The organism is Pseudomonas sp. 51_B, from assembly GCF_017491595.1.
Lineage (GTDB): Bacteria > Pseudomonadota > Gammaproteobacteria > Pseudomonadales > Pseudomonadaceae > Aquipseudomonas > Aquipseudomonas promysalinigenes.
The window spans coordinates 1490-46415 of record NZ_JAFGYW010000027.1; the positions used below are offsets into that span (position 1 = coordinate 1490).

Genomic DNA, 44926 nt, shown 5'->3' on the forward strand with positions numbered 1-44926 from the left:
CAAGCACTGGACGTGCGCCTGGTCGACGCCGCTGGCAACACCTCGGCGCCGCTGCAATTCGACGCTCCGGATATCACTGCACCTGCCGCCGTCACCAACCTGGCGGTAGGGCCGGACGGGCTGCAATTGGCCGGCCGTGGCGAAGCCGGGGCCACGGTGCAAGTGCGCGATGCCGATGGCAACCTGCTGGGCAGTGCAGTGGTCACTGCCAATGGCACCTTCATCGTTGACCTGGCCCCCGCTGTGGCACCGGGCGCGCAACTGAGCGTGGTGCAGACCGATGCTGCCGGCAATGCATCGCCCGCCGTAGACTACGATGTGCCCCTGACCGGCGTCCCAACCAGCCCAACCGACCTGAATATCGCAGCCGATGGCACCAGCATCAGTGGCAGCGCCCAGCCCGGCACGCGGGTGGAGGTGCGTGGCGCCGACGGCACGTTGCTAGGCAGCGTGGTGGTAGGGGCCGAAGGCACCTTCACCGTGCCGCTGAACCCGGCGCAAGCCAACGGCCAGCTGCTGGACGTCACCGCCGTCGACAGCCTCGGCACATCGTCGCTGCCCACGCAGATCGGCGCACCCGACATCACCGCCCCCACAGCGCCAAGCGAGCTTGAGGTCAGCGCAGACGGCACCCTCGTCACCGGCCGGGCCGAGCCTGGCAGCACCGTGCGGGTTCTGGCTGCTGACGGCACCACCGTGCTGGGTTCCGCCCTGGTGGGCCCGACCGGTGTATTCAGCATCAGCCTCGCGCCCCCGCAGGTGGACGGCGAGTCTTTACAGGTCACGGCTACCGATGCGGCTGGCAATGCCTCTGCGGCCAGCACCGTCACTGCGCCGGACATCGACGGCGGCACCGATACCACTCCACCACAACCTGCCAGCGACCTGGCCATCAGCGGCGACGGCCGCCTGGTATCGGGCCGTGGCGAAGTGGGCGCGACGGTCAAAGTGCTGGATGACCAAGGCCAGGTGATCGGCACCGGTAGCGTTCAGGCCGATGGCACGTTCAATGTGGTACTGACCGCACCTGTCACCGACGGCTCGTCCCTGCAGATCACCCTTACCGATGCGGCTGGCAACGTGTCGACGCCAACTCCACTGACCTCTCCAGACTTGCAGGCCCCAGCACAGCCCACGGGCCTGAGCCTAAGCGATGCGGTCACATTGACCGGCAGCGGTGAAGCGGGTACGCGGGTAGAGGTGCGTGATGCCAGCGGTAATCTGATCGGAACCGGCATCGTCGCCGCCAATGGCAGCTTCAGTGTGACCCTAGATGCCCCGCAGGCCAACGGTGAGCAACTGTCCATAACGCTTACCGATGCGACGGGCAACCGCTCGATCCCGTTGGCCTACACCGCGCCCGACACAACCCCACCCGCGCAGATCACCGACGTTACGCTAGGCGCTGGCAGCCTGGCGGTTTCCGGCCGCGGCGAGCCGGGTGCAACGGTCGAGATTCGCGATGGCGCAGGTGCGTTGCTTGGAAGTGGCGTTGTCGGCGCCAACGGCACCTTCGTGGTCAATCTGGACGCGGCACTGACTGCCGGCCAGTCCATCGAGCTGGTACAGACCGATACGGCAGGCAATCCGTCTACCGCCGTAAACGTGATCGTGCCAGCCACCCCCCTGCCGGACAGCCCCACCGGGCTGGCAGTCAGCGCCGACGGCACCACGCTCAGCGGTAACGCACCTGCTGGCACGCAGGTGCAGGTGCGCGATGGCAACGGGAATGTGCTTGGCAGCGTGCAAGTTGGCAACGACGGCACCTTCACCCTCACCCTCGACCCGGCGCAGGCCAATGGCGAGCTGCTTGATGTGGTGGCTGTCGATGCCGGCGGCAACAGTTCACTGCCGACTCAAATCAGCGCTCCGGATATTACCCCCCCCAACGAGGCCACCGATCTGCAAGTCAGCGCCGACGGCGTGACGCTGACGGGCCGGGGCGAACCTGGCGTCACGGTACAGGTCACCAATGCCCAAGGCACGCTGCTGGGCACCGCCGTGATAGGCGCCAACGGCCAGTTCGCGGTGACACTGGACCCGGCGCAGAACGACGGCCAACAGCTGGATGTCGCCCTGCGCGACGGTGCCGGCAACACTTCCACTGCGACGGTAACCGCACCTGACTTGGACGGCCCGCTGCAACCCTCTGGCCTGGCGATCGACATCACCGGCCTACACCTGACCGGTACGGGCCAGGCCGGCTCGCTGGTCACAGTGCGCGCTGCCGATGGTACGGTGCTCGGTACAGCCACGGTGGGTGCCGACGGCCGCTTCGACGTAACCCTTGGCCAGCCACAACTAAATGGCCAGAGCCTGACCGTGGAAGCCACCGACAGCCTGGGCAACAGTGCAGGGCCGGTCGGTTTCATCGCGCCTGACAGCACCCCACCACAAGTGGTCGGTACGCCGAGTGTCGATGGCGCCGGCGCTACTGTCAGCGGTACTGGCGAAGCCGGCGCCACGGTCACCGTGCGCGGCCCCAATGGCGCGGTGCTGGGCAGCGCCGTGGTGGGCAACGACGGTAATTTCCAAGTCACCCTCGCACCCCCTCAGACCAACGGCCAGGCATTGACCGTTGAACAACGCGACCCTGCCGGCAACGTTTCGCCTTCGGTGGGCTTGAATGCACCCGATACTACCGCGCCTGCCATCACCACCGGCCTTACATTGTCCGCCAATGGCGCGCAATTGACCGGTTTCGGCGAGCCTGGTGCGCAGGTGCGAGTAACCGGCACTGGGGGTGCTGTGCTGGGCAATGCTACGGTGCAGGCCGATGGTAGCTTCAGCGTCACCCTCACCCCAGCGCAGCTCAATGGTCAGACCCTGACCGTCATCCAAACCGATGGCGGCGGCAACCCCTCCCCTGCCAACACCCTGATCGCCAGTGACTTGCAAGCACCTGAGGCAGCGCAAGGGCTTGCGTTGAGCGCCGATGGCACGCTGCTTACTGGCCAAGGTGAGCCTGGCGCGACCGTGCAAGTGCGCGACACTGCCGGGCAGTTGCTTGGCAGCGGCGTCGTGGGGCAGAACGGTAGTTTCAGCGTGACCCTCTCGCCCGCGCAAATCAGCGGCGAAACGGTGTCGGTGGTGTTGACAGACGCCGCTGGCAACGCCTCGCCGTCGGTGCCCTTCACGGCTGACGATAGCAGTGGCCCGGCGGTGCCTGGCGGGGTACAAGTGAATGCCGATGGCACCTTGGTGACAGGCACAGGTCAGGCCGGCGCAACGGTTGAAGTGCGCAACGCCGCAGGTGACCTGCTGGGCAGTGTCGTGGTGCCTGCCAGTGGCACATTCAGCGTGTCGCTGACCCCAGCTCAGCTCGATGGCCAGACACTCGACGTCGTGCAAATCAATGACCAGGGCACAGCATCGGCCGCTGCCCAGGCCATCGCACCCGATCTGACCCCACCGCAACTGCCGACAGACCTTGCCATTACCCCTGATGGCCTGGCCCTGACCGGCAATGCACCCGGTGCGGCGTCGGTCACCGTGCTCAGCCCCAGTGGTGTAGAAACCACCGTAGCGGTCAACCCTGACGGCAGTTTCAGCGTGCCATTGGCCACAGCCCTGCTCAACGGCGAGACGGTGACCGTGGTGGTCACTGATGCTGCTGGCAATAGCACCGCGCCGACCCCGGTGATCGCTGCCGACACCACCCCCCCTGCTGCGGCTTCGGACATTGCTGTCAGCCCGGATGGCGGCACGATCAGTGGTAGCGCTGAGCCCGGCACCACGGTTATCGTGCGCGACGGCAACACCCAGCTGGGCACTGCCACGGTTGGGCCCGATGGCACCTTCGCAGTTCAGGTCGACCCACCGTTGGCCACTGGCGACAGCGTGCAACTGGTGGTGCAAGACGGCGGCAACAATGAAACCGCAGTCACCGTCAACGGCCCGGACGGTACCGAACTGGCCGCGCCGAGCAACCTTGCGCTGAGCGCTGATGGTTTCCTGCTGACTGGTGAGGGTACGGTCGGCTCGCTGATCACCGTCACTTCTGGCGGCACCACGCTCGGCACCGGCACGGTCGGCAGCGATGGGATCTTCCGCATCTTCTTCGCCAATGCCCAGCTCAATGCGCAAGTGCTGAGCGTCAGTGCGCGGGCTTCAGCCGGTGGCGCACCTTCGGTACCCGCTACGCTGCAGGCACCGGACACCACGGCGCCCGATGCGCCTACTCAGGTTGCCATCAACCGCAGCGGCACCACCCTCAGCGGCCGCGGCGAAGTGGGTGCGACCGTCAGCGTCACAGACGCCAACGGCGCCGTCGTCGGCTCTGGCACAGTCGGTAGCAATGGCCTGTTCAACATCACCCTGACGCCTGCGCAAAGCAATGCGCAAAACCTCACCATCACCCAAGCCGATGCGGCCGGCAATGTATCGTTGGCGGCCACCTTGCAGGCGCCTGACCTGCAGGCACCGGATGCTGCGAGCGGCCTGAGCCTCAACAGCGCGGCCACTGTGGTCAGCGGCCAAGGTGAAGCTGGCGCCACCGTAACCGTGCGTGATGCCAGCGGCGTCATCCTGGCTACCGGCACGGTGAACCAGAGCGGGCAGTTCCAGATCACCTTGCCCAGCGCCCAGACCACTGGCAGCCCTCTGCAGGTGACCCTGGCTGATGCTGCCGGCAACGTGTCCAGCCCCGCCAGCCTGGCGACCCCTGACCGCACGCCGCCGGCGGCCGTCACCAATTCGCTGCTCAGTGCCGATGGCCGGCAGTTGTCTGGCAGTGGTGAGGTCGGCGCCACCGTGCAGGTGCGCAATGCCGCCGGCACCTTGTTGGGCACCGCCACCGTGGGGGCCGATGGGCGTTTCACGGTGATCTTCGACACACCGCAGAACAGCGGCCAGGCAATTGGCGTCAGCCAAGTGGACGCAGCTGGCAATGTCTCACCAGCCGTCAGCCTGACCACACCGGACCTCACCGCACCAAGCCCATTGACCAATGTGGTGCTCAACAACAATGGCCTCACCCTGACCGGGCTGGGCGAAGCCGGGGCCACCGTCACCGTGCGCGGCGCCGATGGCACTATCGTCGGTACCGGGGTAGTAAGCGCCAACGGCAGCTTCACTCTCGACCTGGACACTGCTCAGCTCAACGCCCAGCGATTGAGCATCACCCAGACCGACGCAGGCAACAATACTTCGGCCGCTGTCAACATCATTGCCCCCGACTTCACGCCGCCAGCCGCACCCAGCGACCTTGCGCTGTCCAGCAGCGGCCTGCAGTTAAGCGGTAGTGCAGAGGCAGGCAGCACGGTCACCGTGCGCGATGCATCGGGTGCGGTGCTCGGCACCGCTGTGGCTGCCGCCAACGGCACCTTCCAGGTGACCCTGAACAGCGCCCAGACCAACGGCCAGGCCCTGCAGGTCACCGCTACCGATGCGGCGGGCAATGTCTCGCCAGCAGCGCCCTACACCGCCGCCGATACCACGCCGCCCGCAGCGGTTGCCAACTTGGCGGTATCGGCGGATGGCACGACCTTGACCGGTACCGGCGAGGCCGGTGCCACGGTGACCGTCCGCGCTGCCGATGGCACTGCGCTGGGCAATGCCATCGTCGCGGCCAACGGCCAGTTCAGCGTCACCCTGAGCCCTGCCGCCAACACGGGCGCGGTGCTCAGTGTGGTGCAGACAGATGCCGCACTCAACGCCTCACCCGAACAGCAAGTCACGGCACCCGGCGCTGCAGCGCCAGCGTCGCCCAGCAACCTGGTGCTGTCGGCCGATGGCCTGACCATCACCGGCACCGCCACGCCTGGCATCATGGTCAAGGTCTACGGGCCCAATGGGGTGCTACTGGGCATGGCCCCGGTTGGTAACGACGGTAGTTTCACCGTGGCCCTTGGCTCAGCCCAGGCCAACGGTGAAGTGCTGCAAGTGAGCGCCATCGGCAGCGATGGCACCAGCTCCCTGCCTACACTGCTGCAGGCGCCTGATACCACCGCACCGCAGCCTTTGACCAACCTGATGCTGTCCAGTGATGGGCTGGTGGTCACGGGCCGTGGTGAGGCTGGCGCTACAGTCACCATCACCGGCGCAGGCGGCGCCAGCCTTGGCAGCGCCATCGTCGATGCCAGCGGCAATTTCAGCGTCACACTGGCTGCTGCGCAGATCAATGGCCAACAACTCAGTGCCGCGCAAACCGATGCTGCAGGCAACGAGTCCAATAGTGTGAGCCTCACCGCGCCCGACCGGGTGGCACCCGATGCGCCGGCCAATCTGGCCTTCGCTGGGGGTGGTAGCCTGCTCAACGGCACCGGCGAGGCCAACGCCAACATCAAGGTGCTGGCTGCCGATGGCAGCGTGATCGGTACCGGTGTAGTAGCTGCCAACGGCACATTCCAAGTCACCCTCACCCCCTCCCAAGCCAATGGCCAGCAGGTTCAGGTGGTGCTGACCGATGCCGCAGGCAACCAGTCGGCGCCCACTGCCATCACGGCACCTGACACCACCGCGCCAACACCACCCACCGAGCTTGCGATTTCCAGCGACGGCGTGACCATCACTGGCCGCGGTGAAGCTGGGGCAACGGTGACCGTTACCAATGCCGGTGGCCAGCAGGTGGGTACGACTACCGTCGACGCCAGTGGCAACTTCACCGTCACCCTGAACCCGGCCCTGAGCAACGCCGAGGTCCTGAGCTTCACCCAGACCGACGCAGCCGGGAACGTGTCGGCCGCAGCCACCTTGACCACGCCGGACTTCACCCCGCCCGACCAGCTCACCAATGTGCTGATCAATGCCGATGGCAGCGTGGTGACAGGCGCGGGCGAACCAGGCGCCACGGTCACCGTGACCAATGCCGCCGGTGTTGTGCTGGGCACCACGACAGTGCTTGCCGATGGCAGCTTCCGCGTTGAACTGACCCCAGCGCAGATCAACCTGCAGGTGCTGTCGGTGCAGCAGGCTGATCCACCCGGCAACATCAGCGAACCGGTGACGGTCACCGCACCAGACCTCACCCCACCGGCCGCGGCCACCGCGTTGCAGCTCAATGCCGCTGGCGACCAGCTTGGCGGTGTCGGCGAAGCGGGCGCGACGGTACGCGTGTTCGTTGGCAACGTGCAAATTGGCACCGCCACGGTAGCTGCCAACGGCACCTTCCTGGTCAACCTCGACACCCCGCAATTGAATGGGCAATTACTGCAGGTCACGCTGCAGGACAACGCCAACAACATCTCGGCGATCAGTAGCCTCACCGCTGCCGACGTCACGCCACCTGCCACGGTCGTCGCTTCGCTCAACCCAAGCGGCACCCAGATCAGCGGCACCGGTGAGGTCGGTGCGCAGGTCACTGTGATCAACAACCTGGGCAACCTCATCGGCCAGGGCGTCATCGCCGTCGACGGCACCTTCGTGATTACCCTGACCACCGCGCAGGTCAACGGCCAGCAGTTGACCGTCATTGCCCAGGACCCTACTGGCAACCCGTCGCTGCCGCTGCTACTGAACGCCCCAGACCTGACCCCGCCGGTACAGCCGGGCAGCCTGAACGTGACCGGCAACGGCACATTGCTCAGCGGCACGGGTGAGGTAGGCAGCGTTATCACTGTGCGCAACCCAGCCGGCACGGTGGTCGGCACCGTGACGGTGCCCGATGGCGGCAATTTCGTCGTCACGCTGAGCCCCGCTCAGAACAACGGGCAGTTGCTCACCGTAACCTCCACCGACGCCGCTGGTAACGTCTCGCTGCCTGGCACCTACCAAACCGCCGATACCTCGCCGCCAGCCATCGTCACCAACTTGGCCATCAACCCCGACTACAACGTGCTCACCGGGCGTGGCGAAGCGGGTGCCACTGTAACCGTAAGCTTCGGTGGCCAAGAGATCGGCACCGGCCAGGTCGACAGTGCTGGCAACTTCTCGGTCAGCCTGTCACCAACGCCTGGCTCGTCGGCGATCCTGACCGTGACCCAGGCCGACGCCGCCAATAACATTTCGCCAGTGGCCAGCTATACCACCCCGCTGGTTCCACCGGCCGAGCCTCCAGTCAGTGCAGTATTGGCCGCCGATGGCCTGACGCTGACAGGTGTAGCAACTGCGGCCGCGGCGATCCGTGTCTACGATGCTGATGGCAACCTGATCGGTAGCGGTTTGGCCAATCCAGTCACCGGCGCTTTCACCGTCACGCTCGACAGTGCCCAACTCAACGGGCAACACCTGTCGGTGACGGCGGTGTCGGCGCTAGGCGGCGAATCGCAGCCAGTGTTCGTCACGGCTGCGGATGTCACCCCACCGGCCAACCCCGTGGTCACTGCACTGTCGGCCAATGGCCTGCTGCTGACCGGTACCGGGGAAGCAGGTGCCACCGTCACCGTGCGTGATGCCGGGGGGGCCGTGCTTGGGACGGGGCTGGTCAACGGCGCAGGGGTGTTCGCCATCAACCTCAGCAGCGCCCAGCTCAACGGCCAGGTGCTGAGCCTGAGCCAAGCCGATGCTGCGCTCAACGTATCCGCCACCACTACCTTCACCGCACCCGACACCCAGGCACCGCTGGCGCCAACCAGCCTTGCGATCAGCGCGAACGGCACCGTGCTCACCGGCATCGGCGAACCCGGTGCCACCGTCACGGTGCTAAGCCTGACGGGCGGTTCGCTAGGCACCGCGGTGGTGCAGGCCAACGGCACCTTCAGCGTAACCCTCAACACCGCGCAAAACGACGGCCAGGCCCTGGTAGTGCGCCAGGCAGATGCCGCCGGCAACCTTTCGGCCTGGGCTGCTATCACGGCACCTGATACCACACCGCCCACCGCTCCTGTGGCCACGATCAACGCCAATGGCACCTTGATCAGCGGCTCGGGCCAGGCCGGCAGCACGGTGACGGTGCGCAATAGTGCAGGCACTGTGCTCGGCACTGCCACGGTCGGCACCAACGGGCTGTTCGTGGTCAGCCTCAGCGCTGCGCAAATCGACAACCAGGCGCTGACCGTCACCCTGACCGATGCCGCAGGCAATGTGTCCAGCGGCACCGCGCTCACCGCTCCTGATCTCACACCGCCCGCCCTGCCCGGCAGCCTGGTGATCAGCGCCGACGGCACGACCTTGACCGGCACCGGCGAGGTGGGCGCCACGGTCACCGTACGCAACGCCAGCGGCACGGTACTGCAGACTGCCACCGTGCAGCCAAATGGCAGCTTCACCGTTACCCTGAGCCCCGCGCAGGACAACGGCCAGATCCTCTCTGTGACACTGACCGACCCGCGTAACAACGTATCCGGCGCAGCAATCGTCACAGCGCCTGACCTGGATGCGAACCTGCCACTGGTCGCCAGCGACAACCTGGCCACGGCGAATGTGACGCTCTCGCCCGTAACCACCTCGCAAACCTTCAACGACAGCTTCACAACGCTGCTGTCAGGGTTCAGCAAGACCTTCACCTGGACGGTGGGCGCCGGTACCACTGCCGACCCCACCTTGCTGCTGTCAACCAACAGCGTGCTGGCCCTGCTGAACAACGCCAACTTCACCTTGCAGGTCAAGGACGCCAGCGGTGCATGGGTGACAATCGCTACCGGCAATACTCAGGGCCTGCTGGACCTGATCGTGCTGCCGATAGGGCTGCAGGTAGACATCGGCGTGCTAAAAGCCGGTGACTATCGCCTGACCGTAGCCAGCGGCGGCATAGGCTTGGTCACCAACGTCGCCACCACGCTGGAAGTCGATATCACCAGCCTCACCCAGTTCACCGGCAGCGGTACTGCAACCTCGGGCAACGTCATCACCGATCCGGGTACTACCGGCGTCATCGACTCGCTGGGGCCAGACAACGCCGCCGTACTGCAGGTGCTCAAAAACGGCAGCTTCGTTGCCGCCGCCAGTGGCGCAGGCACCACGGTGCAAGGCCTGTACGGCAGCCTGGTGATTCATGCCGACGGTAGCTACACCTACACCCCCAACGGCACCCCCGCCAGCGTGGGCAAGGTCGACGTATTCAGCTACCAGCTCGTGCATCCGAACGGCCAGGCCGCTGCGGCCAGCCTCTATGTGCGCATCGACAGCCCACAGGCCACTGAGGTCTGGAGCGACACCAACCTTGGCGCGCCAGCCACCGTGGTGGACGCCGTCAACGACATCGATAGCACCAACATCACCCTGGCCAACCGGGTCGACACCAGCAGCACAACCCTAGGCACGCTCAGCCTGCCGGTAATCGGCGCACGCCAGGCCACCTACACCACCACCGTAGCCGCCGACACCAGCGCCGACCTGCAAGTGGTGATCAACTCGGCCAACCTGCTGACCTTGCTGGGCAGTACCACCATCGCGTTGTACAAACTCAACACCAGCACTGGCCAGTATGCTCTTGTGCAATCGGTACCTGGCAGTTCGCTGCTGACCCTGTTGGGTGGTGGCGCCGGTTATACCTTTAGTGGGCAAACGGCCGGCAGCTACCAGGTACGCGTGAACTCCAGCGGTATCGGTTTGCTCAGTTCGATTACCACCAGCCTCAATGCCACCACCACGCACCTCACCGAGTTCGTGGTCAGCAACTACACCGCGGTGAGCGGTAACCTGATCACCGACGCAGCGGGGGCAGACACGCTTGGGTCGAGCCTTACCGTGCTAAGCATTCTGACCGCAGCCAACACCTTCACCGTACCTGGCTACAACGGCGTGAGCGTGGTGGGCACCTACGGCACGCTGCTGGTACAAGCCGATGGCAGCTATACCTACACCCTCAAAAGCGGGCTGACCTCAGCGGTGATCGGCCAGCATGACACCTTCACCTACGAGCTGACCCACCCCAACGGCACCACCGACACGGCCACCCTGACCGTCAACCTGGACAATGCTGCCGGCCTGACCACCTTCTCGGCACTGGCGGCCGATACCAGCGATGACAATGCGGTGGTTGCAAGCCTCGCGGCGGCCTCTGGTGAAGTGATCGCCGGCACCGACGGCGATGACCACTTGGTGGGCAGCCAGGGTGGCCACATCACCCTGGAAGGCGGCGCCGGCAACGATACCCTCGAAGTGGTCGACCAGAACTTCGCCAGCGTCGACGGCGGCACCGGTACCGACACCCTGTTGTGGGGCGGTGGCGATGCCAGCATCGACCTGGCAAACCTGGCCGATCGTATCCACAACATCGAGGTCATCGACCTCAACGACACCAGCGCGGTGGCGCTGACCCTGAACCTGGCGGACGTAGTAGCCATCACCGAAGCCAGCAACGACACGCTGATCATCAAGGGGGACGGGCAAGACTCAGTGCACATGACGGACAACTGGACCTTGGTTGCAAACCAGACCGTCGATGGCATCGACTATAACCAATACACGGCCCAGGAAGATCCGAGCCATCACCTGTGGGTGCAGAACAGCATCCATGTCGTCTGAGGCCGCTGCAAACCGCCGGGCACATGCCCGGCGACAAGGACGAACAGCAGTAAGGGAATTTCGTGAAGCGAAGCAGTCCGCTGTCACCGCTGTGGCTAGGAGCCCTCGGGCTCCTGGCGTTGAATCTGAACCCGGTTGCCCAGGCAGCCGATGACATAGACCCCAGACTGCGTACCATCGGGCCGTCGCTGATGCGTGACGCGCCCGATGCCGTGCCGGCTCGCCCACCGACCGGGCAGGCCAGCGCCCAAGGTGACCGCCTGGGCCTGGCTGAAGCGGTACTCACTGCCGCCCAGTGGCACCCCAGCATCGCCCAGGCCATTGGCAACCTTTACAAGCAAGGCGAAGGCATCAACGTGGCTCGCGCAGGATACTACCCGCAAATTTCTGGGGGCCTGCGCACCGGCTATGACACCGGCTACGGCGGCGACCGCAGCAGCCAGGCGGTGAACCTGTCGTTGAAGCAAATGCTGTACGACTTCGGCAAGGTCGACCATGCCGTCAGCGCCGCCCAGGCTGCGGCCAATCGCGCCCAGGCCAACATCCTGCTGGTGATCGACGACCTTGCCCGCGACACCGCCTACGCCTGGATCGAAACCCGCCGTTACGAGCAACTGATGCAGATCGCCCGCGATCAGATTCGCGGCGTGGGAGACATCGCCGGCATGGCCCGGCAACGCAGCGACATGGGCGCCAGCACGCGTTCCGATGTGGTCCAGGCCGAATCCAGGGTGGAGGGCGCCCGCGCTACCCTCGAAGAGTACCAAGCCCAATACCAACGCTGGCGCTCCACCCTGGCCGAACTGCTTGGGCGGGTGGCGCCGCCAGCCTTGGCCGAAGCGCCGCCACCTGAACTGAACCAGGCGTGCAAGCGCAGCAATGGCAGTAGCGACCGGTTGCCCGCCGTGCTGATGGCCCTGGCCCTGCGTGCCCAATCCCAGGCCGAACTGGCCCAAGCCAAGGCCGAGGCCTACCCCACGCTGTCGCTGCAGCCGCAGGTCAATCACTACCTGGATAACGACTACAACCGCGACAACCGAAGCCTGGACCGCACTCAGGCAGGCATCTACCTGAATGTCGAAGTGCCCATCTATCAAGGTGGCGCCGTCAGCGCGCGCAGCCGCGCCGCCGGCCATGCCCTGAGCGCCGCCGACTCGGCCGAGGACGCCGCACGCCTGCAAGCCCGCCGAGGCCTTGCCGAAGCCATGGCACAGACTACAGGCCTGGGCCGGCGGCTCGACGCACTGCAATCACGCCAGTCCAGCATTCAGGAAGCCCGCCAACTGTATGGCCGGCAGTACCTGGACTTGGGCACCAGGCCCCTGCTCGACCTGCTCAATGCCGAGCAGGAGATCTACCAGTCCCGCTTCGAACTCGCCGGCACCCGCTCCGACCTGCTGCGCCTGGATGTCGACTGCCTGTACAACACCGGCGCCCTGCGTTCGGCCTTTGGGCTGGAAGGGCGCAACCTGCAAGGGGTGGAAATCGAGCCATGAACGATCCTGTGAAATTGACCCAATCCGGTCAGCAGCAGCCTGTGGAGCAGATGCAGGAACAGCGCCCCGATCTGAGCCCCTGGCTGGAAGTGATGCTGCAGGTCGCGCACCATTACCGTCTCGACGTCTCGCCCCAGCGCATCCGCCTGGCTGCGGTCGAAGATGCACGCCCGCTGGATGAAATTCTGCGGCACATGGCACGCCAGGCCGGCCTGACCTTGCGCTTCGTGCGTTACGACGCCAAGGCCCTGCGCCAGTGGCGCACGCCATTGGTGCTGGAACTGGACGATGGTCAACTGGCCACGGTAGAGGCCGTGACCGAAGACAACGAGCTGGCAGTGGTGTTTGCCGGCGACCAGCGCCTGACCTCGCGCTTGCCCCGTGACGCCCTGGAGGGGCGTATCAACCGCGTGGCGCTGATGCGCCCGGCGCGGCCCCTGCGTGATGTGCGCACTGACGACTACACCGCCCCGTACGACCACCACTGGTTCGCCCGCATCGTGCTGCGCGACCTGCGCCCCTATAGCCAGGTGATGGTCGCCTCGCTGGTGGCCAACGTGATGGCGCTGGCCGGCGTACTGTTTTCGATGCAGGTGTACGACCGGGTGATTCCCGCCGAGTCGCTGCCCACCTTGTACGTACTGTTCGGCGGCGTGGTGCTGGCGTTGGTGTTCGACTTCAGCATGCGCCTGCTGCGCCTGAAGGTGACCGACCTGTTGGGCAAACGCGCTGACCTTCGGGTATCGGACTTGGTCTACGGGCATGCGCTGCGCCTGCGCAACTCGGCCAGGCCGAAATCCACCGGCTCGTTCATCTCACAGTTGCGCGAGCTGGAGTCGATCCGCGACTTGATCACCTCCAGCACGGCAACCGCGTTGGCAGACTTGCCGTTCTTCCTACTGTTCCTGTTCGTGTTCTGGCTGATTGGCGGGGTACTGGTGTTCATCCCGCTGGTGGCACTTCTGGCCATGGTCGTCCCCGGCCTGCTGGCACAGAAGCGGCTGGCGGCCCTGGCCAATGCGTCGATGCGCGAATCCTCGCTGCGCAACGCCATGCTGGTGGAAAGCGTGCAGGGCCTGGACGAGATCAAAGCCTTGCAGGCCGAAGCCCGTTTCGAGCGGCAGTGGAACCAATACAACGCTGCCTGCGCGCACACCAATTTGCGCCTGCGCACATTGACCAACGGCTTGGTCACCTGGACCCAGAACGTCCAAGGTGCAGTGTTTGCGGTAGTGATCGTGATCGGCGCGCCGATGGTGATTGCAGGGGACCTCACTACCGGTAGCCTGGTGGCCGCCTCGATGCTGTCCTCACGGATGATGGCCCCACTTGCCCAGCTGACCCATGTACTGACCCGCTGGCAACAGGCCAAAGTCGCGCTGGAGGGCCTGGACAAGCTGATGCAGGCACCGGTCGATCACCCCGAGGGCGAAGCCCGCGTCCATTTGCCGGCGATCCGCGGCGAATATCTGCTGCGCCAGGCGCACTTTCGCTACAGCCCAGAGGCACCACCCGTGCTGAGCATCGGCCAGCTGGCCATTCAACCCGGCGAGCGCATTGCAGTGCTGGGGCGCAACGGTGCCGGCAAATCGACCTTGCTGCAGGCCCTAGGCGGCGCCATGGACCTGGCCCAGGGCGAAGTCAGCCTCGATGGCATCGCCATGGACCACCTCGACCCCGCCGACCTGCGCCGCGACGTGGGCCTGCTTGCTCAGTATTCCCGGCTGTTTCACGGCACCCTGCGGGAAAACCTCACCCTCGGCGCCGGCCAGGCCAGCGACCAGGAGCTGGTCGCAGCGCTGGCCGCGACCGGGGCACTGGAGTTCGTAAGGCGCCTGCCCAAGGGGCTCGACCATCTGATCCTCGAAGGCGGCCTGGGGCTCTCCGGCGGCCAACGCCAAGCCCTGGTGCTGTCACGCCTGCTGGTGCGCCAACCGCAGGTGCTGCTGCTCGACGAGCCCACCGCCTCGCTGGACGACACCACCGAACGCAAGTTGCTGGATAACCTCGACCGCTTCTGCCAGGGCCGTACCTTGGTAATCGCAACCCACCGCCTGAGCGTGTTGCAGCGGGTCGAACGCATCATCGTGCTGGACGGTGGGCGTATCGTCATCGACGACAAACGCGAAGCCGCCCTGGCCAAACTGCAAGGAGTGCAGGCATGAGCCAACATGAACTTCCCGCGTCCTACCTCGATGGCCAGGACGAGCAGGCGGTATTGCGCGCTGGCCGCCTCATCACAATTTGCGCGGTGATGCTCGGCGCCTTCCTGGCCTGGGCGGCCTGGTTCGAGGTAACCGAAGTGTCCACCGGCACCGGCAAGGTGATTCCCAGCTCACGGGAGCAGGTGATTCAGTCGTTCGAGGGCGGCATCGTCGCCGAAATGAACGTCGCCGAAGGCGATCTGGTCGAGCGTGGCCAGGTGCTGGCGCAGCTCGACCCGACCAAGACCGCCTCCAGCGTTGGCGAAAGCGAGGCCAAGTACCGCGCAGCACTTGCCAGCGTGGCACGCCTGCGCGCCGAGGTCACCGGCAAACCACTGCGCTTTCCTGCAAGCCTGAAAGACTCGCCCGAACTGATCGACGCCGAAACTGCGCTGTACGAAACCCGTCGAAAAGGCCTGGAGCAGACCCTGGCAGGCATCGAGGATTCGTTGAGGCTGGTGCGCGCCGAACTGAAAATCACCGAGAACCTGGCCAAGATGGGTGCCTCCAGCCGGGTTGAGGTGATCCGCCTGAACCGTCAGCGCTCGGAGCTTGAACTCAAGGCCAACGAAGCGCGCTCCGACTACCTGGTGCGCTCGCGTGAAGAGCTGGCCAAGGCCAGTGCCGAAGCCGACAGCCTGGCGGAGGTGATTCGCGGGCGCAGCGACTCACTGACCCGCCTGACCCTGCGCTCGCCGGTACGCGGCATCGTCAAGGACATCGAGGTCAACACCCTGGGCGGTGTCGTGCAGCCCGGCGGGCAGGTGATGAAAATTGTGCCGATGGACGAGCGGCTGCTGATCGAAACACGCATCGCCCCAAGAGACATTGCCTTCATCCACCCCGACCAGGCAGCCAAGGTCAAGATCACTGCCTACGACTACTCAGTGTATGGCGGCCTGGACGGTAAGGTCGTGGGCATTTCCCCAGACACCCTGCAGGATGAAGTGAAGCCCGAGATCTACTACTACCGAGTGTTCATCCGCACCGAACAGGACAGCCTGACCAACAAGGCCGGCAAGCATTTTGCGATCGTGCCGGGGATGATCGCCACGGTGGATATTCGCACGGGCCAGAAGACCATACTCGATTACCTGGTCAAGCCGCTGAACCGCGCCCGGGAGGCGCTGCGCGAGCGTTGATCGCTGCTTGACGCTGTCGGCATTAAAGAGCCGCTGAATGAAGCCGATAAACCGGCATTCCTAGTTCTTTCACGAAGGTCACCATGGCCACGCAAAATGCCCGTGCAGATGCGCTGTCGCTACTGCTGTTCACCCTGCGCAGCGGCAAGCTGATGGCAATTAACCTGCTCAAGGTCAGCGAGATCATCCCTTGCCCGCCACTGACCAAGCTGCCCGAGTCACACCCCCATGTGAAGGGCGTAGCGACACTGCGGGGCAATTCGCTGTCGGTCATCGACCTGTCCAGGGCCATTGGCGAACGGCCGCTGGAAGATCCGGCCGGCGGCTGCCTGATCGTCACCGAAATCAGCCGTTCGCGCCAGGGCTTGCACGTGCAGGCGGTTAGCCGCATCGTCCACTGCCTGAGCACCGACATCAAACCGCCGCCGTACGGCTCGGGCAACCGGTCGTTCATCACCGGGGTGACGCGGGTCGACAACACCCTGGTACAGGTGCTGGATATCGAGAAGGTCATTCACGGCATCGCCCCGCCAGAGCCCCAGGCCCATCCTGATCAACTGAGCGAAGAAGACGCAAGCCTGCTGGCAGCCGCCAACATTCTGGTGGTCGACGACAGCCAGGTGGCGCTGCAGCAGTCAGTGCATACCCTGCGCCATCTCGGCATCGAATGTCACACCGCACGCAGTGCCAAGGATGCGATCAACGTATTGCTGGAATTGCAGGGCACTGCCCAGGAAATCAACATCATCGTTTCAGACATCGAAATGTCCGAGATGGACGGCTACGCCTTTACCCGCACCCTGCGCGAGACACCGGATTTCCAGCACCTGTACGTTCTACTGCACACCTCACTGGACAGCACCATGAGCAGTGAAAAGGCCAAGCTGGCCGGGGCCAATGCGATTCTCACCAAGTTTTCTTCGCCTGATTTGACCGACTGCCTGGTGACGGCGGCGCGTGCTGTTGTGTTTGCCGAACGTTGATCAGCGTGGTGTCATATTCAGCGACAAACTCCCCGGCTGGCTGCTGGGGATGATTCGGGCATAATTCGCGCCCTCGGATAACTTCCCGGAATTGCGTATGAAGTTTCTCAAATCGCTTTTGATCGCCTCGGCACTGTTCAGCGGTGTCGCCCAGGCCTCCAGCAGCCAAGCCTGGAACGAGCAGCGCCAGCAAATGCTCAAGGCGTGCCTGAACGCCAGTCAGTTCAAAGATGCCCATGCCCGGGGCAAGCCGGCGGAGTTCGATGACCGGACCGGTTTCAGCGCCCTGCTGATCGAGGGGGTTTACCCACAGAAGCACATGCGCCAACGCAGCGGCACCGAGCTGTGTTTGTACGACCGTAAGCAGCAGCAGGCCTACGTCAGCGAATGGAACCCCGACGCCAAGTGAGCGGCAGCCTACGTTTTGCCTGTACCGGTTGTGGTAAGTGCTGTAGCGGCCACCATGTGCCGCTGACGTTGGATGAAACGCGCCGATGGGCCGCAGCGGGTGGCCAGGTGATCGTTTTGATCGAGGCCTTTGTGACCGATGGGCCTGGCATGCCGGTAGAGCAGCGCGAGCATGTGCTGCGCCGCTCCCATGCGGTGCGCTGTGGTGGTGGCGAAGCACGGGTTTCGGTGACCTTCGCGGCTTTCAATCCCGGGCGCTGTCGCTATTTGTCCGAGGGCGATCTTTGCACCATCTATGAAAGCCGGCCATTGGTCTGCCGTATTTATCCGGTCGAGATCAACCCGCATATCCCGCTGCGACCGCAGAACAAGGATTGCCCTCCCGAGGCGTGGCAACAGGGGCCTGAACTGATCCATGGCGCGCTGCCGGTCGACCGTGCGCTGTTGGCGCTGGTGGAGGCTTCGCGGCAAGCCGATCGCGAGGATATCGCCGCCAAGGTAGCGGTCTGCGAATTCCTAGGGATGACCACCAGCGCACTCAAAGGCAACGGTTTTACCGCCTGGTTGCCGGAGATGAAGGCCTTTGCAGCTGCGCTGGAGCAAGTGCCGGAGTTGGCTGGTGCCAGTTGGGCACTGCATGTGGAGCAGCCTGAATTGATGAATGAATTGCAGGTGTTGGGGCTTGAGACCACGGCCCAAGCGCCAGTCTACTATGCCTTCATTGGGTTCTAGGTGAGCCCGTCGGGCGTCTTCGTGGGTGGGCCGCAAAGCGGCCCCACCCCCCCGTTTTATGTGCGGTGATCGAGGCCGATTTCCATGTCATTGATCAGCGCCTTGGCCATGGCGCTGAGAATCCGCGCTGCACTGCCTGCGATCAAATTGCCCTCCATCTCCGCCTCTTCGCTCAAGTGGCGGATGCAACCTAACAAGACCGACAACTCATTGAACGCATGATCGAACGGGATGCCCGGCTGGATGGCATACAAATCGAGAACGGTTTCTTTACCGGCTGTGCTGCGCAACTTCAGTTCATTGCTCATGGGGCAGCTCCTGCAATGCCATATGGGCGAACAGGGTACGCAGCAATTCGGTGAGGATACCAATGTTCACCAACAGGACTTCGCGGTGGTCCTTGGCCTCGGTTTCTAGCAGGAGTTGGATATTGCTGGAGAGGCTGTCCATAAGAGCCGCAGCGTGGGGTTTGGCGTCTTCGAAGGTCAGGTCGGCGATGATTGTGATGTACGGGATGGGGGATGTCGGCGGGGGGTCGGGGACTATTTTTTTCATGACGACTTTCCTGAAATTGCTGATGGAAAGCGACCACCGGAGCTCTTCTCACGGATTGGGTGGCAGCCGTACGCGAGGTGAGAAGACCGCGTCCAGGAACCGCGGCCCGGACCAAAGTCCGCACGCGCACGGCTGCCATTAAGATGGCATTCCCGGATACAGCCGCAGCTTCTCACGGCCGCTCGCCTTCTGTGGCGAACCGCGAAATTACCGCTGAAGCAGTTCCCCGACTATCAGACGCCATCCGACTCGGGGCGTAGGATAATTCGTCACCCCTGGACTACTGAAGCATTTGGTTTCAGATTCAGAATTCTCCTACAACCGATCGCAAAAAAGCCCCAATCTGTCACCGCTGTCAGCCAGCCGTCACGCTGCCGACCCGCTCTGCGCGCTATAACTCCACAACAACTCTTCGTCCCCCTGGCCCAGGTGCCCGCGCCGATGCGACGTCCCTCTCGCGCTGTCCTTATCGCCACGTTGGCACTGCTTGCCCTTGCAGCCCTCGGCCTCTGGTACACCCAGCGCCCGCTCGGCCCCACACCGCACGCGCAAGCGGCGGTGCCGGTGCGTGTGATCAGCGTCGCCCAGCAGGATGTGCCGCGCTACACCAGCGCCATCGGCGCGGTGCTGTCCTTGCACAGCGTCGAGATCCGCCCCCAGGTCGAGGGCGTGCTGACCCAAGTGCTGGTCAAAGAAGGCCAGTGGGTAAAGGAAGGCGACCTGCTTGCCACCCTGGACGACCGGGCGATCCGTGCCAGCCTCGAGCAGGCCCGTGCCCAGCTCGGCCAGAGCCAGGCGCAGATCCAGGGGGCCGACGTCGACCTCAAGCGTTACCGCCTGCTCAGCACCGATAACAGCGTGTCCAAGCAAACACTCGACCAGCAACAAGCTCTGGTCAACCAGCTGCAGGCCACGGTCAAAGGCAATCAGGCAGCCATCGCCAATGCCCAAGTGCAACTGTCGTACACCCAGATCCGCTCGCCGGTGACCGGGCGCGTGGGTATCCGCAACGTCGACCCAGGCAACCTGGTGCGCAGCAGCGATACCCAAGGCCTGTTCAGCGTCACCCAGATCGACCCGATTGCCGTCGAGTTCGCCCTGCCACAACAAATGCTGCCAACGCTGCAAACGTTGCTCAAGGCCCCCACTGCGGCGTTGGTCGAGGCCTACATGGACGCTGACGGCGAGCGCAGCCTGCTGGGCGAAGGCCACCTGGCCCTGATCGACAACCAGATATCGGCCAACACCGGCACAGTGCGAGCCAAAGCCGAATTCGACAACAAGGACGGCCGCCTATGGCCCGGGCAACTGGTGACCGTGCGCCTGCGCACCGCAGTCGAGCAGAACGCGTTGGTGGTGCCGCCGCCAGTGGTGCAACGCGGCATCGATGGGCACTTCGTTTACCGCCTGGACGGTGACAAGGTAACTAGCGTGCCGGTCAAGGTGCTCTATCAGGACAGCACCCTGAATATCATCGCCGGGGTCAAGCCGGGCGAGCGCCTGGTGCTCGACGGCCAATCGCGGCTCAAGCCCGGATCACGGGTCGAGGTGACTACCGACGCACCGCCCCCTGCCGAAATGGCTGACCGCAGGAGCCAGCCATGAATACCCGCAACGGTATTTCGGCCTGGTGCATCGACCACCCCATCGCAACCCTGCTGCTGACCTTCGCCTTGGTGCTGCTGGGCGCCATCGCCTTCCCACGGCTGCCGGTAGCCCCTTTGCCTGAAGCAGACTTCCCGACCATTCAGGTCACCACCCAGCTCCCCGGTGCCAGCCCGCAGACCATGGCGTCTTCGGTGGCTACCCCGCTTGAAGTACAGTTCAGCGCCATACCCGGCATGACCCAGATGACCAGCAGCAGTGCGCTAGGCTCAACTACCCTGATCCTGCAGTTCACCCTGGACAAGAACATCGACACCGCCGCCCAGGAAGTCCAGGCAGCGATCAACACCGCCACCGCCCGTTTGCCCCAGGACCTGCCCAATCCGCCAACCTGGCGCAAGGTCAACCCGGCCGACAGCCCGGTACTGGTGCTGACCGTGAGTTCGGCACAAATGCCCGGCAATGATCTGAGCGACTATGCAGAAACCCTACTAGCGCGCCAGCTCAGCCAGATCGAGGGGGTTGGCCTGATCAACATCACCGGCCAACTGCGCCCGGCTATCCGTGTGCAGGCGCAACCGGAAAAGCTCGCCGCCATTGGCCTGACCCTGGCCGATGTACGCCAGGCCATCCAGCAGACCAGCCTGAACCTGGCCAAGGGCGCGTTGTACGGCGAGCACAGCGTCTCTACCATCGCGGCCAATGACCAGCTGTTTCACCCCCAGGACTACGCCAGGCTCATCGTGTCCTACCGCAATGGCGCGCCAGTGCACCTGCAGGATGTCGCCAATGTGGTCAACGGCGCCGAGAATGCCTACGTCAAAGCGTGGTCCGGCGAGCAGCCAGGGCTGAACCTGGTAGTGTTCCGCCAGCCCGGGGCGAACATCGTCGACACGGTCGACCGGGTATTGGCCGCCTTGCCCAAACTCGAACAAATGCTGCCGGCGTCGGTCGAGGTGTCGGTGCTGCAGGACCGCACCCAGACCATCCGCGCCTCCCTGCACGAAGTCGAGCTGACCCTGATGATCGCCGTGGCGCTGGTGATCGGGGTAATGGCGCTGTTCCTGCGCCAATGGTCGGCGACCTTGGTGGTATCCAGCGTGCTGGGCGTGTCCCTGATCGCCAGCTGCGCACTGATGTACGCGCTGGGCTTTAGCTTGAACAACCTCACGCTGGTGGCCATCGTGATCTCGGTAGGCTTCGTGGTCGACGACGCCATCGTCGTGGTGGAAAACATCCACCGCCATCTCGAAGCCGGAGACGACAGCCGCACCGCCGCGCTCAAAGGCGCGGGGGAGATTGGCTTCACCGTGATATCGATCAGCTTCTCGCTGATCGCGGCGTTCATCCCGCTGCTGTTCATGGGCGGCGTAGTCGGCAGGTTGTTCAAGGAATTCGCCCTGACCGCCACCTCTACCATTTTGATTTCGGTGCTGGTGTCGCTGACCCTGGCCCCCACTCTGTGCGCGCTGTTCATGCGTCGCCCGCCAGGCGAGCACCGTGGCGGTTTCGGCGAGCGGCTGTTGGGGTGGTACGAAAAAGGCCTGGACCGTGCCCTGGCTCATCAACGCCTGACGCTTGGGGTGTTCGGCGTGACCTTGGCCTTGGCGGTGATCGGCTATGTGGGTATCCCCAAGGGCTTTTTCCCGCTGCAGGACACAGGCTTCATCCTCGGCACGACAGAGGCGGCGGCCGACGTGTCGTATCCAACGATGGTCGAGAAACATTTGGCGCTGGCCAAGATCATTAGCGACGACTCTGCCGTGCAGGCGTACTCCCATTCGGTGGGGGTCACCGGCAGCAACCAGACCATCGCCAACGGCCGCTTCTGGATCGCCCTCAAACCACGCGGTGAACGCGATGTGTCAGCCAGCGAGTTCATCGACCGGCTGCGGCCTAAACTCGCCAAGGTGCCGGGCATCGTCCTGTACATGCGCGCAGGCCAGGACATCAACCTCAGCTCTGGCCCGTCGCGCACGCAATATCAGTACGTGCTCAAGAGCAATGACGGGGTGGCGCTGAACTTGTGGACCCAACGCCTGACCGAACGCCTGCGGGAAAACCCGATGCTGCGCGACTTGTCCAACGACCTGCAGTTGGGCGCCAGCGTGACCCGCATCGACATCGACCGCCAGGCCGCAGCGCGCTTCGGCCTGACCACCACCGATGTCGACCAGGCGCTGTACGATGCCTTTGGCCAGCGGCAGATCAGCGAGTTTCAGACCGAAACCAACCAGTACAAAGTCATCCTGGAGCTGGACGCACAGCAGCGCGGCAAGGCCGAGAGCCTGAACTTCTTCTACCTGCGCTCGCCGCTGACCAACGAAATGGTGCCGCTGTCGGCCCTGGCACATGTGGCGCCACCGAGCACTGGCCCACTGTCTATCAGCCACGACGGGCTGTTCCCGGCTGCCAACCTGTCGTTCAACCTGGCACCGGGCGTAGCCCTGGGCGATGCGGTGAACGTCCTGGAGCGCACCCAGCGCGAACTGGGCATGCCTGACTCGATCAGCGGCAACTTCCAGGGCGCGGCCCAGGCATTCCAGAGTTCGCTGTCGAGCCAACCGTGGCTGATCCTCGCCGCAGTGGTTGCGGTGTACATCATCCTGGGCGTGCTCTACGAGAGCTTGGTCCACCCGCTGACCATCATTTCCACCCTGCCCTCGGCTGGGCTGGGTGCGTTGATACTGCTCTGGGCCATGGGCCAGGACTTCAGCATCATGGGCTTGATCGGGGTGGTGCTGCTGATTGGGATCGTCAAGAAAAACGGCATCCTGCTGATCGATTTTGCCCTTCAGGCCCAGCGCCACCACGGCATGCCCCCTGAGCAGGCGATTCACCAGGCGTGCCTGACGCGCTTTCGGCCGATCATCATGACCACCCTCGCCGCCCTGCTTGGCGCAGTGCCGCTGATGTTCGGCTTCGGCGCCGGCGCTGAATTGCGCCAGCCGCTGGGTATCGCGGTAGTTGGCGGGTTGCTGGTGAGCCAGGCGCTGACGCTGTTCACCACCCCGGTCATATACTTGGCCCTGGAGCGTCTGTTCCATCGCCGTAAGGCCGCCGGCGCGGCGGCGACAAGTGCCAGCTAGGACTCAAGCATGCGTGTACTGATCATCGAAGATGAAGAAAAAACCGCCGATTACCTGCACCGCGGCCTGACTGAGCAGGGCTTTACCGTGGACCTTGCCCGCGATGGTATCGATGGGCTGCACCTGGCCCTGGAAAACGACTACGCGGTGATCGTGCTCGATGTGATGCTGCCGGGCATGGATGGTTATGGTGTGCTGCGTGCGTTGCGCGCGCGCAAACAGACGCCGGTGATCATGCTCACTGCCCGCGAGCGGGTCGAAGACCGCATCCACGGCTTGCGCGAGGGCGCCGACGACTACCTGGGCAAGCCATTTTCGTTCCTGGAACTGGTCGCACGGCTGCAGGCGCTGACCCGGCGCAGCAGCAGCCACGAGCCGTTGCAGATCCAAGTAGGTGACCTGTGGATCGACCTGATGGCACGTAAGGCCAGCCGTGCCGGCCAGCGCCTGGAGCTGACTGCCAAGGAGTTTTCGCTGCTCAGCGTACTGGCCCGGCGTCAGGGTGAGATCCTCTCGAAAACCGCTATCGCCGAGCTGGTCTGGGACATCAACTTCGATAGCGACGCCAATGTTGTGGAAGTCGCCATCAAACGCTTGCGCGCAAAACTCGACGGGCCGTTCGACAACAAGCTGCTGCATACCATTCGAGGCATGGGCTATGTGCTTGAAAACCGTGCCGCTTAACTCGATCGCTCTGCGCCTGTCGACCCTGTTCATTCTGGTGGCGCTGGGGGTGTTCGTGCTGATCGGCTGGGCGTTGTATCGCCAGGTCGACCGCAGCCTGGACCTGCTACCGGCCGCGGAGCTGGATGCGCGGTTCAGTGTGCTCGAATCCACCCTGAACCGCTATGGCACGCGTGAACACTGGGCCAAGATCAACAACAAGCTCGACCTGCTGAGCGAAGAAGACAAGCGCATCCGCTTTTGGGTCATCAGTGGCGACCCGGCGTTCGAGTATGGCCACCCCAGCCAGCGAGTACGCGCGTTCAGTGAAGGCCCAACGGGTATGCGCGAATTGCACCTGCCCGAGCATCACTACCCGTACAAGGTGCTGGTCAGCGAGCTACCGGCACTGGGCGGGCGGCCACCCCTGCGGTTTATGATCGGCATCGACACCGAAACCTTCTGGCAGGCGCAACACAGTCTTTTGGTGGCTATCGTCGGCTTGGCCGTGCTGGGTGTGCTGCTGGCTTCGGTGCTGGGGTACTGGGTCGCGCGCATTGGCCTGCGCCCGCTGCTGGCGCTATCGGTCGAAGCTCAGGCCCTGGCGCCGCCACGCCTGAATGGGCGCTTGCAAACAGCCAACCTGGCACCGGAACTGGCGCAATTGGCCAGCGCGTTCAATGCCGCACTGGACCGGGTCAGCCAGGCTTATACGCAGCTTGAAGCCTTCAACGCCGACGTCGCCCACGAACTGCGCTCGCCTTTGACCAACCTGATTGGCCAGACTCAGGTCGCCCTCACCCGTGGGCGCAGCGCCGAGCATTATTTCGAAGTGCTGCAATCGAACCTGGAAGAGCTGGAGCGCCTGCGCAGCATCATCAACGACATGCTGTTCCTGGCCAGCGCCGACCAAGGTAGCAAAGCCACCGCCCTGACCTGCGCCTCGCTGGCCGAAGAGGTCGCCACCACCCTCGACTACCTGGATTACATTCTCGAAGACGCCCAGGTGAGTGTCAGCGTGCACGGCGATGCCCAGGCGCCCATCGAAAAGGCGCAACTGCGCCGGGCGCTGATCAACCTGCTCAACAACGCCGTGCAGCATACGGCGCCCCATCAGATGATTCAGGTACAAATCGAGGCGGCACCAGAGCAGGCCTGCATCGCCGTGAGCAACCCGGGGCCTGCCATCGAAGACGCTCATCTGCCGCTGTTGTTCGAACGCTTCTACCGGGTGGATGCGGCACGCAGCAACCGCGGTGGCAGCAACCACGGTTTAGGCTTGGCCATCGTCAAGGCCATTGCATTGATGCATGGCGGCGAAGTGTTCGTGCGCAGTGAAGAAGGGACCAATACCTTCGGGATTCGACTACCGATTCAGGGGATGGCGAAGCCGTCCTAGCAGCGCGGGCTGTCTAACTCAACTTTTTTAATGATCGTTACTTTTTGCGCAATAGTGCTTATCGATAAACATGCTGTTTCCACGGCAGTTTAAGGACTAACTTTACCCCTGTCCTCATAGCACTTGCACCGCAAGAAGGTAGTTACAATCATGTCCAACAGTATGGGTATTGCCAGCGTTTTCATTCTGTCGTCCCTGTTGTTGTCGCCCCTGGCCATGGCTGAAGAATCCCCGGCCTTCGTCGCCCGCACTGCACAACTTGCCGCCAGCCACCAAGACTCCCGCGAAGCCTTGGCGCACAAGGCAGATGCCGCAGAAGGCTCTGAACAGACGGCCTCCAAAGTTTCCGACAGTGCCAACGCCGATAGCTGATCGCTCGTCGAACCTGCTCCCGTTCTCCCTTGGCTACGCCATGGGCACCGCCGGTGCCGATATGTTAGCCTTTTGAAGCCGCTGCCGATCAGCGGCTTTTTTTATGTGCTTCAACCATCAGCCCAGACGTATCCACACTTATAAAACGTTGCACATCGAAAAAATAAAAACTGCCCCACCGTCAGACTAAAGGAGCTATTACCGGTGCCTTCCGCGTTTCGCTTTACCCCGATTTTCATTGCGTTGACTGCAACGATCCCTTGCGCCGCCCAAGCAGATGAAGACAAGGCTGATGGCTTCATCGAAGGTTCGTCCCTCAACCTGCATTTTCGTAACGCCTACTTCAACCGCAATAACCACAATGCCGGTGTACGCGACACCCGCGAGTGGGGCCAGGGTGCAGTTGCCCGCTTCGAATCTGGCTACACGCCGGGCACCGTAGGCTTCGGCCTCGATGCCCACGCCATGCTGGGCCTGAAACTTGACGGGGGTGGCGGCCACGCTGGCACCAGCATTCTGCCAGAGCACATCAAAGACAACGGTGAGCTGGGGGCCGCACCGCACTCGTTTTCCACAGCCGGTGCTGCGGTCAAACTCAAGGCCTTCGACACCGAGTTGAAGGCAGGTGACCTGTTCATCACCAACCCGGTGATCGCAGGGGGTGAAACCCGCATGCTGCCGCAGACCTTTCGCGGTGTGAGCCTGACCAACCACAGCGTCGACGGCCTGCTGCTCGAAGGCGGTCAGGTCAGCTTCACCCACCCGTACAACCAGAGTGGCCACCGCCGTATCGACACCTACTACGGCGACATGGACGGCCAGACCAGCAAGCACCTGAACTGGGCCGGTGCATCCTGGAGTGGCAGCGAGCAGGTCACGGCCAACCTGTACGCGGCCGAGTTGAAGGACGTTTGGAACCAGTATTACGCTGACCTGGACTACACCTACGTGGTCAACGACCTGGTCAGCCTCAACCCGGGCGTGCACTTCTACCACACCCAGGACACCGGCCAGGCACTGCTGGGCAAGATCGACAACAACACCTATAGCGTGCACTTTACGGTGGCCGCCGGTTACCACAGCGTTACCGCCGCCTATCAGCGGGTCAACGGCAACACTCCGTTCGATTACATCAATCTGGGTGACAGCGTTTACCTGGATAACTCGCGGATGTACTCGGACTTCAACGCTCCCAATGAGCGCTCCTGGAAGCTGCAGTACGATTTCAACTTCGCCGGGTTGGGCATTCCAGGCCTGAGCACTTCACTGTCCTACTCCCGCGGCGAGGCGGACCTGACCAGGGCCGCGCAGAACAGCAGCCATTACGACTACTACCGCGCCGATGGCAAGAACGCCATGCACTGGGAGCGGGACCTGGACGTGAAATATGTATTCCAGGAAGGTGACCTGAAGGATCTGGCAGTGCAAGTGCGCTACGCCACGCACCGTGGTAGCCAGGGGTACGCTTCAATCGACAGCAACAGCGACAACGACGAACTGCGGGTGATCGTCGATTACCCACTGAATATTTTCTGAATGCTGTTCGCCGACGGGGGCAGTTGCCCTCGTCTGGCATCACGACTCCACTTCTAAACGACCCTAAATACCTCGACATGCATTTCCGTCGGACAAATCTTGTCCGACAATCCGCGCTTGCCTACACTGTCGCCCGCCAAAAATGGCCTCGCCCCAGCAGTAGCGCGCATGCCCACTCGATCCCCGCCGTTCGCACTCAACCGGTCGCAACCCGAGCTGATCCTCAACCTGGGCAGCTGCTTTGCCGTGCTGGCTATCGTTGCCATCGTCAGCTATCTGCTGGCACGCGAGCGCGACAGCGTCGAGCAATCGGCCATTCGCGCCTCCAACAATGTCGTGCAGCTGATCGAGAGCGACATCCTACGCAATGCCGAACTCTACGATCAGTCGCTGAAAAACCTGATTTGGGCAGTTGGGCGCAGTGAGCTGCCCACGATCCCAGCCCCTATGCGCCAGCGCCTGCTGTTCAATGAAGCCTTCGTGGACCGCACCCGCGGGGATGTTCTGTGGCTGGACAAGCAGGGTAATGTGGTGGGGGACTCCAACAGCCTTGCCCCGCGCCAGGCGAACTTTGGCCATACTGGGGTCTTCCAGGCCCACCAGCAGCACGCCAACCTCGGCTTGCTGGTAGGGCCGTTGTTCAAGGCCAAACTGGGCGACATGGGCTGGTGCATCAGTTTCAGCCGCCGCATCGACGGGCCACACGGTGAGTTCGCCGGGCTCGCCGCAGGCGCTTTGCGTTTGTCCTATTTCAGCGAACTGTTCCGCCGCCTGGATATCGGTGCCCAGAGCAGCATCAACTTGCTCAACACCGATGGCCAACTATTGGCGCGCGAACCTGCTCGCCCTGAAGATCCGCAAATTGGCAGCGATTACAGTGAGCGGCCCAACTTCAAGCGCATCATCAGCGAGCGAAGCGGTAGTTTCACCGCGCGCTCCGGCAGCACCCAAGCCAAGCGCATTTATACCTTCGCCCGAGTCGCTGATTTGCCGCTGGTCGTGTTGGTGATGCATTCCACGGATGAAGTATTCCAGTCCTGGCGACGCACAGCGACCCTGGTGAGTGTCGCCACCGGCGTGTTGTGTATCGGTATTCTCTGGCTAACCCTGCTACTGGGCCGGGAGCTGCGCCGTCGACATGAAGCCGAGCAAAGCCTGGCTACATTGGCTGCCACCGACAGCCTGACTGGGCTTGCCAACCGTCGCAGGCTCGATCAGGTCCTGCGCCACGAATGGCTACACGCTCAACATAAGCGCCAGCCGCTGGCTGTGCTGATGGTGGACGTCGATCACTTCCGGGCATTCAATCAGCGCCATGGGCATGCTGGGGGCGACCATGCTCTGCGCGAAGTGGCCAACGCATTGAAATACTGCATTCGTAGGCCAGCAGACTTGGCGGCACGGTATGGAGGCGAGGAATTTCAGGTGATTTTGCCGGGCACGGATATGCCAGGCGCAATGATGCTGGCCGAGCGGGTGCGGGCCAAGGTGCAAGCGCTTGCACCGTTCGCTGGGGATGAAGATTCGGTGACGGTAAGCGTTGGTGTCAGCGTTTACACCCCCGGCACCCAGCAAAGCCTTGCTCAGGTGCTGAGTGCCGCGGATGTAGCCCTCTACCGGGCCAAGGCCAATGGCCGAAACCGGGTCGAGGGCCCTATCACTTAGGAGCGAGCGCGGGCAGCGTCGCGCAGAGCTTTGACTTGGTCATGATTGGCCTGCACGCCCTGCAGCTGGCGTTCGACCAGGCTATAGCTTTCGTCGGTGGCACCACGGCCCAACTTGGCCAGCTTCTCGCGGGCTTCTTTATAAGCCTTCAGCGCATGATCTTCACCGCGCTCGACCTCGTTGAGCACCGCTTCTTCATCTTTGCCGGTAACCATCGACTTGAGGTTGACCCAGCCACGGTGCAGGTCACCGCTGAAGCTGGTGGAGGTTTCCGGGTCGCCACCCAGGCGGCGGACTTCGCTTTGCAGCTCACCTGCAGCGTTGGCGCACTCACCGGCCCGCTGAACGAAGAACGCTTTGAGCTCTGGGTTCTTCACATCATCGGCCGACTCTCTGAAGCCTTTTTCGCCATCCTTGCTGTACTCGATCAGGTCGTTCAGTACGTCGATAACGTCTTTGTTAGGGTTGCTCATGGCATAACTCCTTGGCAGGTGATAGTCATCATTACTAGAGCAGCCTTCATGCCAACCGGAGACAATCTCATAAAGTCTTGAAAATCAGATACTTATAAAAACTACTAGCCCGCCTGAAAACGGCGTTATGCATGATTGCCGCTTGGGCGCTCGTGCAGTTTGCAGTATGGTCGGTGCTTCCCCTTAGTCAGGCCTCATCGATGAAACCAGAAATGCTCGAACTGCTGGTTACCCGCACCATGCCTTTCGGAAAATATCAGGGGCGGGTCATTGCCGATCTGCCCGGTGATTATCTGGCTTGGTTTGCACGAAAGGGTTTTCCAGCAGGAGAACTGGGCGGGTTGCTGGCATTGATGCACGAGGTCGACCATAACGGCCTTGCAGATCTATTGCTGCCATTGCGCCAGAAGCACGGGCGCTAAACGACCATGGCCGCTTTATGGCTGGAGCCGCTCCTACCAGGGCAGCGCTAAACCGGTAGGAGCGGCTTTAGCCGCGAAGAGGCCGGCGATGCCAGCCAATTGCTTTAGCCTTTCACGGGCGCAACGGCCAACTCTACCCGCTCGCTCTTCTTGATCACGGCATACACAACCGCCGTCACCAGGCTACCGGCCACGATCGCCAGCAGGTACAACAGCGCATGGTTGATCGCATTGGGGATCAGCAGCACGAACAGCCCACCATGGGGCGCCATCAGCTTGCAGCCGAAGTACATCGACAGCGCGCCGGTCAAAGCGCCGCCGGCAATGCTCGCAGGGATCACTCGCAGCGGGTCTTTGGCGGCAAACGGGATCGCCCCTTCGGAAATGAAGCAAAGCCCCAGCGCCAGCGCTGCCTTGCCCGCTTCACGCTCACTCTGGGCGAACTTGCGGCGGGCCAGGAAAGTGGCGATGCCCAGGCCAATGGGCGGCACCATGCCAGCGGCCATGGTCGCCGCCATTGGCGCATAGCTGGAGGAGGCCAGCAGCCCCACCGAGAACGCGTAAGCCGCTTTGTTGATGGGCCCGCCGAGGTCGACACACATCATGCCGCCCAGCAGCAACCCGAGCAGGATGGCGTTGGTGGTGCCCATGCTGTCGAGGAAATGGGTCAGCCCTTCGAGCATCGCTGCCACCGGTTGGCCAACCACGTAGATCATCACCAAGCCGGTGAACAGGCTGGCCAGCAAAGGGATGATCAGGATTGGTTTGAGCGCCTCCAAGCTGCTCGGCAGGCGTGCCCAGCGAGCGATGGCCTTGGCGCTGTAGCCTGCGAGAAAACCGGCGACGATGCCGCCGATGAACCCGGCCCCAAGGGTGCTGGCCAGCAAACCACCGATCATGCCTGGCGCAAGGCCGGGGCGGTCGGCGATCGACCAGGCGATATAACCTGCCAGCAAGGGCACCATCAGTTTGAAAGCAGCCTCGCCACCGATCTGCATCAGTGCTGCCGGCAAAGTGCCCGGCTGCTTGTAGGCCTCGATGCCGAACACGAATGACAAGGCAATCAGCAAGCCGCCAGCCACCACCATCGGCAACATGAACGACACACCGGTCAGCAGATGCTTGTAGACGCCGGTTTTCTCGGCCTTGGCAGGCGCCGCCGCAGACGCCTCTGCGCTACCTTCGACCTTGGCTTCGGCCAGGGCCTTGTCCAGGGTGGCGCGTGCCTGCTTCAGAGCGATACCCGTGCCGCAACGGTAGATGCGCTTGCCGGCAAAGCGGGCCGTGGGCACCTCGATGTCGGCCGCCAGCAGCACCACATCGGCTTCGGCGATAGCCTGGGCCGATAGCGGATTACGCGCGCCCACCGAGCCCTGGGTTTCGACCGTGAACGTATAACCCAATTGTTGCGCCGCCTGCTGCAAGGCTTCGGCAGCCATGAAGGTATGTGCCACGCCGGTTGGGCAGGCGGTCACCGCGACGATTTTCGCAGTGGCCGTAGGCGTTGCAGCGGGTGCTTGGGCGGTGAGCACCTGAGCCTTGCCCGCTGCCTCGTCGAGAAAGCCCTCGCGGTCGGCCAGGGCTTGCGCTGGCGTGCTCTGGTACACGCGCTTGCCGGCAAAGCGCGCAAGGTCTACCGGCCCGGTGCTGACCACCAGCACCCAATCGGCTTGGGCGATTTCGGCTGCTGTCAGCTGGCGCTCGGGATGTTCGCTGTCCTGCACCTCAACACAGGTGCTCCAGCCTCGGCGCTGGGCGGCAGCCGCCAACAGGCGGGCGCTGAGCACGCTGGACACCTGCCCATTGGGGCAGGCAGTGACAATGGCAATATTCATCGGCAACCCTCTTGTTGTTCTTTCAGTTGCACGCCGTCTTCCAGTTGTGCGAGCTGGGCGCGGTCGTGGATGCCGAAGCCAACCTGAGTCACCGCCTGCGCGGCGATGGCGGTGGCAGCGCGCAGGGTCTGCTGCGGGCTCTGTGCGCTCAGCAGGCCGTGGACCATGCCAGCGACCAGCGAATCACCCGCGCCTACGGTGCTGGCAACCTGCACTTTCGGCGGTTGCGCATGCAGCGCCAGCCCAGCGGTGAACCAACTGACGCCCTGCTCACCGGCCGACACCACCACATGCTCGACACCTTTTGCCAACAACTGTTGGGCAGCAGCACGCTGTTCGTCGGCAGTGTGCACCGCAGTACCCAGCACTTCGCCGAGCTCCTCGGTATTGGGTTTGACCAGCCACGGCGCACTGGCGAAGCCTGCACGCAAGGCATCGCCGCTGCTGTCCACGGCCACCTTGAGCCCCTGCTTGCGCAATTGCTCCAGTAACTGGCTGAACCACGCAGGGCTGATGCCTCGGGGCAGGCTACCTGCCACCACCACGGCGTCATGCCCTGGCGCTACTTGGGCCAACAGGCGCAGTAGTTCGTTGCGGGCCGCTTCATCGACGTGCGGCCCTTGGCCATTGATGTCGGTAACCCGGCCATCGGCCTCGACTAGCTTGAGGTTGCTGCGGGTTTCACCGGGCACGCGAACGAAACAATCGGTGAAACCGCGCCGGGCGATCAGCGATTCGAACGGCTGCAGGTTGTCACTGCCCAGAAAACCACCGACGGTGACCTGGTGGCCCAGATCGGCGAGCACCTGAGCCACATTCAGGCCTTTGCCGGCGGCGTGACTCTGCTGAGCCTGGGCGCGGTTGACGTGCCCAGGGCGCAAGGTGTCGAGGCTGACGGTCAGGTCCAGCGCAGGGTTCAGGGTCAGGGTTAGGATCTTGGCCATTCAGTAACGCTCCACCAGCGCGCGAACCGCCGCGGCGCTGTCTTGTTGCAGGGCCTCGCGCGCCAGAGCGCGGGCCGTTTGGTAATCAGCCTGGCGCACCAAGGCTTTGACTTCGGCAATGCTGCGAGCGGCTACGCTGAGCTCGTCCACCTCAAGGCCCAGCAGCACAGCCACCGCCTGCGGGTCTGCGGCCAATTCGCCGCAGATACCCACCCACTTGCCTTCGGCATGGGCGGCGCGCACGGTCATGTCGATCAGGCTCAACACCGCTGGGTGCAGGCCGTCGGCTTGGGCTGAAAGGCTGGGGTGGCCACGGTCGATGGCCAGGGTGTATTGCGTCAGGTCATTGGTACCGATGCTGAAGAAGTCCACTTCACGGGCCAGCTGCGGCGCCAGCAAGGCGGCCGAGGGCACTTCGACCATGATCCCGACCTGCAGGTCGGCGACCGGGATTTCCTGGCGCAGGCGCTCGACCATGGCGCGCGCCTCGCGCCACTCGTGAATCTGCCCGACCATTGGGAACATGATGCGCAACGGTCGCTGGTCGGCGGCGCGCAGCAAGGCACGCAACTGGTCTTCCATGATTTGCGGGCGTTGCAGGGTCAGGCGCACGCCACGCACGCCCAGGAACGGGTTTTCCTCGGCAGCGATGGGCCAGTACGGCAAAGGCTTGTCGCCGCCAACATCCAGGGTGCGCACCACCAGCGGCCGGCCCTCCAGGCCGTCGAACACCCGCCGATATTCCGCTTCCTGGGTGGCGACATCCGGAGCCTGCGAGTGGGCCATGAAGATCAGTTCGGTGCGCAGCAGGCCAACGCCCTCGGCACCCTGCTCCACCACCTTGTCGATGCCGCTGCTTTGGCCAATGTTGGCGAACACCTCGACGGCATGCCCATCGCGGGTCACCGCCGGCTCGTGGCGCTTGGCCCAAGCGGCTTGCAGGCGTTGTTCACGCGCGTCGCGCTCGGCCAGCGCGCGTTGCAGTTCGTCAGCCGGCGGGGCCACGCTGACCATACCGCGCTGGCCATCGAGCAACAGTGTGGTGCCCGCTTCGAGCAGCAGGATCGCAGCACCTGCGCCCACCACTGCCGGAATGCCCAAGGCGCGGGCAACAATCGCACTGTGCGCGGTAGCACCGCCGTGGGCGGTGACGATACCGGCAACACGGGCCGGGTCCAGGCGCGCGACATCGGACGGGCCAACCTCGCCCATGACCAACACGTAGGGCTGCTCGGGCTCGACCGGCGCCTGCACCCCGCACAGCTGGGCCAGCACCCGGCGGCCAACGTCTCGCAGATCGGCAGCGCGCTCGGCCAGCAGAGCATCCTGCAAGGCTTCCTGCTGGCGCGCAGCCGCTTCGATCACCGCCATCCACGCGGCAGCTGCGCTTTCGCCCTGGGCCAGGCGGGCGTCGACCTCGTCGGTCAGATCCGGGTCGGCAAGCATTTCCTGATGGGTGACGAAGATTTCGCCAATCGACGCGCCGCTGCGCTGCACCAGCGCTTGCAGCTCGCCATGCACCACCTCCAGTGCACCGCGCAGCTTCTGGCGCTCCAGGGTGGGTGACTCGCCGCGCAGCGGGTAATCGATATCACGCTCGACGCAGACATGCGCAGGGCCACATGCTATTCCGGGGGACGCACTGACCCCTTGGATGTGGCTGCCCGCAGCAGGCGCCTGAAGTACAACCACCTCTTCGACCTCTGGCGCTGCAGGGGCGAGCGTAATCGGCTCGACGTCTTCGCCAAGGCCTTGCTCGATCGCCGCCAGCAGGGCCGGCAGTGCATCGCCGGCAATCGACGGCTCAGCGCTCAATTCCAGCTCCTGCCCCCGACGAGCGCCGAGGCTCAGCAGCTTGCTCAAGCTCTTGATCGATACGGCAGCTTGCGCGCTATCGAGTACCCGCAGACGAATGTCACCTTCGAAGCTTTTGGCCAGCTGTGCCAATACCTTCGCCGGGCGGGCATGCAGCCCGTGGGGGTTGGCCAACACGACACGCGCTGTTGGCCAGTCCGCCGGGGCCTCGCCCCCCAACACCTGCAACACCGCCCGGCTACTGGTGGCCTGGTAAAGCGTTTGCCCACGGCCTTCGATCAGCACTTCGCAAAGGCGCTCGAGCAGCGCTTGGTGGGCCGCGCCAAGGCTGGCCAGGCAGAACAGGCCGTTGAGCGGCTGGTCACGATAACGCAGCGGCTGCTGTGGGGTGATGAAGGCCAGGCCAGGCTGGCGCACCTGGCGCTCGCTGTGCAACCACCAAAGGCCCTCGCCCAACGGCAGGGGCTCGGACTGCTGCAGCACGGCAGCAAAGCCGCTGTCGACACAACCGGCGCGCTGCAGCAACCGGGCGCCACGCCAGGCCAGCTCATCGAAATCTTCGGCGGGCAGGTTCAGCCCGACCAACTGAGCATCCAGGGCCAACTCCTGGGGCGCACCTTGCAGCAGCTTGAGCAGCGCCTCGGCAGAGCTGGCGCGGCGCAGTGCTTCTGCCAGGTCTGTCTCACCCAGGGCACGGGTGAGCAGTTGCAGCAGACGCAAGTGTTCGTCGGAACGGGCAGCAATACCGATTGCAAGGTACACCCGTTGCCCATCGCCCCAGTCCACCCCGTCGGGGAACTGCAGCAAACGTACACCGGTAGCGAATACCAGGTCGCGGGTCTGTGGCGTACCGTGCGGGATGGCGATGCCCTGCCCCAGAAATGTCGAGCCTTGCGCCTCGCGCGCCTGCAGGCCGTCCAGATACCCTTCGGCGACCAGGCCGTCCGCTACCAGTTGGTCGGCCAGCAGGCGCAGGGCCTCGGCCTTGTCGGTGGCCTTTTGGCCCATGGCTATCTGCTCTTTGGCGAGCTCGAGCATGACCTTCTCCTTTTGCAGCCCAGGCTTGGTTTTAGTGCCAGGTACTGAGGTATTGTTGTGATATTCACGCAATCAGCCAGTTCGACTGCCATGAAATCACGGCGGACGAGGCAGAAAAAATTGATAGCTGAAACGTTTAATCTGACCAGGCGGCCACGTTACTCGATAATCTGCCGAGGAAAAAGCCCCATCCTGTCGGACAATTGCAACAATGGTCGCCTGCGCAAAGCGGCCTACCCGGGTCAAACTCTCCGGTCCTGGCCCCGTAGCCAGTCCCGGTAATAACAAGGAAAATTCGGTGAAACTCAGCGATATCGCCCGCCTGGCCGGTGTGTCAGTGACCACTGCAAGCTATGTCATCAATGGCAAGGCCGAACAACAGCGCATCAGCAATAGCACTGTAGAACGGGTGCGTGCAGTGGTCGAAGCTCACGGCTTTACCCCCAACCCTCAGGCTGCTGGCCTGCGCAGCCGGCATACCCGCACTTTGGGCTTCATTCTCCCGGACTTGGAGAACCCCAGCTATGCCCGCATCGCCAAACAGCTCGAGCAAGGCGCGCGCGCCCGCGGTTACCAGCTGCTGATCGCCAGCAGCGATGACCAGCCCGAAAGCGAGCGCCAACTGCAGCAGCTATTTCGTGCGCGCCGCTGCGATGCGCTGTTCGTGGCCAGCTGCCTGCCGCCGGAGGACGACAGCTACCGCACGCTGCAAGACAAAGGCTTGCCGGTGATAGCCATCGACCGGCGACTGAACCCCGCCTACTTCTGTTCAGTGATCAGCGACGACCGTGATGCCAGCCGCCAACTGGCCGACAGCCTACTGGCGACCACCCCTCGTAGCATAGCGCTGATCGGCGCGCGGCCGGAGCTGTCGGTCAGCCAGGCCCGTGCCGGCGGGTTCGACGAAGCCATGCAGACCTTCGACGGGGTAGTGCGCCGCTATCAGGGCGAGGCCTTCAGCCGTGAATGCGGCCAACGCCTGATGCAGCAACTGATCGACGACCATGGTGGCCTTCCCGATGCCCTGGTCACCACATCCTACGTGCTGCTACAGGGTGTGTTCGATACCTTGCAGGCACGCCCGGCCAATTCGCGCCAGCTGCAGCTGGGCACCTTCGGCGACAATCAGTTGCTCGACTTTTTGCCGTTGCCGGTCAATGCCATGGCTCAGCAGCACGGCCAGATCGCCGCTACCGCATTGGAACTGGCCTTGGCCGCGATCGAGGACAAACGCTACGAACCTGGGGTGCACGCCATCGGCCGTACCTTCAAGCAACGCATCCCAGCGGCCTGAGCATGCGCCTGATCGACACCCATACCCATCTCGACTTTCCCGACTTCGACGCCGACCGCTCGCAGCTGCTCGCCAACGCGGCAGCCCGAGGGGTACAGCGCATGGTGGTGCTGGGGGTGTATCAGGCCAATTTCCAGCGGGTGTGGGACCTGGCCTGCGCTGAGGGCGGCGTGTACGCGGCCTTGGGGCTGCACCCGGTGTACCTCGACCAGCACCGCCCGGAACACTTGCAGCAGCTGCGCGAGTGGCTGACGCGCCTGCAGGGCGATCCGCGGCTGTGCGCAGTGGGCGAGTTCGGCCTGGACTACTACCTTGAAGGGCTGGACAAACAGCGCCAGCAGGCGCTGTTCGAAGCGCAATTGCAATTGGCATGCGACTTCGCTTTGCCTGCATTGCTGCACGTGCGCCGCAGCCACGCCCAGGTGATCGCCACGCTCAAGCGCTACAAGCCGTCGCGAGGGGGAGTGATCCATGCCTTTGCCGGCAGTTACGAAGAGGCCCGTGAGTACATCAAACTCGGTTTCTGCCTGGGCCTGGGCGGCGCAGCGACCTGGCCCCAGGCGCTGCGCCTGCGCAAGACCGTGGCGCGCTTGCCGCTGGACAGCATCGTGCTGGAAACCGACTCGCCCGACATGGCCCCGGCCATGTTTGCCGGGCAACGCAACAGCCCCGAGCACCTGCCGGAAATTGCCCAGGCGCTGGCCGAACTGATCGGCATCGCGCCAGAGGCACTGGCCGAGGCCAGCAGCCGCAATGCTTGCGAGCTGTTTGGCTGGTAACTCACGCCGAGCTCAGACTTTGAAAGTACCGATAAGGCGCTTGAGCTCTACAACTTGGCTCGACAGCACGCGGCTGGCATCTTCGGTCTGGCAGGCGCCCTGCGTGGTGTCCTGGGCTGCGCGGTTGATCGCGACGATGTTGCGGTCAATGTCGTGAGCCACCGCTGTCTGCTGCTCTACAGCAGCAGCGATTTGCTGGTTCTGCTCAACGATACCGCCGACGGCGGCCAGAATATTGCCCAGCGCCTGCTGCACCTGCCGCGCTTCATCGACGGTGCCCGCCGTCATCTGATGGCTGCTGCCCATCGCCTGCACGGCCTGCGCTACGCCCTCGCGCAGGCGCGCGATCATCTGTGCGATCTGCGCCGTGGAGTCCTGGGTACGGCGTGCCAAGGTTCGCACTTCGTCGGCGACCACGGCAAAACCACGGCCCTGCTCGCCGGCACGGGCCGCTTCGATGGCGGCATTCAATGCCAACAGGTTGGTCTGCTCAGCGATGCCGCGGATCACTTCCAGCACCTGGCCGATGGCCTGGCTATCGTCAGCCAGGCGGTTGATGGCCAGCACGGTCTGATCGATCTCTTCAGCCAGGCGGCCGATGCTCGCTTGCTGGCTGGCCACCAGGGAGCGACCATTGGCACCTTCAAGGTTGACCTGCTGAGCGCCGTCAGCGGCCAGTGTGGCGCTGCGTGCCACTTCCTGAGCGGTGGCGCTCATCTGGTTCATCGCCGTGGCCACCTGCTCGATCTGCTGACGCTGGCCACTGACCGCCTGATTGCTTCGCGTTGACACCGCCAGTACCTGCCCGGCCTGTTCTTCCACGGCCACCACGGTGCGCCCGACCTGATCGATCAGCGCGCGAATTCGCTGCACGGTTTCGCTGAAGCCCTGGCCCAGCTCGCCCAACTCATCGCGGCTCTGGGCTTTGAAGCTGACGGTCATATCGCCGGCTGCGACCTTGTCCATTGCCCCGCCAAGCTGGCGCAACGTGGCCCGGGTGGACACATAGAAGCCGCCATACAGGTATAGAATCAGCACGAAGACGCCGCCTAGCAGGGCCCCCAGCGCCACCATGCGCAAGCGTTGCTCGCCCAGGCGCTGCTGCAACTGCTCCTGCAGTTGGCCGATTACCGCATCGTTCAGCCGGTAGGTCTGGGCCATCAAGTCGCTGACCTGCTGATAAAATGCCTGCCATGGCGCGTCGAGCGTTTCGGCCACCACCACCTGTGCCTCGAACAAAGACGCGGCCTGCCTGACCGTCGCCTGGCTGCTGCCAGCCACTTGCGCCAACGCAGGCTTTGCGCCCAGGTCCGAAGCAAGGGCTTGGTCAAGCCGCAGTGCATAGTCGCCGGCAAGGCGATCGAGGCGTTGTAACAGGTCTTCGAAGCGCGCACTGCCAGAGGAATCCATAAACCCCCGGCCCAGCGCGATGGCGCCCATGGCCCGGCCTTCGCCCAGGGCTTGGGTGACTTGTGCGGTGGCGCCGCCAATCAGCTCGCTCAACTGGCGCACCGAGGCGTCGCTATCCTGGCTCAGGCCGCTGTGGCTGGCCACCTGCTTGCCGAGCATCTGGGCCATGGTCAACAGTTTGTCGAACAGCGCGACCTTGCTTTGCAGCGATGACTCGGCCTGGGCATTGGCAAATGCTTTGGCCAGTTCCTCAAGGGTGCCCTGGGCCAAGGTGGCTTGATCCTGCAAGCTGCGCACCTGCGCCTGAACCTTGTCCTGCAACGCCGTGATACGTGTATCTAGATCGCCTGCCTGGCCCGATTGGCCCAGTACTGCATTGATCTGCACCAAGTTGCCAAGCGACTCCAGGTCGGCGCGCAGGCCCAGGCTTGCCGCGAGGGGCGCAATGCCCTGCAACTCGGCGCGGGTGGCATGAAACTGCTGATAGGCATCGCGCACCAGGTAAAAGCTGGTGGCCAGCATGGGCAGGAAGAACAAAACGCTGATCAGGCTGAACTTCTGGCCGAAGCTCAGCCTGTTCATCAGCGCAATGGCCGGATATAGCAAAGGCGTCACAGGGCACCTCCATCGATTCTTGTTGTTCTGCAGAGATAGCACTAGGCCACTTGTATACCGCAGATCGAATCGGAGGTTTGTAACTTAAGGTTAACCGCTCAGCTACATCAGCACTGTCCACAAAGCAAACATTGAGTACCACAGCACAGCGCATCGCAGCAGGAGGTCCCACACGCTATCGAGCCGACTCAAGCCCCGCTGGGCATCCTCGGTGGGCCCGCTGTCATCGGCTACACACCCAACCTTGGCCACCAGGTGCGCAGCGCTGATATGCCAGTTGAGCAACTCGTGCAGCATCACCCGCATCACTGCGACGAAATTGCCGACCAGTGCAAAACTCAAGGCAAGCGCCCGCACAGGCAGCCAGTCCAAGGCATGGCGCAGCCCTTGCGCCCGTGCACTGAGGCCAGGCTGGCGGCTGTGCTCGGCGGTCAGCGCCAGCAGCCGGTAGGCCAGTGCCGCACCTGGGCCGAGCACGAAATACCAGAAGATCACCGCAAAAAAGCTTTGGTAGGCCTGCCACAACAGATAGCCCTGTACCCGCACCAGCAAACTGTGCGGCTCGTCGGCCACCAAGCCCAGGTCGCGTTCGGCCACATGCAGCGCAGCCTGGTCATCGCCACGGCGCCAGGCGTCACGAAACGGCCCAAGAGCGCCCTTGGCATCACCGCGCCCCAAGCTGTAGATCAGCACCAGCAAGTGCACCGGCAAAGCCAGCAGGCCATAGGCCACCGGCTCAAGCACATGCAGCAACAGCACCAGCACGGCCACCGGGGCCAGCACCAGGGCCGCCAGCGTCCACCAGGGGTGCACTTTGCCGCTGCGCTCGAGGCGCATCAGCTCGCCCAGATAGACACCGTCTCGTTGTAGCCGATGGCGCAGCGCAGAAAACTTCTCTACCCACAGCACCACTATCAGCACCAGAAAACTCATGCGCAGTCCTCGTTGCCACTCAGGGCCTTGCGGTAACGCGCCCAGTCGAACGCTGGGCCAGGGTCGGTCTTGCGCACAGGGGCGATGTCGCTGTGGCCCTGAATACGCTCGAAGTCGATCACAGGCCAGGCCGCCTGGATCTGCCGCGTCAGTTGCTCGAGCACGGCATATTGGCTATCGGTATACGGCAGATCATCAGTGCCTTCCAACTCGATGCCGATGGAAAAGTCGTTGCAGCCTTCACGCCCGTTAAAACACGACACCCCAGCATGCCAGGCCCGGTCGAGCAGCGACACGAACTGGGTCACCGCGCCGTCGCGCTCAACGAACAGGTGGGCCGAGACCGTCAGGTGAATGATGCTGGGGAAATACGGATGTTCGTTGGGGTCCAGCCGATTCTGGAAAAACTGCTGCACCTTGCCGCTACCAAAGCAGGCTGGCGGCAGGCTGATATTGTGAATCACCAGCAGGGAGATCGCTTCGCCTTCGGGGCGAGCATTGAAGTTCGGCGAGGGGCAGTGGGTGATTCCGCTTCCGTGAAACCAGCCAGTGGCACGGTCCAATTGCATGGGGCAGATCCTGAAAAGCACCAGTACAGAGCTGCAGTATGCCCTGCCCGAGGGGCGCTTTGCATGTGAATGATTGTAAGGCCAAACGCTCAGCGGGCCTGTTGTTGGCGCAGCCCGTCGAGCACGGCATCCAGTGCTCGCTCGAACAGTGGGCCATCATCCAGCAGGCGCACTGCACCCCGGTGCAGGGCTTGAGCCAGGCCCGCCTGGCTCCACTCGCGCACTTTCATGCCGGTGCGGTTGACGAACACCAGACGGTCGCTGCCGTCGACACGCGCGACCAGTTTGCAGCGCAGTGGCTCGTCGTCGTCGAGCGCCTCCACCCAGTTACCGACCCGCAAGCGCTGGACCGTGCGCATTTGCTCCACTGGCTCGTCATGTTGCAGCGGCGCACATGCGGCCTCTTCGGCGATGGCCAGCACGATGTCCTCTGCAACCAGCACCTGTGCCAGGTCATCGTCGCCAGTAAGCGACGCCGCGCCCTGGCACGCGCGTAAATGCAGTTGCTCAAGCTGCTGGAAGAAATCGCGCGTGGCTGCCGCATCCAGTGCCACACTGGCCAAGCCTTCGCGCAGGGCCTTGAGCAGGCCGGGGACCTGTTCCAGCAACACTTGCGGTTGCTGGCCCGGGACGATGCTGGCAAGCAGAGTGTCCATGGTCGCCAGTGCCTGCCGCCAAGCCTGGGAGGCCTCGCCCTGTTTGAGCCATGCCAGCAACAGCACCTGGCTCCAGCCCTGAACCAGCATGTTGACCACCGCCTCGGGCAGGGTGCGGCCTCGCAGACGCTGGTTGAGTTCTTGCTGAACCTGCAGGCGGGCCTGCAAGGCGCGGGCACGGCCTTCTTCGGCATCGCGCGTGCGCTGCTCGAGCAGGTCGTTACGACGACGCTCGCCCTGGCTGAACGTCAGAAAATCTTGAAGAAGATCGACGAAAATCGCCATATCGTCAGTGAAGTCACCGAGCAGACGCTGGACAGTCCGCTCGATGCGCAAATGCAGGCTGTCGCGCAGGCATTCGGTCCTGCCTTCGCAGCCCATCGCAGCTGCGGCTAACTCGTTGAGCAGGCGCCGCGCCGGGTGGCTGGTACGGCTGAACAGGCTTTTGTCTAAGAGTGCCACCTTCAACAACGGAATATGCAGGCGGACGATGACTGCGCGAAGGCTCGAAGGCAGGTTGGGGTCGGCTGCGATGTACTCGAACAGCAGCCCGACCAAGTTGATCATGTCTTCGTCGGCGCAGGGGATTCGGCGCCGGGTGCCACTGCGTACACTGACCCTGAGCAGCAGTTGTTCGAGCTGCTGCCCTAGGTCGAAGTCATCATCGTCAACTGAAGCTGGCACATAGTGTTGCAGATGTGAAAGCAAGCGCAGCAAGTCGGCGGTGCTGATTGGCTGGCTGGCGGCAGTGGCTTGCAAACGTGGGGCAAAGCGGCCGCGGCATGGCGCCAGTAGGGCTTGCAAGTCATCCATGAAGGCATGCCCGGCATCCGCTGGCCCCAGGGTGTGCTCCGGCAGGCGGGTCGACACGTGCCGCGCACTCAAGCGCCGGTCGTCGGCGCGCCGTCGCGGTGCCGGTTGCAGTTCTGGCATCACGCCAGCAGCGGCCAGTAGGTGGTTAGCCTCTGCATAGACGCTGTCGATATCACGCAGCACATAGCGCTCGAACAGTTTGAGCACGATCAACTTGACCCGCAGGCCCACCCCCAGGTTGCGCCCGGCGTCGAGGAAGTAGGCACAAAGCGCTGCCGGCCCAAGAGGATTTAGCTGTTGGTCCAAGTGCCGCGCCACCAGGCACTGCAAGCGTGCCCCTAATTGCTCGAGGGCATGGCCATCGCGTGACAGCACCCGTGCAACCATGCCGTCGACGGCTACGGTACGTTCTTTTTGGAGCTTATTGCCCTGCTCATGCCGGCCCAAGGGATCGGGCTGGCCAATGCGGGAGAAAGCATCGTAGAAGATATCGAGAAAGCCGCGTTCGATGCTTTTGCGCTTCAGGCGCAGGTCGCGCATAGCCTCGAAATAGAGGTTCTGGTTGACGCGATCGACCGCGCGGTCGGCCATTTCGAAGAGCATGTCGTCAGCATTGTCGAACAACGCCTGTAGGCCCTCGCGCAACTGCATCGCGGCCTTGTCACGCACTTGCAGAAGCAAAACCGGAAGGCAAGGCAAAGGCGTGTTTGCGCCTTTGTCGATGGCAGCCGCGAGGGGCACCACCTTGCCTTGTTTCTGCATCCCCGACTCCTTGTTAGGTCACGTGTAGGTTGAGGCGATTAATCGTCAAAGCTATGACGCCAAATGTTGGGCGCCATTATCGATAAAAAATCCGTGCGCTGCCAGCCCCGTTCGTTATGGGTAGAGACTGCGCACCTGCAAACGTGCTCAGCTGACCTGACCAAAGGTTGCCTGCCGGGCTGCTGTACACGACGTAGCGCCCCTGCCCTATAATCGCCGCCAACTTGCTTGTGGAGCCAACCATGCCGAACCTACGCCTTGCCGACCTGACTGCCGAGATCGAAGCCAATGTGCGCCGCGCGCTGCTGGAGGACATCGGCAGTGGCGACATCACCGCGCAGTTGATCCCGGCTGAGCGCCTGGCCAAGGCCACCATCATCACCCGCGAAGACTGCGTGGTTGCCGGTACCGCCTGGGTAGATGCGGTTTTCCGCCAGCTCGACCCGCGCGTGGCGGTGCACTGGCAGGTGGTCGATGGCCAACGTGCCACGGCCAACCAACCGTTGTTTCACCTTGAAGGTCCGGCACGTTCGCTGCTCAGCGGCGAACGAAGTGCCCTGAACTTCCTGCAACTGCTGTCGGGTGTCGCTACCCGTGCGCGGTTCCTGGCGGACCTGGTCGAGGGCACCCAGGTACACCTGCTCGACACCCGCAAGACCCTGCCGGGCCTGCGCCTTGCGCAAAAGTACGCAGTCACCTGCGGTGGCTGTCACAACCACCGCATCGGCTTGTACGACGCGTTCCTGATCAAGGAAAACCACATCGCCGCCAGCGGCGGAGTGGCCGAGGCCGTGGCAGCGGCGCACCGCATTGCCCCCGGCAAGCCGGTGGAAATCGAAGTGGAAAGCCTGGATGAGTTGCGCCAGGCGTTGAGCGCCGGCGCCGACATCATCATGCTCGACGAGCTGACCCTTGACGAGATGCGCGAGGCGGTGGCCATCACCGCTGGCAAGGCCAAGCTCGAAGCCAGCGGCGGCGTCAACGAAAGTACCTTGCGAGCGATTGCCGAGACCGGCGTCGACTTCATTTCCATTGGCGCAATGACCAAGGATGTGAAGGCTGTGGATCTGTCGATGCGGCTGAGCCTGTGAGCGAATCGCAGGCATGAAAAAACCGGCCAGGTAGCTAACGGCAGTCAGTCAAGGGGTATCGATTGGCGGCCGCGTTGCAGCCTTGCGCGGGTTCACCCGTGAAAGGCTGCAAAACAGCCAGCCTAATCGGCCTTGGCTGACCGGCGTTATACCAGCTGGCCGGTTTTTTAGATGCGAATCAGAACGAGGCGTTAGCCAGACCGTCCAGGTAGCGCTCGACATCCAGTGCCGCCATGCAGCCGGCACCGGCCGAGGTGATTGCCTGGCGGTAAACGTGGTCAG

The 44926-nt window shown here is 63.5% G+C and carries 28 protein-coding genes and 1 pseudogene; 18 read left to right on the top strand and 11 right to left on the bottom strand.

The window, feature by feature from the left end; genetic code table 11:
* From J5M56_RS20840 to J5M56_RS20870, 7 genes are all read left to right on the top strand, one after another.
* Window positions 1-11346, top strand: an 11346-nt coding sequence (locus tag J5M56_RS20840) for a BapA/Bap/LapF family large adhesin (RefSeq protein WP_243430848.1), incomplete at its 5' end; no start/stop codon positions are given.
* Between the two features lie 62 nt (window positions 11347-11408).
* On the top strand, window positions 11409-12842 hold the full coding sequence (locus tag J5M56_RS20845) for a TolC family outer membrane protein (protein ID WP_186478316.1): 1434 nt from the start codon (window positions 11409-11411) through the stop codon (window positions 12840-12842).
* Window positions 12843-12892: 50 nt separating this feature from the next.
* Complete coding sequence (locus tag J5M56_RS20850) at window positions 12893-15007, top strand: type I secretion system permease/ATPase (RefSeq protein ID WP_243430853.1); 2115 nt, start codon at window positions 12893-12895, stop codon at window positions 15005-15007.
* Window positions 15004-16188 (top strand): HlyD family type I secretion periplasmic adaptor subunit, encoded by a 1185-nt coding sequence (locus J5M56_RS20855; RefSeq protein WP_060480297.1) that lies wholly within the window; start codon window positions 15004-15006, stop codon window positions 16186-16188. The genes J5M56_RS20850 and J5M56_RS20855 overlap by 4 nt, the downstream gene beginning before the upstream one ends.
* An 83-nt stretch (window positions 16189-16271) precedes the next feature.
* The gene (locus tag J5M56_RS20860; RefSeq protein ID WP_207937687.1) at window positions 16272-17171 is read left to right on the top strand and encodes a chemotaxis protein; all 900 of its coding nucleotides are present in this window, start codon (window positions 16272-16274) and stop codon (window positions 17169-17171) included.
* Window positions 17172-17268: 97 nt separating this feature from the next.
* Window positions 17269-17580 (top strand): hypothetical protein, encoded by a 312-nt coding sequence (locus J5M56_RS20865; RefSeq protein ID WP_207937688.1) that lies wholly within the window; start codon window positions 17269-17271, stop codon window positions 17578-17580.
* Window positions 17577-18311, top strand: a complete 735-nt coding sequence (locus J5M56_RS20870) for a YkgJ family cysteine cluster protein (RefSeq protein ID WP_207937689.1) — start codon at window positions 17577-17579, stop codon at window positions 18309-18311. The genes J5M56_RS20865 and J5M56_RS20870 overlap by 4 nt, the downstream gene beginning before the upstream one ends.
* 56 nt (window positions 18312-18367) lie before the next feature.
* Here the strand turns inward: J5M56_RS20870 and J5M56_RS20875 are convergent, their stop codons facing one another.
* A complete protein-coding gene (locus J5M56_RS20875; protein WP_207937690.1) occupies window positions 18368-18619 on the bottom strand; it encodes a DUF3077 domain-containing protein in 252 nt (83 codons plus the stop codon).
* A complete protein-coding gene (locus J5M56_RS20880; protein WP_207937691.1) occupies window positions 18609-18866 on the bottom strand; it encodes a hypothetical protein in 258 nt (85 codons plus the stop codon). Before J5M56_RS20880 ends, J5M56_RS20875 begins: the two co-directional genes overlap by 11 nt.
* Before the next feature lie 441 nt (window positions 18867-19307).
* On the opposite strand from J5M56_RS20880, the gene J5M56_RS20885 reads away from it, so the two are divergent.
* The 7 genes from J5M56_RS20885 to J5M56_RS20915 all read left to right on the top strand — a co-directional run bounded on the left by J5M56_RS20885 (window position 19308) and on the right by J5M56_RS20915 (window position 29195).
* Window positions 19308-20471 carry an efflux RND transporter periplasmic adaptor subunit gene (locus tag J5M56_RS20885; protein WP_207937692.1) on the top strand — a complete coding sequence of 388 codons (1164 nt, stop codon included), beginning with the start codon at window positions 19308-19310 and terminating at the stop codon, window positions 20469-20471.
* The gene (locus J5M56_RS20890) at window positions 20468-23560 is read left to right on the top strand and encodes a multidrug efflux RND transporter permease subunit (protein WP_207937693.1); all 3093 of its coding nucleotides are present in this window, start codon (window positions 20468-20470) and stop codon (window positions 23558-23560) included. The genes J5M56_RS20885 and J5M56_RS20890 overlap by 4 nt, the downstream gene beginning before the upstream one ends.
* A 9-nt stretch (window positions 23561-23569) precedes the next feature.
* The gene (locus J5M56_RS20895; protein ID WP_060477598.1) at window positions 23570-24244 is read left to right on the top strand and encodes a heavy metal response regulator transcription factor; all 675 of its coding nucleotides are present in this window, start codon (window positions 23570-23572) and stop codon (window positions 24242-24244) included.
* Complete coding sequence (locus J5M56_RS20900) at window positions 24219-25622, top strand: heavy metal sensor histidine kinase (RefSeq protein ID WP_207937694.1); 1404 nt, start codon at window positions 24219-24221, stop codon at window positions 25620-25622. The genes J5M56_RS20895 and J5M56_RS20900 overlap by 26 nt, the downstream gene beginning before the upstream one ends.
* A gap of 150 nt (window positions 25623-25772) precedes the next feature.
* Window positions 25773-25994 (top strand): hypothetical protein, encoded by a 222-nt coding sequence (locus J5M56_RS20905; protein ID WP_186478305.1) that lies wholly within the window; start codon window positions 25773-25775, stop codon window positions 25992-25994.
* Window positions 25995-26198: 204 nt separating this feature from the next.
* Window positions 26199-27530 carry an OprD family porin gene (locus J5M56_RS20910; RefSeq protein WP_207937695.1) on the top strand — a complete coding sequence of 444 codons (1332 nt, stop codon included), beginning with the start codon at window positions 26199-26201 and terminating at the stop codon, window positions 27528-27530.
* A 168-nt stretch (window positions 27531-27698) separates the two neighbouring features.
* Entirely contained in the window at window positions 27699-29195 is a 1497-nt protein-coding gene (locus J5M56_RS20915) for a diguanylate cyclase (protein WP_207937696.1), read from the top strand.
* Here J5M56_RS20915 and J5M56_RS20920 read toward each other — a convergent pair.
* On the bottom strand, window positions 29192-29668 hold the full coding sequence (locus tag J5M56_RS20920; RefSeq protein ID WP_060477593.1) for a PA2169 family four-helix-bundle protein: 477 nt from the start codon (window positions 29666-29668) through the stop codon (window positions 29192-29194). The genes J5M56_RS20915 and J5M56_RS20920 overlap by 4 nt on opposite strands.
* Window positions 29669-29868: 200 nt before the next feature.
* Between J5M56_RS20920 and J5M56_RS20925 the strand changes: the two genes are divergently transcribed.
* The gene (locus tag J5M56_RS20925) at window positions 29869-30090 is read left to right on the top strand and encodes a DUF3820 family protein (RefSeq protein WP_060477592.1); all 222 of its coding nucleotides are present in this window, start codon (window positions 29869-29871) and stop codon (window positions 30088-30090) included.
* Window positions 30091-30194: 104 nt separating this feature from the next.
* On the opposite strand, the gene J5M56_RS20930 is transcribed toward J5M56_RS20925, so the two are convergent.
* Genes J5M56_RS20930 through ptsP form a run of 3 tightly spaced genes read right to left on the bottom strand, consistent with a single transcriptional unit; the run spans window position 30195 to window position 35722 of the window.
* Window positions 30195-31925 (bottom strand): PTS fructose-like transporter subunit IIB, encoded by a 1731-nt coding sequence (locus tag J5M56_RS20930; protein ID WP_060477591.1) that lies wholly within the window; start codon window positions 31923-31925, stop codon window positions 30195-30197.
* The gene (gene pfkB, locus J5M56_RS20935; protein ID WP_207937697.1) at window positions 31922-32869 is read right to left on the bottom strand and encodes a 1-phosphofructokinase; all 948 of its coding nucleotides are present in this window, start codon (window positions 32867-32869) and stop codon (window positions 31922-31924) included. The genes J5M56_RS20930 and pfkB overlap by 4 nt, the downstream gene beginning before the upstream one ends.
* Complete coding sequence (gene ptsP, locus J5M56_RS20940) at window positions 32870-35722, bottom strand: phosphoenolpyruvate--protein phosphotransferase (RefSeq protein WP_207937698.1); 2853 nt, start codon at window positions 35720-35722, stop codon at window positions 32870-32872. It abuts the gene before it with no gap.
* A 298-nt stretch (window positions 35723-36020) separates the two neighbouring features.
* Here ptsP and cra point away from each other — a divergent pair, with 298 nt between their 5' ends.
* Together cra and J5M56_RS20950 are read left to right on the top strand one after the other, a co-directional pair.
* Entirely contained in the window at window positions 36021-37016 is a 996-nt protein-coding gene (gene cra, locus J5M56_RS20945; RefSeq protein ID WP_060477588.1) for a catabolite repressor/activator, read from the top strand.
* Window positions 37017-37018: 2 nt separating this feature from the next.
* The gene (locus J5M56_RS20950; RefSeq protein ID WP_207937699.1) at window positions 37019-37795 is read left to right on the top strand and encodes a TatD family hydrolase; all 777 of its coding nucleotides are present in this window, start codon (window positions 37019-37021) and stop codon (window positions 37793-37795) included.
* Window positions 37796-37807: 12 nt separating this feature from the next.
* Here J5M56_RS20950 and J5M56_RS20955 read toward each other — a convergent pair whose 3' ends face one another.
* From J5M56_RS20955 to J5M56_RS20970, 4 genes are all read right to left on the bottom strand, one after another.
* The gene (locus tag J5M56_RS20955) at window positions 37808-39820 is read right to left on the bottom strand and encodes a methyl-accepting chemotaxis protein (RefSeq protein ID WP_207937700.1); all 2013 of its coding nucleotides are present in this window, start codon (window positions 39818-39820) and stop codon (window positions 37808-37810) included.
* A gap of 102 nt (window positions 39821-39922) precedes the next feature.
* Window positions 39923-40753 carry a regulatory signaling modulator protein AmpE gene (gene ampE / locus J5M56_RS20960; RefSeq protein WP_207937701.1) on the bottom strand — a complete coding sequence of 277 codons (831 nt, stop codon included), beginning with the start codon at window positions 40751-40753 and terminating at the stop codon, window positions 39923-39925.
* Complete coding sequence (gene ampD / locus J5M56_RS20965) at window positions 40750-41322, bottom strand: 1,6-anhydro-N-acetylmuramyl-L-alanine amidase AmpD (RefSeq protein ID WP_207937702.1); 573 nt, start codon at window positions 41320-41322, stop codon at window positions 40750-40752. The genes ampE and ampD overlap by 4 nt, the downstream gene beginning before the upstream one ends.
* A gap of 89 nt (window positions 41323-41411) precedes the next feature.
* Window positions 41412-43553, bottom strand: coding sequence for a DUF1631 domain-containing protein (locus J5M56_RS20970; RefSeq protein ID WP_207937703.1), 2142 nt, complete (start codon window positions 43551-43553; stop codon window positions 41412-41414).
* A gap of 242 nt (window positions 43554-43795) precedes the next feature.
* Here J5M56_RS20970 and nadC point away from each other — a divergent pair, with 242 nt between their 5' ends.
* Entirely contained in the window at window positions 43796-44644 is an 849-nt protein-coding gene (nadC, locus tag J5M56_RS20975; protein WP_186478295.1) for a carboxylating nicotinate-nucleotide diphosphorylase, read from the top strand.
* Window positions 44645-44822: 178 nt separating this feature from the next.
* On the opposite strand, the pseudogene J5M56_RS20980 reads toward nadC, so the two are convergent.
* Window positions 44823-44926: pseudogene (locus J5M56_RS20980) on the bottom strand (thioredoxin-disulfide reductase); the annotation flags it as partial.

What these genes read in the sequence shown, in the direction of transcription:
- J5M56_RS20850 (WP_243430853.1), top strand. Translation starts at nt 12,893, where the DNA reads ATGCAGGAACAGCGCCCCGATCTGAGCCCCTGGCTGGAAGTGATGCTG.
- J5M56_RS20855 (WP_060480297.1), top strand. Translation starts at nt 15,004, where the DNA reads ATGAGCCAACATGAACTTCCCGCGTCCTACCTCGATGGCCAGGACGAG.
- J5M56_RS20860 (WP_207937687.1), top strand. Translation starts at nt 16,272, where the DNA reads ATGGCCACGCAAAATGCCCGTGCAGATGCGCTGTCGCTACTGCTGTTC.
- J5M56_RS20865 (WP_207937688.1), top strand. Translation starts at nt 17,269, where the DNA reads ATGAAGTTTCTCAAATCGCTTTTGATCGCCTCGGCACTGTTCAGCGGT.
- J5M56_RS20875 (WP_207937690.1), bottom strand. Translation starts at nt 18,619, where the DNA reads ATGAGCAATGAACTGAAGTTGCGCAGCACAGCCGGTAAAGAAACCGTT.
- J5M56_RS20880 (WP_207937691.1), bottom strand. Translation starts at nt 18,866, where the DNA reads ATGAAAAAAATAGTCCCCGACCCCCCGCCGACATCCCCCATCCCGTAC.
- J5M56_RS20885 (WP_207937692.1), top strand. Translation starts at nt 19,308, where the DNA reads ATGCGACGTCCCTCTCGCGCTGTCCTTATCGCCACGTTGGCACTGCTT.
- J5M56_RS20890 (WP_207937693.1), top strand. Translation starts at nt 20,468, where the DNA reads ATGAATACCCGCAACGGTATTTCGGCCTGGTGCATCGACCACCCCATC.
- J5M56_RS20895 (WP_060477598.1), top strand. Translation starts at nt 23,570, where the DNA reads ATGCGTGTACTGATCATCGAAGATGAAGAAAAAACCGCCGATTACCTG.
- J5M56_RS20900 (WP_207937694.1), top strand. Translation starts at nt 24,219, where the DNA reads ATGTGCTTGAAAACCGTGCCGCTTAACTCGATCGCTCTGCGCCTGTCG.
- J5M56_RS20905 (WP_186478305.1), top strand. Translation starts at nt 25,773, where the DNA reads ATGTCCAACAGTATGGGTATTGCCAGCGTTTTCATTCTGTCGTCCCTG.
- J5M56_RS20915 (WP_207937696.1), top strand. Translation starts at nt 27,699, where the DNA reads ATGCCCACTCGATCCCCGCCGTTCGCACTCAACCGGTCGCAACCCGAG.
- J5M56_RS20920 (WP_060477593.1), bottom strand. Translation starts at nt 29,668, where the DNA reads ATGAGCAACCCTAACAAAGACGTTATCGACGTACTGAACGACCTGATC.
- J5M56_RS20925 (WP_060477592.1), top strand. Translation starts at nt 29,869, where the DNA reads ATGAAACCAGAAATGCTCGAACTGCTGGTTACCCGCACCATGCCTTTC.
- J5M56_RS20930 (WP_060477591.1), bottom strand. Translation starts at nt 31,925, where the DNA reads ATGAATATTGCCATTGTCACTGCCTGCCCCAATGGGCAGGTGTCCAGC.
- pfkB (WP_207937697.1), bottom strand. Translation starts at nt 32,869, where the DNA reads ATGGCCAAGATCCTAACCCTGACCCTGAACCCTGCGCTGGACCTGACC.
- ptsP (WP_207937698.1), bottom strand. Translation starts at nt 35,722, where the DNA reads ATGCTCGAGCTCGCCAAAGAGCAGATAGCCATGGGCCAAAAGGCCACC.
- J5M56_RS20950 (WP_207937699.1), top strand. Translation starts at nt 37,019, where the DNA reads ATGCGCCTGATCGACACCCATACCCATCTCGACTTTCCCGACTTCGAC.
- ampE (WP_207937701.1), bottom strand. Translation starts at nt 40,753, where the DNA reads ATGAGTTTTCTGGTGCTGATAGTGGTGCTGTGGGTAGAGAAGTTTTCT.
- ampD (WP_207937702.1), bottom strand. Translation starts at nt 41,322, where the DNA reads ATGCAATTGGACCGTGCCACTGGCTGGTTTCACGGAAGCGGAATCACC.
- J5M56_RS20970 (WP_207937703.1), bottom strand. Translation starts at nt 43,553, where the DNA reads ATGCAGAAACAAGGCAAGGTGGTGCCCCTCGCGGCTGCCATCGACAAA.
- nadC (WP_186478295.1), top strand. Translation starts at nt 43,796, where the DNA reads ATGCCGAACCTACGCCTTGCCGACCTGACTGCCGAGATCGAAGCCAAT.